At 36.3% G+C, this 57,671-nt stretch carries 61 protein-coding genes, 2 pseudogenes, 1 riboswitch and 1 other annotated feature (1 of these 65 running past the window's edge); of the genes and pseudogenes, 13 read left to right on the top strand and 50 right to left on the bottom strand.

The window, feature by feature from the left end:
* Both AB3M96_RS00320 and AB3M96_RS00315 read left to right on the top strand, forming a co-directional pair.
* Nucleotides 1-358 carry the 3' portion of a MarR family winged helix-turn-helix transcriptional regulator gene (locus AB3M96_RS00320; protein WP_412965555.1) on the top strand. It extends 59 nt beyond the left edge of the window, so only the last 358 of its 417 coding nucleotides appear in the window; its start codon lies beyond the left edge, outside the window; the stop codon is at nt 356-358.
* A gap of 9 nt (nt 359-367) precedes the next feature.
* Nucleotides 368-1,585: an MFS transporter gene (locus AB3M96_RS00315; RefSeq protein WP_412965554.1), complete on the top strand. Its 1,218-nt coding sequence runs from the start codon at nt 368-370 to the stop codon at nt 1,583-1,585.
* A gap of 23 nt (nt 1,586-1,608) precedes the next feature.
* Here AB3M96_RS00315 and AB3M96_RS00310 read toward each other — a convergent pair.
* Nucleotides 1,609-1,731 (bottom strand): annotated as a pseudogene (locus tag AB3M96_RS00310) (hypothetical protein); the annotation flags it as partial.
* Nucleotides 1,732-1,779: 48 nt separating this feature from the next.
* Entirely contained in the window at nt 1,780-2,913 is a 1,134-nt protein-coding gene (locus AB3M96_RS00305) for a M20 peptidase aminoacylase family protein (RefSeq protein WP_412965553.1), read from the bottom strand.
* Between the two features lie 294 nt (nt 2,914-3,207).
* Here AB3M96_RS00305 and AB3M96_RS00300 point away from each other — a divergent pair, with 294 nt between their 5' ends.
* Entirely contained in the window at nt 3,208-4,212 is a 1,005-nt protein-coding gene (locus AB3M96_RS00300; protein WP_412965552.1) for a helix-turn-helix domain-containing protein, read from the top strand.
* Nucleotides 4,213-4,280: 68 nt separating this feature from the next.
* On the opposite strand, the gene AB3M96_RS00295 is transcribed toward AB3M96_RS00300, so the two are convergent.
* From AB3M96_RS00295 to AB3M96_RS00275, 5 genes are all read right to left on the bottom strand, one after another.
* On the bottom strand, nt 4,281-4,802 hold the full coding sequence (locus tag AB3M96_RS00295) for a GNAT family N-acetyltransferase (RefSeq protein ID WP_412965551.1): 522 nt from the start codon (nt 4,800-4,802) through the stop codon (nt 4,281-4,283).
* A 14-nt stretch (nt 4,803-4,816) separates the two neighbouring features.
* Entirely contained in the window at nt 4,817-5,386 is a 570-nt protein-coding gene (locus AB3M96_RS00290; protein WP_412965550.1) for a dihydrofolate reductase family protein, read from the bottom strand.
* 232 nt (nt 5,387-5,618) lie between these two features.
* Nucleotides 5,619-6,881 (bottom strand): hypothetical protein, encoded by a 1,263-nt coding sequence (locus tag AB3M96_RS00285; RefSeq protein ID WP_412965549.1) that lies wholly within the window; start codon nt 6,879-6,881, stop codon nt 5,619-5,621.
* Between the two features lie 181 nt (nt 6,882-7,062).
* The gene (locus AB3M96_RS00280) at nt 7,063-8,532 is read right to left on the bottom strand and encodes a YcdB/YcdC domain-containing protein (protein ID WP_412965548.1); all 1,470 of its coding nucleotides are present in this window, start codon (nt 8,530-8,532) and stop codon (nt 7,063-7,065) included.
* 289 nt (nt 8,533-8,821) lie between these two features.
* Complete coding sequence (locus AB3M96_RS00275; RefSeq protein ID WP_412965547.1) at nt 8,822-9,166, bottom strand: hypothetical protein; 345 nt, start codon at nt 9,164-9,166, stop codon at nt 8,822-8,824.
* Between the two features lie 423 nt (nt 9,167-9,589).
* Between AB3M96_RS00275 and AB3M96_RS00270 the strand changes: the two genes are divergently transcribed.
* On the top strand, nt 9,590-10,084 hold the full coding sequence (locus AB3M96_RS00270) for an RNA polymerase sigma factor (protein WP_412965546.1): 495 nt from the start codon (nt 9,590-9,592) through the stop codon (nt 10,082-10,084).
* 124 nt (nt 10,085-10,208) lie between these two features.
* Entirely contained in the window at nt 10,209-10,811 is a 603-nt protein-coding gene (locus AB3M96_RS00260) for a hypothetical protein (protein ID WP_412965892.1), read from the top strand.
* Nucleotides 10,812-10,866: 55 nt separating this feature from the next.
* Here the strand turns inward: AB3M96_RS00260 and AB3M96_RS00255 are convergent, their stop codons facing one another.
* The 8 genes from AB3M96_RS00255 to AB3M96_RS00220 all read right to left on the bottom strand — a co-directional run bounded on the left by AB3M96_RS00255 (nt 10,867) and on the right by AB3M96_RS00220 (nt 21,665).
* The gene (locus AB3M96_RS00255) at nt 10,867-12,675 is read right to left on the bottom strand and encodes an ABC transporter ATP-binding protein (RefSeq protein ID WP_412965879.1); all 1,809 of its coding nucleotides are present in this window, start codon (nt 12,673-12,675) and stop codon (nt 10,867-10,869) included.
* Nucleotides 12,668-14,425 (bottom strand): ABC transporter ATP-binding protein, encoded by a 1,758-nt coding sequence (locus AB3M96_RS00250; RefSeq protein WP_412965545.1) that lies wholly within the window; start codon nt 14,423-14,425, stop codon nt 12,668-12,670. Before AB3M96_RS00250 ends, AB3M96_RS00255 begins: the two co-directional genes overlap by 8 nt.
* A gap of 58 nt (nt 14,426-14,483) precedes the next feature.
* On the bottom strand, nt 14,484-14,990 hold the full coding sequence (locus AB3M96_RS00245) for a MarR family winged helix-turn-helix transcriptional regulator (protein ID WP_412965544.1): 507 nt from the start codon (nt 14,988-14,990) through the stop codon (nt 14,484-14,486).
* A 430-nt stretch (nt 14,991-15,420) separates the two neighbouring features.
* Nucleotides 15,421-16,980 carry a glycine betaine uptake BCCT transporter gene (locus tag AB3M96_RS00240; protein WP_412965543.1) on the bottom strand — a complete coding sequence of 520 codons (1,560 nt, stop codon included), beginning with the start codon at nt 16,978-16,980 and terminating at the stop codon, nt 15,421-15,423.
* A gap of 560 nt (nt 16,981-17,540) precedes the next feature.
* Nucleotides 17,541-19,676: a heavy metal translocating P-type ATPase gene (locus AB3M96_RS00235; RefSeq protein WP_412965542.1), complete on the bottom strand. Its 2,136-nt coding sequence runs from the start codon at nt 19,674-19,676 to the stop codon at nt 17,541-17,543.
* Nucleotides 19,673-20,035 carry an ArsR/SmtB family transcription factor gene (locus tag AB3M96_RS00230; protein ID WP_412965541.1) on the bottom strand — a complete coding sequence of 121 codons (363 nt, stop codon included), beginning with the start codon at nt 20,033-20,035 and terminating at the stop codon, nt 19,673-19,675. Before AB3M96_RS00230 ends, AB3M96_RS00235 begins: the two co-directional genes overlap by 4 nt.
* Nucleotides 20,036-20,252: 217 nt before the next feature.
* Entirely contained in the window at nt 20,253-20,681 is a 429-nt protein-coding gene (locus AB3M96_RS00225) for a DoxX family protein (RefSeq protein WP_412965540.1), read from the bottom strand.
* Nucleotides 20,682-20,816: 135 nt separating this feature from the next.
* Nucleotides 20,817-21,665: a VOC family protein gene (locus tag AB3M96_RS00220; protein ID WP_412965539.1), complete on the bottom strand. Its 849-nt coding sequence runs from the start codon at nt 21,663-21,665 to the stop codon at nt 20,817-20,819.
* Nucleotides 21,666-21,833: 168 nt separating this feature from the next.
* Here AB3M96_RS00220 and AB3M96_RS00215 point away from each other — a divergent pair, with 168 nt between their 5' ends.
* Complete coding sequence (locus AB3M96_RS00215) at nt 21,834-22,142, top strand: winged helix-turn-helix transcriptional regulator (RefSeq protein WP_412965538.1); 309 nt, start codon at nt 21,834-21,836, stop codon at nt 22,140-22,142.
* 208 nt (nt 22,143-22,350) lie between these two features.
* On the opposite strand, the gene AB3M96_RS00210 is transcribed toward AB3M96_RS00215, so the two are convergent.
* The 8 genes from AB3M96_RS00210 to AB3M96_RS00175 all read right to left on the bottom strand — a co-directional run bounded on the left by AB3M96_RS00210 (nt 22,351) and on the right by AB3M96_RS00175 (nt 31,783).
* Complete coding sequence (locus AB3M96_RS00210) at nt 22,351-23,442, bottom strand: GerAB/ArcD/ProY family transporter (RefSeq protein ID WP_412965537.1); 1,092 nt, start codon at nt 23,440-23,442, stop codon at nt 22,351-22,353.
* Between the two features lie 18 nt (nt 23,443-23,460).
* Entirely contained in the window at nt 23,461-24,546 is a 1,086-nt protein-coding gene (locus tag AB3M96_RS00205) for a Ger(x)C family spore germination protein (RefSeq protein ID WP_412965536.1), read from the bottom strand.
* A 25-nt stretch (nt 24,547-24,571) separates the two neighbouring features.
* Nucleotides 24,572-26,095, bottom strand: a complete 1,524-nt coding sequence (locus AB3M96_RS00200) for a spore germination protein (protein WP_412965535.1) — start codon at nt 26,093-26,095, stop codon at nt 24,572-24,574.
* Nucleotides 26,096-26,339: 244 nt separating this feature from the next.
* Complete coding sequence (gene proS / locus AB3M96_RS00195; RefSeq protein WP_412965534.1) at nt 26,340-27,776, bottom strand: proline--tRNA ligase; 1,437 nt, start codon at nt 27,774-27,776, stop codon at nt 26,340-26,342.
* A gap of 51 nt (nt 27,777-27,827) precedes the next feature.
* Nucleotides 27,828-28,045 (bottom strand) — a binding site (T-box leader).
* Between the two features lie 156 nt (nt 28,046-28,201).
* The gene (locus AB3M96_RS00190; RefSeq protein WP_412965533.1) at nt 28,202-29,194 is read right to left on the bottom strand and encodes a phosphotransferase; all 993 of its coding nucleotides are present in this window, start codon (nt 29,192-29,194) and stop codon (nt 28,202-28,204) included.
* Nucleotides 29,195-29,310: 116 nt separating this feature from the next.
* On the bottom strand, nt 29,311-30,018 hold the full coding sequence (locus tag AB3M96_RS00185; RefSeq protein ID WP_412965878.1) for a DNA alkylation repair protein: 708 nt from the start codon (nt 30,016-30,018) through the stop codon (nt 29,311-29,313).
* 218 nt (nt 30,019-30,236) lie between these two features.
* Nucleotides 30,237-30,734: a DinB family protein gene (locus AB3M96_RS00180; RefSeq protein ID WP_412965532.1), complete on the bottom strand. Its 498-nt coding sequence runs from the start codon at nt 30,732-30,734 to the stop codon at nt 30,237-30,239.
* 203 nt (nt 30,735-30,937) lie between these two features.
* Nucleotides 30,938-31,783 carry a VOC family protein gene (locus AB3M96_RS00175; protein WP_412965531.1) on the bottom strand — a complete coding sequence of 282 codons (846 nt, stop codon included), beginning with the start codon at nt 31,781-31,783 and terminating at the stop codon, nt 30,938-30,940.
* Between the two features lie 288 nt (nt 31,784-32,071).
* On the opposite strand from AB3M96_RS00175, the gene AB3M96_RS00170 reads away from it, so the two are divergent.
* The 3 genes from AB3M96_RS00170 to AB3M96_RS00160 all read left to right on the top strand — a co-directional run bounded on the left by AB3M96_RS00170 (nt 32,072) and on the right by AB3M96_RS00160 (nt 33,416).
* Nucleotides 32,072-32,275, top strand: coding sequence for a hypothetical protein (locus tag AB3M96_RS00170; RefSeq protein ID WP_412965530.1), 204 nt, complete (start codon nt 32,072-32,074; stop codon nt 32,273-32,275).
* Between the two features lie 174 nt (nt 32,276-32,449).
* Nucleotides 32,450-32,719, top strand: coding sequence for a hypothetical protein (locus tag AB3M96_RS00165; RefSeq protein ID WP_412965529.1), 270 nt, complete (start codon nt 32,450-32,452; stop codon nt 32,717-32,719).
* Nucleotides 32,720-32,846: 127 nt separating this feature from the next.
* The gene (locus tag AB3M96_RS00160) at nt 32,847-33,416 is read left to right on the top strand and encodes a hypothetical protein (RefSeq protein ID WP_412965528.1); all 570 of its coding nucleotides are present in this window, start codon (nt 32,847-32,849) and stop codon (nt 33,414-33,416) included.
* 86 nt (nt 33,417-33,502) lie between these two features.
* On the opposite strand, the gene AB3M96_RS00155 is transcribed toward AB3M96_RS00160, so the two are convergent.
* The 17 genes from AB3M96_RS00155 to AB3M96_RS00075 all read right to left on the bottom strand — a co-directional run bounded on the left by AB3M96_RS00155 (nt 33,503) and on the right by AB3M96_RS00075 (nt 46,467).
* Nucleotides 33,503-33,859, bottom strand: a complete 357-nt coding sequence (locus AB3M96_RS00155) for a hypothetical protein (RefSeq protein WP_412965527.1) — start codon at nt 33,857-33,859, stop codon at nt 33,503-33,505.
* Nucleotides 33,860-34,024: 165 nt separating this feature from the next.
* A complete protein-coding gene (locus AB3M96_RS00150) occupies nt 34,025-34,165 on the bottom strand; it encodes a hypothetical protein (protein WP_412965526.1) in 141 nt (46 codons plus the stop codon).
* Nucleotides 34,166-34,190: 25 nt separating this feature from the next.
* Entirely contained in the window at nt 34,191-34,619 is a 429-nt protein-coding gene (locus AB3M96_RS00145; protein WP_412965525.1) for a hypothetical protein, read from the bottom strand.
* 430 nt (nt 34,620-35,049) lie between these two features.
* Entirely contained in the window at nt 35,050-35,511 is a 462-nt protein-coding gene (locus AB3M96_RS00140; protein WP_412965524.1) for a hypothetical protein, read from the bottom strand.
* A 136-nt stretch (nt 35,512-35,647) separates the two neighbouring features.
* Complete coding sequence (locus tag AB3M96_RS00135; protein ID WP_412965523.1) at nt 35,648-36,055, bottom strand: YhfM domain-containing protein; 408 nt, start codon at nt 36,053-36,055, stop codon at nt 35,648-35,650.
* Between the two features lie 202 nt (nt 36,056-36,257).
* On the bottom strand, nt 36,258-36,749 hold the full coding sequence (locus AB3M96_RS00130) for a hypothetical protein (protein WP_412965522.1): 492 nt from the start codon (nt 36,747-36,749) through the stop codon (nt 36,258-36,260).
* Between the two features lie 61 nt (nt 36,750-36,810).
* Nucleotides 36,811-37,572, bottom strand: a complete 762-nt coding sequence (locus AB3M96_RS00125) for a VCBS repeat-containing protein (protein ID WP_412965521.1) — start codon at nt 37,570-37,572, stop codon at nt 36,811-36,813.
* Nucleotides 37,573-37,790: 218 nt separating this feature from the next.
* Nucleotides 37,791-38,477: an OmpA family protein gene (locus AB3M96_RS00120; protein ID WP_412965520.1), complete on the bottom strand. Its 687-nt coding sequence runs from the start codon at nt 38,475-38,477 to the stop codon at nt 37,791-37,793.
* Nucleotides 38,470-40,296 (bottom strand): MotA/TolQ/ExbB proton channel family protein, encoded by a 1,827-nt coding sequence (locus AB3M96_RS00115; protein WP_412965519.1) that lies wholly within the window; start codon nt 40,294-40,296, stop codon nt 38,470-38,472. Before AB3M96_RS00115 ends, AB3M96_RS00120 begins: the two co-directional genes overlap by 8 nt.
* 528 nt (nt 40,297-40,824) lie before the next feature.
* Nucleotides 40,825-42,342 carry a glycine betaine uptake BCCT transporter gene (locus AB3M96_RS00110; protein WP_412965518.1) on the bottom strand — a complete coding sequence of 506 codons (1,518 nt, stop codon included), beginning with the start codon at nt 42,340-42,342 and terminating at the stop codon, nt 40,825-40,827.
* A gap of 477 nt (nt 42,343-42,819) precedes the next feature.
* Nucleotides 42,820-43,089, bottom strand: coding sequence for a hypothetical protein (locus tag AB3M96_RS00105; protein ID WP_412965517.1), 270 nt, complete (start codon nt 43,087-43,089; stop codon nt 42,820-42,822).
* A gap of 4 nt (nt 43,090-43,093) precedes the next feature.
* The gene (locus AB3M96_RS00100; protein ID WP_412965516.1) at nt 43,094-43,480 is read right to left on the bottom strand and encodes an SHOCT-like domain-containing protein; all 387 of its coding nucleotides are present in this window, start codon (nt 43,478-43,480) and stop codon (nt 43,094-43,096) included.
* Nucleotides 43,477-43,854, bottom strand: a complete 378-nt coding sequence (locus AB3M96_RS00095; RefSeq protein WP_412965515.1) for a DUF2089 domain-containing protein — start codon at nt 43,852-43,854, stop codon at nt 43,477-43,479. Before AB3M96_RS00095 ends, AB3M96_RS00100 begins: the two co-directional genes overlap by 4 nt.
* Before the next feature lie 271 nt (nt 43,855-44,125).
* Nucleotides 44,126-44,884, bottom strand: coding sequence for an undecaprenyl pyrophosphate synthase (gene uppS, locus AB3M96_RS00090; RefSeq protein WP_412965514.1), 759 nt, complete (start codon nt 44,882-44,884; stop codon nt 44,126-44,128).
* 67 nt (nt 44,885-44,951) lie between these two features.
* Nucleotides 44,952-45,182 carry a helix-turn-helix domain-containing protein gene (locus tag AB3M96_RS00085; protein ID WP_412965513.1) on the bottom strand — a complete coding sequence of 77 codons (231 nt, stop codon included), beginning with the start codon at nt 45,180-45,182 and terminating at the stop codon, nt 44,952-44,954.
* Nucleotides 45,183-45,192: 10 nt separating this feature from the next.
* Nucleotides 45,193-45,675, bottom strand: a complete 483-nt coding sequence (locus AB3M96_RS00080) for a DUF2975 domain-containing protein (RefSeq protein ID WP_412965512.1) — start codon at nt 45,673-45,675, stop codon at nt 45,193-45,195.
* 159 nt (nt 45,676-45,834) lie between these two features.
* Entirely contained in the window at nt 45,835-46,467 is a 633-nt protein-coding gene (locus AB3M96_RS00075) for a class I SAM-dependent methyltransferase (protein WP_412965511.1), read from the bottom strand.
* A gap of 251 nt (nt 46,468-46,718) precedes the next feature.
* Here AB3M96_RS00075 and AB3M96_RS00070 point away from each other — a divergent pair, with 251 nt between their 5' ends.
* The gene (locus tag AB3M96_RS00070; RefSeq protein WP_412965510.1) at nt 46,719-46,964 is read left to right on the top strand and encodes a hypothetical protein; all 246 of its coding nucleotides are present in this window, start codon (nt 46,719-46,721) and stop codon (nt 46,962-46,964) included.
* Between the two features lie 219 nt (nt 46,965-47,183).
* A riboswitch (cyclic di-GMP riboswitch) is annotated at nt 47,184-47,269 on the top strand.
* 71 nt (nt 47,270-47,340) lie between these two features.
* On the top strand, nt 47,341-47,694 hold the full coding sequence (locus AB3M96_RS00065; protein WP_412965509.1) for a response regulator: 354 nt from the start codon (nt 47,341-47,343) through the stop codon (nt 47,692-47,694).
* A 123-nt stretch (nt 47,695-47,817) separates the two neighbouring features.
* Here the strand turns inward: AB3M96_RS00065 and AB3M96_RS00060 are convergent, their stop codons facing one another.
* From AB3M96_RS00060 to AB3M96_RS00025, 8 genes and pseudogenes are all read right to left on the bottom strand, one after another.
* Nucleotides 47,818-48,681 (bottom strand): alpha/beta fold hydrolase, encoded by an 864-nt coding sequence (locus AB3M96_RS00060; protein WP_412965508.1) that lies wholly within the window; start codon nt 48,679-48,681, stop codon nt 47,818-47,820.
* A 378-nt stretch (nt 48,682-49,059) separates the two neighbouring features.
* Nucleotides 49,060-49,524: pseudogene (locus AB3M96_RS00055) on the bottom strand (SMI1/KNR4 family protein); the annotation flags it as partial.
* A 93-nt stretch (nt 49,525-49,617) separates the two neighbouring features.
* Nucleotides 49,618-50,796 (bottom strand): MFS transporter, encoded by a 1,179-nt coding sequence (locus AB3M96_RS00050; RefSeq protein ID WP_412965507.1) that lies wholly within the window; start codon nt 50,794-50,796, stop codon nt 49,618-49,620.
* A gap of 192 nt (nt 50,797-50,988) precedes the next feature.
* Nucleotides 50,989-51,405 (bottom strand): DUF4304 domain-containing protein, encoded by a 417-nt coding sequence (locus AB3M96_RS00045; protein ID WP_412965506.1) that lies wholly within the window; start codon nt 51,403-51,405, stop codon nt 50,989-50,991.
* A gap of 127 nt (nt 51,406-51,532) precedes the next feature.
* Nucleotides 51,533-51,991: a YhfM domain-containing protein gene (locus AB3M96_RS00040; RefSeq protein ID WP_412965505.1), complete on the bottom strand. Its 459-nt coding sequence runs from the start codon at nt 51,989-51,991 to the stop codon at nt 51,533-51,535.
* Between the two features lie 16 nt (nt 51,992-52,007).
* Nucleotides 52,008-52,574: an MOSC domain-containing protein gene (locus AB3M96_RS00035; RefSeq protein WP_412965504.1), complete on the bottom strand. Its 567-nt coding sequence runs from the start codon at nt 52,572-52,574 to the stop codon at nt 52,008-52,010.
* A 92-nt stretch (nt 52,575-52,666) separates the two neighbouring features.
* Complete coding sequence (locus AB3M96_RS00030; protein WP_412965503.1) at nt 52,667-52,978, bottom strand: hypothetical protein; 312 nt, start codon at nt 52,976-52,978, stop codon at nt 52,667-52,669.
* 380 nt (nt 52,979-53,358) lie between these two features.
* Nucleotides 53,359-53,787, bottom strand: coding sequence for a hypothetical protein (locus tag AB3M96_RS00025; protein WP_412965502.1), 429 nt, complete (start codon nt 53,785-53,787; stop codon nt 53,359-53,361).
* Between the two features lie 189 nt (nt 53,788-53,976).
* Here AB3M96_RS00025 and AB3M96_RS00020 point away from each other — a divergent pair, with 189 nt between their 5' ends.
* A complete protein-coding gene (locus AB3M96_RS00020; RefSeq protein WP_412965501.1) occupies nt 53,977-54,552 on the top strand; it encodes a TetR/AcrR family transcriptional regulator in 576 nt (191 codons plus the stop codon).
* Between the two features lie 27 nt (nt 54,553-54,579).
* Nucleotides 54,580-55,671, top strand: coding sequence for a serine hydrolase domain-containing protein (locus AB3M96_RS00015; protein WP_412965500.1), 1,092 nt, complete (start codon nt 54,580-54,582; stop codon nt 55,669-55,671).
* A gap of 45 nt (nt 55,672-55,716) precedes the next feature.
* On the opposite strand, the gene AB3M96_RS00010 is transcribed toward AB3M96_RS00015, so the two are convergent.
* Both AB3M96_RS00010 and AB3M96_RS00005 read right to left on the bottom strand, forming a co-directional pair.
* The gene (locus AB3M96_RS00010) at nt 55,717-56,112 is read right to left on the bottom strand and encodes a hypothetical protein (RefSeq protein ID WP_412965499.1); all 396 of its coding nucleotides are present in this window, start codon (nt 56,110-56,112) and stop codon (nt 55,717-55,719) included.
* 169 nt (nt 56,113-56,281) lie between these two features.
* Nucleotides 56,282-57,235, bottom strand: coding sequence for an NAD(P)-dependent alcohol dehydrogenase (locus AB3M96_RS00005; protein ID WP_412965498.1), 954 nt, complete (start codon nt 57,233-57,235; stop codon nt 56,282-56,284).
* Nucleotides 57,236-57,671 lie beyond the last annotated feature (436 nt).

Genomic DNA, 57,671 nt, shown 5'->3' with positions numbered 1-57,671 from the left:
ACTAAATGTACATCTGGCTCCTCATAACTTATCTAACTCCCATTGGAACGTTATGCGTACACTAAAAAATGAAGAATCGCTTACGTTTCAAGACATTGCAAAAGCAAACCACATTGAAAAGCCCAGTGCTTCCAGTCTGATTCATAAGTTGATTGCAAGTGGCTATGTTGAAACCGTCGAGGGAACTGATAAACGTTCCAAACTTGTCCGATTAACACCTTTGGGAGAGCAAGTGTATGATGAAATTCTTCACATCATTGATAAATGGTTAGAAACGCTTGTCGAAGGTATACCCGAAGAAAATAAACTCATTGTGGAAAACGCACTTGAAGTTATGATAAAAAACCTAAAGAAATAAGGGGATTATATGAAAAACTCACAACAAGAACCACTCTGGACAAAAAACTTTATAATTGTTTCTTCTATTAACTTTTTGATAATTTTGATGTTCTACCTGTTAATTGTAACGATAGCAGAGTACGCTGTTACTCAATTTGGAGCATCAACAAGTACGGCAGGTTTAGTTGCTAGTATCTTTATTATTGGTATCCTTGTAGGTCGTTTAATGTCAGGAAGGATTATGCTTTCAATTGGAAACAAGAAAACTCTTTTTATGGGTCTCTCTTTCTTGGCAGTCATGACTCTTTGTTATTTTATAGCAGGAACCTTACCATTGCTGATGGTAATCAGGTTACTTCATGGTGTTGCGGTCGGGATAGTAAGTACAGCAACAGGTACAGTAATTGCACAAACAATCCCTTCATCAAGAAGAGGTGAAGGAATCGGATACTTTAGTATGAGTATCGTACTCGCGTCAGCGATCGGGCCGTTTATCGGAATGTTATTAACCCAATCCTTCGCAAGCTACAATGTCATTTTCATATTTAATACTGTACTTGTCGCTATTTGTATTGCGACAGCTTTTTTAGTAAAAATAGATAATAGTACGCAGAAGACCCCTAGTAATCCAGAGACAAAACCGGGCTTTTCTATTAAAAATTATCTTGAACCCAAATCACTCCCCATTTCATTTATTGCGTTATTAATTGGTTTTTCATATTCAGGAGTAATGTCGTTTTTATCATTTTACAGTAAAGAAATTAATTTAGTTGAAGCTGGTAGTCTATTTTTCTTAGTATATGCAATTGCTATTTTACTTTCCCGTCCGTTTACCGGTCCTCTTATGGATCGACGCGGGGCAAATATCGTGATTTATCCAGCTCTCACTCTGTTTGCTTTAGGAATGCTTTTATTTAGCCAAGCATCAACTAGTTTTATTTTCTTATTTGCTGCTTGTATAATTGGTTTGGGTTACGGTAACTTTACGTCGATTGCCCAAACACTTGCTATTAAAGGGATTGAAACCCAACGACTGGGTCTAGCAACAACAACCTATTTTGTACTCTATGACCTCGGGTTGGGTGTAGGGCCATTTTTACTTGGATTCTTTGTACCTACTTTCGGATATCGTAATGTTTTCTTGGGTATGATTCCAATTATAATAATATCAATCGTTCTATATACCCTACTGGTTGGTCGAAATGAGAAAGTAAATACAACTAAACGTAAAGACAAGGCGCTGTAACATTGGCCTTGTCTTTTCTCTTTTTATATTTTAAACTTTCTAATCAAGCTTTGTAATTCTTCTGCCATATTCGCTAGTGAACGGGATGATGAGGATATCTCTTCCATTGAAGCTAATTGTTCCTCAGTTGATGCTGATACCTCTTGGGTGCCAGAAGCAGCCTTTTAAATTCACACTCTCAATTCATCTATTAATTATCCTTTTTCACTTCTCTCCATTGCCCCCAACACTGCCTGCACCAAAATCTCTGTCCCATCAAACAATGCCTCATGGTCAAACTTCATTTTGGGATGATGTAAGCCTGGTGCCAAATTACAGCCAAGCCCCAGCATCGTAGCTTTTAAATGTGGTCTTTTAATAGTATAAAAATGAAAATCGTCTCCACCTGTTGTGACCAGTGGTCTCTCTGTGTTCTCCATTCCTAACACATCAACAATTGCGTTTCGCATAATTTCCGTAGCTTCTTCATTAACTACTGCAGCCGCGATATAAGCTGTCTCTTCAAGTTCAATTTTCACCTGGTACATTTCCTGTAGAGTTTGAACTTGTTTTTGGATTTTGCTGACAAGTTGATCCATGATTTCATTTGATTGCGCACGTAGATCAAGGCTAAACGATGCATTGCCAGGGATAATGTTTTGGCTACTTCCTCCAGCATGAAATGACGTCATTTTAACTGTATATGGTGTCATGGAATCAAGATGAATTCCATTCAGCATGTTTACTAGCATTGCTCCCACTTCAATGGCGTTTGCCCCGAGGTGTGGGCGTGCACCATGCAGGTCATCTCCACTAATTTTTCCGCCTAGCAATCTTGCAGAGCCATGTACAATGACAGGTGTTGCCTTACCAAGTGCCATTTCTTGCATCGGACGCAAATGAACACCAAATAAGTAGTCGACATCATCAACTACACCATCTTCAACAAAACGAAGTGCCCCATTCCCTTTTTCCTCAGCCGGCTGAAAAATAAACCGAATCGTTCCTTTTGGTCTCTCAGCAAGTGAACTCAATACATACATTGTCCCCAACACCATTGCCATATGGGCATCATGTCCGCATGAATGGTTGGCGCGAAACTCTCCGTCTACTTCCTGCCATAATGCATCAATATCAGCCCGAATCGCAATAACAGGCTTTCCTTCTCCTATTTCACCAACTACTCCAGTTGTATCGGGAAATGTTCGAACACGGCAACCCTGTTTCTCTAATACATCTGCTATGTAAGCTGTGGTATTTATCTCTTCCCAACTAATCTCCGGATTCTCGTGGAGATGGTAAAAAGCATCTAAAACGGCTTGCTTATAGTCTGAAACTAGCTGTAACATATCAGAACTCCTAACTATTTTATTATTCTGAATCTATGAAACTATTGTACATTACTGAAATCATATTTCAACTACTGGATAACGATGTTCTCTGTCAACAATATGCGGCTACCTTTTTATGTATTCATATTGGAGCTCCTCTTGGATCTATCTATTCAACAAACGATTATGTATGAACTCAATTCACACTTGAGATGCAATTGTCTTAAACTCAAGTATACCTTGATAGGAAACTATACCACTAGAAGTTACACTTGTCTTATACTAATAGAAGAGGTGAATGTTTTGTTTGACATGAAAAAAGTTGGAAAGAAAATTGGACAGTTGCGAAAGGAAAATAAAATTACACAGATGGTGCTTGCAGATCAGTTAGGGGTTAGCTTTCAAGCAATAAGTAACTGGGAACGTGGCGAAACGATGCCAGACATTTCTAAGCTCCCGGAGCTTGCAAGGATCTTTAATATCTCGATTGATGACATTTTAGGTAATAGTAAAGGCACACAATTAGTCAAGAATATAGTAAATGATGATAATCTTACTGATCCAGTAACAATTGACAAAGAGGAATTCATATCTGTTGCTCCAATTCTTACTATAGACCTGGCAGACAGAATTTATCAAAATATAGAAGATGATCTCTCTTCAAGAGATTTAACACTGGTAGCTCCTTACCTAAGTCAGGACATCCTTAACGAGTTAGCTATAAAAGAATACAAGTTAACCGGATTAAAAGGATTAGTACCTCTAGCACCATATATAAGCCAAGAAATACTTGATGAATGTGCAGAAAATGAATGTAAGCTAAATGGAATTAACACTTTAGCATCAGTAGCTCCTTTTATAAGTGAAGAATTGATTGATAAGAGTGCCAAGAATGAATATGAAACCAACGGGTTTAGAGGGTTGACATCAATGGCACCTTTTATAAGTCAAGAGGTCATCGACGAGTGCGCAATGAAAGAGCTTGAGTTAAATGGGTTAAAAGGGTTATCATCGATAGCACCTTTTATTAGTCAAGTGATTATTGATGAAGGTGCTAGAAAGGAATCCGAGGTAAATGGCCTTGCCGCTCTTTCAGCTATCGCCTATACTCTAAGTGATGATGTGTTAAGTGAATGTGTCCAAAAAAGTTATCTACTACATGGGATTCAATCACTTGTTTCTGTTGCACCTTATATTAAAAAAGAACTTTTGAATGAATTGGCCAAAGATGCAATTTCTAAAAATGGAATGAGCGAAGTTATTACGATTTTACCTTTTATTGATGAAAACTTAATTCAAGGAATGTTTTCCAAGTAAACAGTGACCAAAGTATAGTAGGTGATACCACGGAGTATCACCTTATTCTTTTTATTGGACTATATAAACTACACATACTTCTCCATACGAATATCTGTCCACATCTTATCTTGCCAGTATGTAAAATTCTCAATTCTGCCGATTTCCTTATAGCCCAGCTTTTGATAGAGTTTCTGTGCATGTGTATTAAATTCAAATACACCTAATTCTACACGGGTAAGTCCCTCACTTTTAAGTTCACGCTCTAAATATTGAATGGCTTCATATCCTATACCCTTACCTCTTCCAGCCGCTTCACCTATTGTAATTCCTAGCCAAGCTGTTCCAGGTTCTTTTTTTAAAAGATGACCCGGATCAACAATATAGTTCATTTCACCAATTAACTGGTCATCCAGATAAATCAAATAGATGTGAAAGTCTTCTAAGCGTTCGGTTAAAGTCTCTACAGTTACCGTAGTATAACGATTCAAATCTGAACTATTTTGATTTGGTCGAATCAAATGAACTATAGCCGGATCGTTTTCCCATTTCGTAAACACTTTAGCAATTTCTGCCGTAGGCTCAGTTAGTTTTGTAAAATGATATGTCATTGTGTATCCTTTCTTTATGTCTCAATTAAATGATAAATAAGCTGTACAACACCAGAAGAAAATCGTCTTGAATCAACCAATTTCAAATTTACCCTCTGCTTTATATCGATAAATAAAGGTTTACCTTCTCCCAATACAACGGGGTGAACAGATAATCTAAATTCATCTACCAGACCTAGATTTATAAAAGTTGTAATTAGACTAGCCCCACCATATAACCAGATATCCTTACCAGGTTTGTTCTTTAGTTTCGTTACTTCTTCAAGAATATGGTCGGTTATGTAAGTTATTTTAGTATCGGTAAGATTTTGGTTTCGTGTAAACACAATCTTTTCCTTACTATGGATGACATCCCACATTTCTTTATCGTCGTCAGATTCAACGGCTTGAGAAGCATATTCCCCCCATAGATCAAAGCTTTTTCTACCATATAAAATGGTATCAATAGAATGTAAGAAATCAATAAATTTCATTTCGGGGTCCATTATGCACCAATCAATCTCACCTTTTGGCCCTTCGATAAGTCCATCCAAGGTAACTGCCAGGTCTAACACGACTCTTCTTGTTTTGTTGTTAGTGGCCATCTCTCTACCTCCCTTACTATGTTTTCATAAATTAATTCTTTAACACTGAGAGATTACATTTGTGATAATACGAAGACCTCTCTATCACTATTACTTCTAATAACCAATTCTCCATATGCTCTTCATCAAGAAACTTTTTATTATAAATCTTCCACAAAAATAGCCTTAATCCTTCTAGGATCAACGCTACTCTTAAAAAGATTTTACATTTTACATTACGCTCAACAACTAGTTATGTACCGGATATCGATCGTTGTGGCATAATTACATAACCTTTTGCTCGCCTTGATTTAAGTACTTTTATCAAGTGGTCCTCAAGAGAGGCTTTGCATGTTACCTCAATAATAACCTCACTTTTAGTACTTGCTTGACTTTTCATTTTCTTTTTATTAACTAGTAATTCAATAAGTAATCCCAAAAGGAAGCCACCTACAAGTCCAAGCAGTCCCCAAATGATTGGTCCCCACTCCCACACGAAGCCGTAGATAGCACCAAGAACAGCAAAGATTGTTGCGCCCATCATAGCTCCATCCAAAATGCTTCTTCCATCAACTCGGTGAATAGTGTCAAGGATATGTATTTGTGAGTCAAGGTTTTCTAACGGTAATGCCACGATGTTTTGTGAAGGGACTCCCATCTTTTCAATTTCATGAATAGCCATTTCGACAAAGGGCGAATGATCGAATGTAGCAATTATCTTTGTTGAGTTTTCTTCTATTTTGATTGGCTGTGTCAAGTTTGCATCCCTCACTCGCAGAAACCGGATTTGCTCGATATCGAATAGTGTATTATTTTCAGTTACTGATACGTAAGCCTGATAAATGGCAAAAGCGTACATAGAAGGCAAGAATAAAAACCATTGCCAATCAACGGATGCCGTTACTTTATCAAATTCCCCCAGAAAGGAATGAAGAAAGATACGAACAGCTGTAGCTTTATAACAAACAAAGACCCACCAAGCCAAAATAAATGTGCCTACAACCGTACTGCCACCATATAATTGCCCCAATCCAGGTGTAAACACCGACCAAAGCAAGCCAGTTGAGGGGCTTTTTTTGTCAAGAATGACAACATCAAAAAAGCTAACATCAGACGGTGTGATAGGTGCATCTTCAATTTCGGCCAACACATGACTTTTTTTGATTTCTACCGCACAACGGTAACTGTCCCAGATACAATATATAAATACTGCCACATAAAGCAAAGCCCAGTCCTTATTTAAGATCTCCCTAGCCTCATCAAATCTGCCAAGAAAAGAAAACGCAATTGCTATATTTAAATGGGACAAATTATTAACCACAAGCTCCCAAATAATAAGAATCAAACCATGTAAATATTTACCTACAAACATGTGACCAAAGCCTGGAAAAGCTGCCGACCACCAAGCTGCAATCCAAGGAGTACGGGGATATACCGAATTGGTCCCAAATACAGATATTATACCTTTGGAATAGCGTGGCTTTATAACAGCTGACTGAAACTTCTGATGTGGCATAATATTACTCCCCTTTGGACTTGTCTCTTATAATCTTACCAACAATTACCTATACTATTCTGCAGGCAGGACAGGTCTTTAGTCACTTTTTTTAAAATACATATGTTAAAATAAAGGTCCTTGGCAGGGGCAAAAAAAGGGAGACGGTGTACATAACACCATCTCCCTTTCTCATATTCCATTACTGTAAAAATGTCGCATCTCCCACATCAACATACATTGCTTTCCCACTGATAGCATCAATCGCCCTCACAGACCCAACCGTTTCTGGAAAATCAGGCACATAAGCTAAAGAGTATATGGACTTTCCGTCTTCATCATATTCACGGATAAACATAAGTTCCATTTTTAAATGCTTCTTATAAATTTCCTTTGCTTCTTTCTTTGTAATAGCAGGAATCGTTGGAAGCTTATTATATAGATGCTCTGAAGGGATATCCATGTTCATGTTTGTTACTTTCCCCGTATACTTCCCTATTGTAACTAGTGATACATGTTGGTCGACGCGAATCCCCTCGAGGTGCAAATGGAAATAAAACGTGTAACCATCTTCTTGTTCTACATATTCATCCCATACCTCTTCTTCATAGTCATCTTCCTCGAAGTCCTCGTCAGCGAAATCTTCGTCCTCATACTCCTCAACATCATCTTCCGCATCTTCAAGAAACTCTAATTTGAATCTTTCATGGGTGTCCGGAAACACCTTAAACATGAGATTTAAGGCACGTTCCTTCGCACGGTCGATCGCAATGTCCTCACCCTCATTTTCATGCTCCTCACCACTTACAACGTGAAGAAGTACATTCGTCTTTTCATCAAAACAAAGCTTTATCACAAGGTTATCTGTTTCATCCATGTCAACCGAAAATCCATCAACAGAATCATGTCTAGACCAGAATTCAATTCGCTTACCTGCTTCCACTTGTTTGTCCAATAGCTTATAGTCAGATGTCAAACCGATAAGTTCATAGAAATCCTGTGTAGGCATCTCCCGCTTTTCGATTGCCGTTTCAAAAGAGAATCCTTCATGAATACTTGGCGTATCAGAACCATCCACGGGAATATCCATAATTTGCTCAATTACGCTGTATGCCAAATGGTATTGATTATTACCATTTTTATAGACGTCTTGGTCAAACTTTTGGATATTCATCTCAAAATCTAATCCTTCGAGATACTTCTCTATAGCTTCTGCTTCGGAGACAACAATATCGGAATAACGAACTTCATATTCTTCGTCATATGAACAATAAAACCTTGTAACTTGTCCAGAAGTAGAAATAGAAACGGTAAATCCCGTACTATGTAAAAAGATCCCGTACTTCTCGTCCCTTTTTTCATACGTAACCATGTACGGATTGTCTAAGTCAAGAATACCAGAAAGCTCAAATTCCTTTTGCCCAGGATAAAAGGTATCAACGAAACACTGTGCAATTTCAGAGATTTGTTCTTTACGGAGTTCACCCTCAGGTTGTTCATCACACATTAACGAAAACCCAATAAGCTCCCCTTTTTCATTCAAGGAATAGCTACCGATTTCCTCATCAGTATCCGCATCAACTATGTCAAAACTCCCCTCATCATACTCAGAAACTTTGTCATATGCCTTTACTGGTAAAAAAGGCTGGAGCTTCACTATAATATTTCTCATCTGTGTCCTCCCGATAAAATATATATTTATAGTATTCTACCATAAATCTTTCCAACTATTACTAAGGTATCATTTTCGGGCAATACACTTTAAATTCTTTAGATAATACATATTGAAACATATAAGTGAGCAAAGGGAGATAACTTGAAAAACAGCAATATTACTGGTCTTCATCACGTTATCTGCTTGCAGACCATATGTAGACGCAGCTATTAATTAAAATAGAACAGAAAAACACCTATCCTTACATATTTTAGGATAGGTGTGTTATTTTTACCCTCAACTTATCTCATTTTACCTCGACTTTCAAAAAGTGGGTAACAACTCCATTCGAATAATCACAAGTTATAAGAAAATTATAGAACCCACGCTCTTTTGGTAGGACAAATTCATTATTTGATAGAGGCAGTTCTTCCCTTACTTTTAATCCGTCCATCTGATTCAACTTTATTCGTAATGGGGTTTTATTAACGAATTCCAACGTGACCTTATTATTTTTCTTTCCTTTTAAAATAGCAGCATTTTCTTCTAGAAGTTCAAGATCAGAGTCAATTTCATTATGAACACCAGCAATTTTTATCGAACTCGTTCCATTTGAAACCTTTACTGCATGTTTTCCTGTACTTGCATTCACACAGGGAATAAATACATCCGTACAATTTTCCTCAGTATAGATATCAACTTTAGTTGTACAGCCAGCTAAACTAACTACAGTAATAATGATTGCTAAAATAGATAAATGTACTAAATTACTTTTTATAGAAACCCCTCCTTAATAAAGTAAAAAAATACCAGTTACTATTATTTCGCTTCCAATGAGTTTATTTCCTCTTTTGAGTTTACATAGCATTTACGCCAAATGACCAGACTTTTCCTAAATAATCTATTAATTAACTTTTCCCCTTGGAATTTATTGTATAATTCAGTGTATATTTGTAGATTCTACTAGTTTTATTATTCTATTAAATACATTGAAAGACTTTATTGAAAAAATATTTTTTATTCTTGTAACGAAATAGGTTTTTTTCGGATATATAGGGTGAAAGGAGGCTGGGCTTTGGCAAATCTGGACAGTATTTATCGGCAATATGCAGATGATGTATTTAGATATCTGATGTGTCTTTGTCATGATCCGATTCTTTCGGAGGAGTTAACTCAGGAAACGTTTTATCAGGCTGTGAAATCCATAGACCGTTACAATGGTCAATGCAAAATGTCTGTTTGGTTATGTCAGATTGCAAAACATTCCTATTACAAATATGTTGATAAGAAACGAAAAACAAAGTCTCAAAGTCTTGAAGATTACCAATCGTTTGCGTCACCACTAACTAATCCAGAATCAGAATTGATTGAAAAAGAAGATAAGATCTCATTTTACCGAAAAATTTATGTACTAGAAAATCCCTATAGGGAGGTCGTACTATTAAGGATTCTTGGTGACCTCTCTTTTAAAGAAATAGGTGAAATCCATATGAAAACTGAAAATTGGGCAAGAGTTACATATTATCGGGCCAAAGAAAAGTTAGGAAAGGAAGTGGATACTGATGAATGAAAAATGTGCCATTGTTCGGGACCTATTACCCTCTTATATAGACGACCTTTGCAGGGTAGAAAGCAAGGACTACATTGAAAATCATGTCAAAACCTGTTCAAAGTGCAAGAAAGTTTTAGCGACCATGAAAAATGAATTCACTCTGCCTGATAAGACAGAAATGTCGGAAGTGAAAGAAGTTAAAAAACCTTTTAAAAAAATAAGAAACCGAATGATTGTTATCATTTCTGTACTGACTATCGTTTTTGCATCCATGTTTGTTTTCATGATTCAAAAAGGGGAATTTACTAAGTGGAACCACTCCACTTATGACATCAACTTAATGAAGGATAAAGAGGTCATCTATCTAGGAAACTATATATTATCCTGGAATGGCTATGGAAACCCTAAAATTCTAGATATATATTTTATTCAAATGGATGGGACCATCGTCCGGGAAGAACAGGGACAACTTACTGTTACGCCATATATTGACCATAGTCAGACAATTGGGGTTGTAGATGAAACTCATGTGAGAGAAGAAGGACTTGAGGATGAGCTAGTTCCAATACAAGGCTATCAATCCGTGAATAAGGAATACCATCTTGCTTTTAGAGTCGAGTTGAAGGATAAAGCGGACATTCAAGATGTTCACACAATGGTTGTAGAGTTTCGTCACTTTGGACTAAAGAAAACGCAAGAAATTGAATTTGAGGGATTTTTTCATGAAAGTGATGAGAATGAATAAGGTAGATTAAAGTATAGTAAGAGGGGACACCACCTGGCATCCCCTTCTTTTTCCTCTATGAAACGTCCTCAAACTGACTATTATATAATTCAGCATAGAAACCATCTTTCAACAACAGTTCCTCATGATTACCCGTTTCAATGATATCTCCATCCTTCATCACAAGAATAACGTCAGCATTTTTAATCGTTGATAATCGGTGAGCGATTACAAACGATGTTTTTCCTACGGTTAGTTTATCCATTGCTTGTTGAATCAGCATCTCAGTCCGGGTATCGACTGAACTTGTCGCCTCATCCAATATTAGTAATGGAGCCGTTTTTACCATTGCACGAGCGATCGTAATTAACTGTTTTTGCCCTGCAGACAGACTTGACTTGTCATCTAGAATGGTATCAAAACCCTTTGGCAACGTTTTGATAAAGTGATAAAGTCCTACGGCTTTACAAGCTTCATCTAACTGTTCATCTGTAACTCCCTCACTAGAATAAACGATGTTATCCCGAATCGTCCCTTCAAAGAGCCACGTATCCTGAAGAACCATACAAAACATATCATGAAGGTTTTCCCGAGTAAGCTGACTAATTGGAACTCCATCAATTAATATTTCCCCATCATTAACTTCGTAAAAACGCATCAGCAGGTTGACCAAAGTCGTCTTCCCGGCACCAGTTGGACCAACAATCGCAACCTTTTGACCAGCTTTCACGCTTACTGAAAAGTTTTTAATAACCGGCTTATTTTCATTGTAACCAAATCGAACATTCCGGAACTCCACATCCCCGTTGACCGTTTGAAGACTTTTTGTTTTCTCACTTTCATCTGCAAGTTCGTTTTCCTCTAAAAACTCAAAAACACGTGCACTCGCCGCTGCTGTAGACTGCAACTGTGTAGCACCTTGGGCAATTTGAGAAAGTGGCTGTGTGAACAAACGAATATACAACATAAAAGCAACGATCACACCAAATGAGATGTACCCATTGACCGCAAGTGCCGCACCGACGATACAGACAACAACATAACCAAGATTCCCAACAAACATCATAAAAGGCATCATTAAACCTGAAAGAAATTGGGACTTCCAAGCACTTTCATATAATCCCGTGTTGATTTCATGGAAAGTGTCCTTTGCCATTTTTTCGCCATTATAAGCTTTTACGACACTTTGTCCTGAATAGATTTCTTCAATATAACCGTTCAGCTTACCAAGCTGTTGCTGTTGTCGTCCAAAATAAACTTGTGACTTTGAGATAATAAAGGACATCAACCCGAATCCGATAAAGGTCGATAGTACAGCAGAAATAGCCATAATCCAGTTCGTATAGAACATCATGACCAATGAACCTAGAAATAAAGTAACTGCCGAAGTTAATCCACTCAGACTTTGGTTCAGTGTCTGACCAACTAAATCAACATCGTTAGTTACACGACTTAACACATCACCTGTACTATTTGAGTCAAAGTATTTTAACGGTAAACGGTTCATCTTTTTAGAGATGTCTTTCCGTAAGCTTTTTGAAATTCTCTGTGTTACCGTAGCCATCATGAAGCCTTGGACATATTGAAAAATAAACATTAATCCATAAAGAATCAAAAGAATGAGTGCCACATCAAATATCGCATCCATATCAACGGTACTCATCATTCCTTCTACTATGATATCGGTCATTTCTCCCAGCAAATCAGGTCCAATGATATTAAAAATAGCCCCTGCCATCGACAGCACCATTGCGACGATAATTGCCGGTACAAAGCTTCGAGAATAGGCAAATAATTGTGAGAAACTCTTCAAACCCTGTCCCTTTTCAGAGCCTTCAGGCTGTTTACGGGAACGCTTGGCTTTTTTCGACTTTTGTTTATCCACCAATTTCAAGCTCCTCCTTTGACAATTGTGAGTAGGCAATTTCCTGATAAACCCCACATGTTCTCATTAACTCTTGATGTGTACCGATCCCTACGACTTCGCCTTCATCGATGACAATAATGCGGTCTGCATCAATAATCGTTCCAATGCGCTGCGCAACTATTATTGAGGTGGCATTTTCTATCTCTTTTTTAAGTCGTGACCGCAGAACTCGATCTGTTTTATAATCAAGCGCTGAAAAAGAATCATCGAACAGATAGATTTCAGGATTTTTATAGATTGCACGAGCTATCGACAGCCTTTGCTTCTGTCCTCCTGAAATATTTGTACCACTCTGCGCAATATCTGCTTCATATTGACCTTCCATCTTTTCCACAAAGTCTTTACCCTGCGCAATCTCAACAGCTCGCTCAATTTGAGTGCCTGTGTTCTTTTTAGCTTCTCCAAGGGCTACATTTGAGGCAACACTGCCACTGAACATAACTGCCTTTTGAGATACATAACCAATTTTATCCCTTAAGGTATCAAGGGAATACTCCTTCACATTGGTTCCATCTACAAGTACTTCCCCATCAGTTACATCCATAAATCTAGGAATCAAATTCAGTAGCGTACTTTTTCCACTTCCTGTCGACCCAATAATTGCGACTGTTTCGCCTTGGTGTGCAGTAAAACTCACATTTTTCAACACATAATCCTCTGCTTCAGGATACTTAAAACTCACATTACGGAATTCGATTTCACCTGATACCGTTGGTGTTTTTTTAACAGCGCCATCTTGAATTTTAATCTTGGTTTGTAATACCTCATTAATACGCTTTGCAGAAACTGCCGCACGCGGCATCATAATAAATACCATCGATAGCATCATAAATGACATAATGATTTGCATGGCATAAGAGGAGAAAACAACCATATCAGAAAACAATGGCAGACGATTTGTTACCGAAGCATTAGTAATTAATATAGCACCAATCCAATAAATAGCGAGATTCATTCCTGACATCATCAAGCCGATTGACGGGAACAGAATTGCCATCGTTCTACCTGTAAATAGATTCGTTTTTGTCAGCTCATGATTCGCCTTTTCAAATTTACCCTCTTGAAATTCTTCCGCATTATACGCACGTACAACTCGGATGCCTGATAAATTCTCTCTTGTCACACGGTTTAATTGGTCAGTCAGTGTTTGAATTACCCTGAATTTCGGCAATGCAACAAAGACCACGATGGCGATTAACACACATAGAAAAGCAACCGCTATTCCTGTTGCAGCCGTCCACTCCCAGGACTTACCCATAATTTTAAAAATCGCCCACACCGCCATGATTGGAGCACGGATGACAATTTGCAGTCCCATTATGATTAACATCTGAACCTGCATAATGTCATTGGTAGATCGTGTAATTAGACTTGCTGTAGAAAAACGGCTGATTTCCTCCATTGAAAAAGACAGATTCTTTTCAAAAACCATGCCTCTCAAACGAACCGAAAATCCTGCCGCCACTCTTGCTGCCAGAAACACAGTAACCATCGAAGCTAGCATACTTCCAACTGCGCATAAGAGCATGAATCCACCTTGTCCAAGAACATCACTAATTTTGCTACCTTCAGTCTGTACAAGTCTTGTAATTTCCGCCATATAATCAGGTATTTTCAAGTCAAGCCATACTTGAGTAACGATGAAAACCAAGCTGCACAAAATTAACAGCCAATCTTTCTTCTGAAAATATGTAAAAATTTTCAGCATGCATAAATTCCTCCTAAAGGATATTGGTACTAAAAATTGAAAGTATTTTCTCGTTTCTTTATCCGTCTGTAACTTTATCCTCCTGGAAGAATAAGAAATTGAACGATTCTAACTGCTCCATTCCATCTCTATCCATCTTTTCTCTAACGGCAGAAAGTAATAATCTCATCCCCTGTTCCACAGTCTCCTGTTCAGCCTCCGATAATACACTTAAAGCACCTTTTATTGCTCGATTCAATGGCTTTGGGGCGGCTTCTTTTATTACTTTTAACTTTTCTTCACTTATCGTAATAACGACAGACCGTTTATCTCTTGGATTAGGAGTTTTGATTAAGATCCCTCTCGCAGACAGTCGTTCAACGATATCGGAAACAGTACTTTGTGTCATCCTTAAGTTTTGTGTAAGCTGTTTGATACTAATTGATTCATGTATTAAAACTTGTTCTATAACCTTTAATTGTGGAGCAGTCAAACCATGTTCCTCAGCATATCTCTGAATACTTTTCACCATAAAACAGTGTAAAAAGTCGATTGATTCACGTATAAACTCGATTCGTTCACTCAAAAGTAGTCTCCTTTCAAACGCATTTCACAAAATAAATCGGATACGATATATCCTATGCGATATATCATAGCGCCATACATTGGTGTGTGTCAATTTTTTAGAGGGTCTGAATAGGTTATAGCTAGGAAATTTATGTGACTGGGAGTGTGTGATTGGTGAAATAGGGGATTACTTCGCTAATGATCTAGTGAGTCTTTAATTTCGTTTCTGGAGGAGATAGATTTACTATAATTGACCGGGCAGATAGACGCACTCTATCTGAACGAGCGTGGCACCAAACTCAATTCTCGGGCAGTTAGAACTCAACTACCGTCAGCCGCCGCATAATTTCAATCCAAGCAGAACCTTTTACAATATTAATCTTTTAGCAAAGTACTTAACTAAAAACGCCCCAACCGCAGTTGAGACGTTTCCAATACTTTTTATCCTTTTATCCAGCTTTAACATCCTTTTTGCTTTGTGTGTCAGCTGTATTCTTTCGTTCAATTTTTATTTGACCAATTCCCAGTGCTTTTGCTTCTAAATTTAATGATTTTAGCAAGCTGACTACCATTAACACCATAATGACTGAGAAAGGAAGAGCTGCGAGGATCATCGTATTTTGAAGAGCTTGCAGGCCTCCGGAGTAAAGAAGGACTATTGCTGTTACTGAGAGTATCACTCCCCAAGTTGCCTTTATCGCTGAACTCGGATTTAGAGATCCATTTGTTGTCATCATACCTAAAACAAACGTACCAGAATCGGCCGAAGTAACAAAGAACGTGACTATAAGCAAAATAGCTAACAGAGATAATACCATACTAAGCGGAAACCCGTCTAATAAACCGAATAGTGATTCCTCAGGGGTCAATGCAGAAATGGAAAGAATGCCAGAAGCCTCTGTGAAGATAGCCGCACTTCCAAAGGTTGAAAACCAGATGAAACCAAGAAGGGATGGAACAAGTATGACACCTACGATAAACTCACGAATCGTTCTCCCTTTTGAAACTCTGGCAATAAACACACCAACAAATGGGGCCCATGCAATCCACCATGCCCAATAAAAAATCGTCCAAGCATTAATCCAGTTACGTCCCTCTTCATTCAGGGGTGCAATACGAAAACTCATGTTAACGAAGTTTTGCATGTAGGCCCCTATCGTATCTGTAAATAAGTTAAGTGTAAAGAGCGTTGGACCTAAGATAAAGACCACTGAGAAGAGAACCGCGGTTAACCCCATATTCACATTACTTAGGATCTTAATGCCTTTACTTAGACCGGTTAGGGCCGAAATCATAAAAAAGATTGTCACGACTAATATAATAATAGATTGACTTGTAATCGTGCTTGGAACATCAAATAAGTAGGAAAGCCCACCATTAATTTGCATGGCACCGAATCCTAGAGAGGTAGCGACACCCATAACTGTAGAGATAACAGCAATGATATCAATTGCTTTTCCGACAGGTCCATCCGCATGCTTCCCAATTAACGGGCGTAATGTTCGGCTTATTAAACTTAATTCCCCTTTACGAAAAGTAAAGTAAGCCAATGCCATTGCAATCAAACCATAAATAGCCCATGCATGGATGCCATAATGAAAGAACGTAAACCTCATTGCGTCTTTTATCCCCTGATCCGTGCCTTCTTGGCCTGTTGGTGAACTAATCATATAGTGGCTGATAGGTTCATAGGTTCCATAAAACACCAACCCAATTCCCAAACCAGCACTAAAAAGCATCGCTAGCCAAGTTGGACGTGAAAACTCAGGCTTATCGTCCTGTTTCCCAAGCTTTATCCGGCCAATTGGACTTACTAATAAATAAAAACACACAAAAACAAATAATGAAACAAGGATAAGGTAATACCAGCCAAAGGAATCTGTAATTACTCCCTGTGCATTACTTGTGACCTTTTCTAACGTCGAGGGCATTGTTACCCCAATAAGAACAAGACCAATCAATATTGCTAAAGATACATAAAAAACAGTTGTAGTTTTTTTAAATTTCATATTAAATTTTAACTCCCATCTTTGATAATTTCGCAGAGGGTCTACTTCGGTTGGTGAGATAGTGATTTATATATTGAGAAGTAAATATAGACGTAACCCTATTTAATTGCGTAATACATGTTGTTTAATTTCGTACTATACCATTGAGCATCTGTTTGTTATTGGAATTGGTAACAGAGGTATTTAGTAGACAGATAACAGGTTTTTTGGGGAATATTAATACTATAACAAATATCGTTATACGAATCACTTTCGATATAGTGGCTTATTCAAGGATATATCTATTCAAACTTCACTTAGAGTGATTACACACTATATATTCTTAGAATAACTCTCAAATCCTCTATATATAGTCGGAATTCAAAGGAATTGCTATTCATCTCGTAGAATTTTTCAACAAAAAGAGAGCTGCCACCCACAACAGCTCTCTAAAGCAATACTCGTACAAACCAAAACCCTCTCACTAAATGAGCTAACAAAATTAAAAGTAGATTAGCTTTCGGTTCACCCTTTGACATTTTATTGCTCCTCATCAAATGAGAAGCACCAAACTTTTCATTCTATTTATCCTTCACTCGTAAGAGCCTTAAACTATTTAACGTTACAAGTAAAGTAGCACCCATGTCAGCAAAAATGGCAATCCATAATGTTAGCCATCCTGGAACAACAAGTAATAATGCAACTAGCTTTATCCCTAAAGAAAATGTAATATTTTGTTTGATAATCTTTAACGCACTTCGACTCAATTTTACCGAAAATGGTAATTTACCAAGATCATCAGCCATTAGCGCAATATCCGCCGTTTCAAGTGCAGTGTCTGTGCCTGCCCCACCCATGGCAATTCCTACTGTGGAAGCAGCCAATGCCGGTGCGTCATTTACGCCGTCCCCTACCATCGCAACTCGATTATACTTGTTTCTTAATTCCTTAATAAGCGCTAGTTTATCTTGTGGAAGTAAATCAGCTTTTACATCAGAGACTCCAACTTGAGTACCGATTGCTTTTGCTGTTCCTTGGTTGTCTCCCGTTAACATAATTGTTTTCTCGATACCTAAGGCGTGCAACTTCCTGATCACATCGTTACTGTTTTCTCTTACAACATCTGCTACAGCAATAAGTGCCATGATTGAAGTTTCTGTTCCTGATACCATAACCGTTTTACCCTGCTTTTGCAGATTAGAAATCAACTCCTTCAGATCTCTAGGAATACCTTCCGTAAATATGTCTTCAAACAAACTCGGACTACCAACATAATAACTCTTACCATCTACACTCCCTTTAATCCCTTTACCCGTTATGGAAGTGAAGTTTTTAACCTCCCTATTTTGGTAAGGCAGATTCAGTTGCTCAGCTTTTTTCATGATTGCAGAAGCTAATGGATGCTGAGATCCATTTTCTAACGCAGCAACAACGGCAAAGTGCTCCCGTTCATTTACACTTCCTTGAGTGAGATAATCAGTTACTACCGGTACTCCCTTAGTTAATGTGCCTGTTTTATCAAAAGCAATTGCTTTAATTGCTCCTAGCTCTTCCAGATGAATTCCACCTTTAATGAGGACCCCGTTTCGGGCAGCATTTCCAATAGCGGTTACGATAGATACAGGTGTAGAAATAACTAAAGCACATGGGCAACCTACTACCAGCACAGCTAATCCTTGATAAATCCAAGTACTCCACTCTGCTTCAAACAATAACGGTGGTACAACTGCTACTCCTAAAGCAATTAACATAATGGCTGGTGTATAGTACTTTGCGAATCGGTCGACAAAAGCCTGTGAAGGGGCACGCTCTGCTTGCGCTTCTTCAACTAAGTGAATGATTTTTGCAATCGTTGTATCATCGACATGCTTTGTTACTCGAACTTCAAGCAAGCCTTCCTCGTTTATCGTCCCGGCAAAAACTTCATCCTTCTCAGCTTTTGAAACGGAAACAGATTCACCTGTAATCGCTGCCTGGTTAACAGAGGAATAACCTTTTTCAACCACACCATCCATAGCGATTTTTTGCCCAGGTTTTACGATCATCACGTCACCAATTTGAATATCCTCTACTGCTACCATAAATTCCTTTGAACCTCTTCTAATAAGAGCTTCCCTTGGAGCAATATCCATTAAAGACCGTATTGACTGACGTGCTTTATCCATCGAGTACGTTTCTAAAGCTTCACTAATGGCAAATAAGATTACCACCGTTGCACCTTCGCCCCATTCACCAATGAAGGCCGCACCGATTACAGCTATGGTCATAAGAGTTCTCATATCAAATTGAAGACGTAACAGATTTTGTAACCCTGTTGTAAATAATCGAAAACCACCAATAACGATGGAAGCAGCGTAGGCTAAAATAGATACTAAGCTACCTTCACCAGCAAACTGACCAGAAAACCAACCAATGAGTAAAAAAACGAACGAAGCAATGACAGTTGAATGCTTTTTGTAAAATGGCTCCTTCTTCTCTTCGAATCGTTCTTTCTCGGGCACAATTTTCAAGTTTTCAAATGCTCCAGCTTTCTCTAATTCTTCAATTGAGGTTTCACCGTAAACCGTTAACTTAGAAGCTCCAAAATTTACACTTGCATCTGAAACACCATCCAGGTGTTTTACGTTCTTTTCGAACTTAGTGGCACAGCCTGCTCAGGAAAAACCTTGGACACGATAAACTGCCTTTTTATTTACCTGTTCCATTGTCTCACTCATTTCGCCACCTCCTTCTGGTGGGTAAATGCAATTTGAATCAATTGTTTTACATGTTCATCATCAATAGAGTAATACACTAATTTACCCTCTTTTCGATATTTTGCTAAACCTAAATTACGTAGAAGTCGTAAATGATGAGAAGCAGTTGCAGTCGTACATCCCACTATATTTGCAACATCACAAACACAAAGCTCATCTTCTTCAGCTAAGGAGTACGCGATTTTCACTCTCGTGTCGTCCGCTAGCGCCTTAAATATTTGTGCGACAGCCAACGTATTTTGTGAAGCCAGTGATCTTTGTACTTTTTCCACCTTTTCTCCATCTATACAAGTTACTTCACAAATATCCTTTTGTTTCATTTACCCACCTCTTATTCAAACAATCATTTGATTATTAGTATATGTAAATTTTTTAAAACGGTCAAATAATTGTTTGAATGTTCGCTTATTTAAAAAACTTATTTTATATGTCTTCTGATTAACTTATGTCAAATTGAGTTACCAAGCCATTAAATATATAAAAACAATCAAAAAAAGCTTAGAGCAAAATATACTCTAAGCTTTTCTTGATGAGAAGTTATGCACTTATTTTCGTACTAGTATTTTCGTCTTTATTTCCAAATAATTTTCCATCCAATGAAAGTAGTGCGCTCCCACTAATAACAAGTACAGAAGCCATTGCTAAGAAAGCAACATCTAGTTCATATCCCGCTGCTTCAGCACCTATGAATCCAATTGATAACTTTGAAGTAAAGATAGCTCCTATCATTGTGAAACCTATTAATGCTGAGAAAATTCTAGTTCCAATTCCCACAATCAATGCAATCCCACCAAGTAGCTCGATAAATGCCACTATATAACCTAAGAAGCCCATTATACCAATACTCTCAAACCATCCTGCTACATTACCAAGTCCCATTTGAAACTTAGCTATACCATGGAGTAAAAATGTAACTCCTAATACCACACGAATAATTAATAAACTCACTTCATATTTTTGTCCCATCATTCATTCTCCTTCTATTTTTAATTTGGTTTAATCTTATGCTCTACATATTTAGTTTAAATCAGTATTTGGGTCTGTTCATATATCCCAAATAACAATCTATCTTTCTTACTTATAATCAAAGATGGCCACTCTTTAAGCTATTAATCGAATGCGATTCCCTGAAGGATCTGTTACTACAAAATAGCCATTCTCTTCACTTACATTTGCACCAATTTCTTTTAATTGGGTAATAATTTTGTTTCTCTTTTCCTCACTTGTAAGCGTAAGGTTAAACGATTCAAGTCCAGCACTTGTAGGTGATGGTGTCGGTGCACCTACGCCATTCCAGGTATTTAAGCCAATATGATGATGGTATTTGCCATCAGAAATAAATAATGCTTGAGTACCGAATCGATTTACGACTTCAAATCCAAGTCCCCTGCTATAAAATTCCTCTGAACTTTTCAAGTCTGATACATGGAGATGGATATGTCCCATGACCGTTTTAGCCGGTAGACCTTTCCATGATTGCTGTCTCCCAACAGAAAGGAGATTTGGAAAATTCAATGGGTCAACTGTCATTTCTACTTCACCATTACTCCAATTCCATTCCGACGGGTCTCGGTCTACATAAATTTCAATACCATTTCCATCCGGGTCAGATAAATAAAGAGCTTCACTTACTAGATGGTCTGAGGAACCGAACTGAATTCCTCCCTCCACAAAATGTTGAACAATTTTAGCTAAATCTGTTCGCTTAGGCAAAAGTAAAGCGAAATGATATAACCCGGTTGTTCTACCTTGTTTTGGAGCTACCTGTTCCGGTTGTTCTACTGTTAATAATGCTGTTTTTCCATCTGCACTAAATACAGCAGATTTTGATGTTTGTTCCAGCACCTTAAAACCAATTACTTCTTTATAATAAGCAATCGAACGCTCTACATTTTGAACTTTTAAGTTTACTTGACTTACAAAAGTAATAGGTTCACGATGGAATTCCATTTGGGTTACCTCCTGATGATATATTTTTTAACAAATCAATTTGATTAGTTACTTACTTTATGTAAGTTAGTATATTATTATAAATTACATAAGTCAAGTAACTATTTTACAAAAAGTAATTTATTTACTTATTGAAGAATTATATAATAATAGTAAGGAGTTGATAAAGTGAATACGCAAATTTGTCCAAGATTTGAAAAAGCAATGGGGTTTTTGAGCCAAAGATGGACTGGTTTAATTATTTACCAGCTCATTTCTGGTCCGCAGCGGTTTTGCAGTATTGAATCATCCATCGGTGTAAGTGGAAAAGTCCTATCAGATAGGTTAAAGGATCTTGAAAACGAAGGTATTGTAAAACGAGAAGTTTATCCGGAAACTCCAGTTCGAATTGAGTATTCATTGACCGATAAGGGAATTGCCCTTGAACCTCTTATGCGTGAGATAGAAGGATGGTCACAAAACTGGTTAAAAGCATAATTTTTCTGTACAGTTGGATTCATGCCACAACAAATAGCCGCCTATAAAGGCGGCATTTTTATTTTTTCTACTTAATCTATAGCAAAAAATCGAGACTTTGCCGTCCCGAGTATAGATTAATCACTTTGGATCTCTTTCGTTGCAATTGCCTTCAAAAAAGGGAACAACTCCTCAAGAGATTAAACCCACCAAACAACACATTTTTTCGTTATTTCTTTAGCTTTTTCCTAACAACAGCAATCATAAAGAGTAACGGAATATAGCCAAATAGAAAGACCAGTCCACTATAACTGGTGACTCCGGCCAAAAGATACGAAAACTCTATATCAACCAACTCGCTATTAATAAAATGAAAAATGGCGAGTACACCTAGTAACACATAAGTTGGTTTTGTCTTTGGGATCGTCAATTTAATCGACCGAATTGCCGACCACAGGTAGAGACATATCACAGGCATAATAACCAATAACCATGTAAAAATAAAAATAAACTCAAAACGTTCTAAAAATGGAAACTGAATAATTTTAATCATGGTTAAAGTTGGCCAGTTTAGAAGTTCGAGCTTTCTTTGTGTAAAATACATAAAGGTAATGATTGCAATAACTGTATATAGAATAGTTGTATAAAATAATGCTATATGGCCCCATTTGGTTGACCTTTCTCTATTTTTTATAAATGGAAGAAAAACGAGTACAGTCTCAAATCCCAGAAAGATAGGTGCTGCTTCTTTCATGGATATGAAATGGTCCTTAACTCCCGCTGCAAAGACAGGTTGAAGATATGATATTTCAGCATAACTTAGTAAATAGATGAGTGACAAAAGAAGGAAACTAGGGATAATGACACCCCAGTAAGCGACTCCCGTTACAATTCTAAATCCACCAGCAACAATGTAAAAAATAGGAACAGACATCAGTAATGACAACTCCCAAGCAGCAATACCATCAAACACCCAAATATGCAGAATATCAATATAGGTATGTAAAGTAAACAACCCAACTATTGAAAAATAGCATGCCATAATAATATTCAAAGTACTTCCAATTATTTTCCCAAAAGCTTCCCTATGAAAGGAGATAATATCTCCAGAATCTGAACACTTCAATATATATAGCATCATAAAGAAAACTACGTGTAAGAGTAACCCAAAAACTAAGACTGAAATCCATGCATCATATGAAGCTCCCTTTATAATATGGGATTGATATTTTAATAAACCAACCCCGGTTTGTGAGGAATGCATGAGAAAAAACAAAAAATAGGGTGATACCATTTTATTTTCTGTCACTTTTGTAGTCATTTTGATCATCCTAATAAGCTAGCTTCCAAGGCCAGAATGTATGATTTTTACGTTTACATCAAGATTAATTGGTATTGAGGGATATTTCTTATAAAAGGACTCAACTTTCCAGGTTTTATCCTTTGAACGGACTATATTTCCAATCCCAAGTGGATCTACTTCATTTTCTTGAAAGGTAGTGAGTAAATCCTCCATCTCTCTTTTTAGATTTTCCACTATTAATTTCTTTATCTCCATTACATCTCCTGCTTTTTCAGCATTAAATCTATCCGGAAACTGAGTTAGTGTCATTTGTAGTTGCAAACGAAGACTTAATTGCTCCTTATTATGATTCCAATCCCAGTTACTCTTACTTCTGAAATTTCGAACAGTAATAATTTCTGCTCGATCATTATCTTTTAGTGATATTTTATAGGTTGCTTGTGAACGCCGATCTTTAATATATGAAAATAAAGCGGTTTGCTTCTCATTCAAATGAAGCTTTAATTTATCATCCTTGAAAACCCCGATCCCATCTACTTTCACCTTATTGTTTTCGTCTATCGTTAACATAGGAACATAAGCATCCCCACCTTCTCCGTAAAAGTTATTTAAAAATATATGAAGATTCAAACGTGGCAGAGTTTGTCCCTGGATATTTTGTTGTATTCTATCTGCTAATGTAAGTGATTTCTCGTTCTTAAATGTGCTCAATGTTTCCCTGGCAGAATGTGTAGAAGCTGCAATTTGAATATTTGTTCCTAGTTGAGGGTTTAAAATAAATCGGTTAACCATATCTTTAATGCCTGCTTCCGCATAATCTTTTCCGAATAACAACACCCTTATCTTGGCTATTTCAACCGGAGTACTCGTTTGTTCCGACATTCTAGGTACAAATAGAACACCCGTTGGTGCTTGTTCTGCTATATATTGTATTTGATCATCGCTTTTGCTTTTTGTGTATTCTGGAAATAACGCTGTTCCTACTAAATCACCATTGTCTGCAAGATCAAAACCAAAAACATGAATAATACTTAATTTGTCGATTATTCTTGTTCTAGCGCAGCCAAAAAGACATAGGATACACACCAAGAATATAAAAAAAACATGCCGCCATCTTTTCATTTTTCATCCAGCCTTTTCCAAAAAATTATTCACTATCAAGACCTTCTTCTGGATCTCTATTTGAAACCGCTGAATATCTCTTTATACTTAACGGTCTTATATACCAAGGACGTTTATCAGACTTCACATAGTTTTTCCTTATAAAGGAACTAGTAATTCCACCTTTTCGATAAGGAAAAATTGGGAGTAGATATGGAACCCCTAAAGATTTAAGTCGAGATAAGTGGGCAATTAATATAAGTAATCCTACATAAATCCCTAATCCACCCCATACCGCTGCAAGTAAAATAAATGGATATCGCAATAATCGTACCGCATTAGACATCTTATAAATCGGTGTCGTAAAAGAGGACAAAGCAGCAAGTGCTACAAAGATTAATAAAATATTACTTGTGAGAGCAGCATCTACTGTCGCCTGTCCAATTACGATTCCTCCAACAATCCCAAGAGTTTGTCCAATTTTTGTAGGTAACCTGGCTCCCGCCTCTCTCAATAGATCAATGGTAATTTCTAAAAATAGTACCTCAACAACTGGCGGAAAAGGTACATTTGCTCGTGAATAAATAATAGGACCTAATAAATCTTTGGGTACGACTTCAAAATGAAAAGTAAGTATAGCAACATAAAAGGAAGTAACAAATATGGAAAACAACATACCAAATACCCGTATTAACTTAAAAAATGAAGCAATTATTGAAGGCAAGTAATAATCTTCAGGAGTTGCGAAAAACTCCATTAATGAAACTGGGCCTATAACAGCATAGGAGGACTTATTACTGAAAAGAACCACCTGCCCTTGGACTAATGACCATACTGTCCGGTCAACTCTTTCAGTTGTTATATATAGAGGGAATGGTGTTCTAGTATTTTCCGAAATCAATTGTTCAAGTAGAGAGTTATCAATAATAACATCAATATCAAGTTGGTTTAAGCGCTGTTTTAATGTGTTTACGTACTCCGGATTTGTAACTCCATCCAAATAGGCGACAACTACATTTGTCTTTGTCCTTGAACCAATTATCATCTCTTCAACAATAAGATCAGACGTGTTCAAATGATCTCTTAGTAAATGTAGATTCGTTGATAAATCCTCAATAAAACCCACTTTAGGACCAATCACACTAAATTCATCTTGCGTTTCATTTGTTTCCCGTTGACCAAGTCTAGAAAAACTAATATCCAATTGTGCGAATTCGTTCATTTGGTCTTTAAAATAAAGAATAATAGATCCGTCGTGAAGTACTTTTTCAACCTCATACGGGTTTTTTATAAGTTTAATACCCTCTATTGGAACAATATTTTTTAAATCAGATAGTTCTTTCACTTCCATTGCATGTTCCTTTAAAGGTTGTAAAACCGATTTTTGAAGGATATCTGGATTAATCAATGTTTTAAAATAGCTTATCGTTAATGAATCATTCTTTTCAGACGGTGTGAATGTTGAAAAATCACTAGATTTATTAGCCTTTTCAAATACTTCCTGTATCGTTTTTTCGACAGTTTCGTAATTTTTTTCGGGTTGCTGTTCTACTTTTTTCTTTCTAAACATAACTCCACCTAACCCAGTACAGACATTCATTTAATACACGTAGTATTTATCAACAGAATTGGAATTATGTTCTAAAGTAGTAAGGAATGAAATTTATTGTTCTAAATTTTAACCGTAGGTGTAGAAAAATTTCAGGAGGAAAGCTTTGAAGTATATACACTTTGTTATTCTTCTCTCGTATCATTTCTAAGTATATAAATAAAGAAGCGTTAACTCTTAGATTAACGCTTCTTAAGGATATTAATTAATATGCACGAGCAAACCAAACAGTATGTTTTGCTTCTTTCCCACAATTTAAGCATGTGTGCTTTGTTGTTGGTGGGTTAAATGGGATATTACGTGTTGTAAATTTTGTTTTGTCTTTTACTTCTTCTTCACAGGCATTTTCTCCGCACCATCCAGCTAATATCCAACCAGGAATTGCATCATTTTGGTCAGATTCTGCTAAATGTTGTTCCAATTGTTCGATTGTATCGATATGTGTATGTGAATGCTCTTCACGGAATGCTTTTGCTTTTTCATATAGACGTGTTTGCATGGTTTCTAGTTCTTTCACTACACTTTCAACAACTGAGTCTAATGTGACTGAAACCTTATCCTTTTCATCTCGTGCTTTCATTAATACTTGATTGTTTTCTAAGTCACGTGGCCCTAGTTCAATTCTGACAGGTACACCTTTTAACTCCCACTCATTGAACTTAAATCCAGGTGATTGATCAGAGTCATCAAGACGAACGCGAATTCCTTTTGCTTTTAAAGCAGCAAAGATTTCATCTAATTTCTCGATAATTGCAGGATTCTTTTTCCATGGACCAACTGGAATCAAAATTACTTGAGTCGGTGCTATTTTTGGTGGTAAAACAAGACCTTGTTCATCACCATGAACCATGATTACCGATCCAATTAAACGTGTCGACGTACCCCAAGAGGTTGTATGCACAAATTCGTGCTTATTTTCTTTCGTTAAATATTTAATATCAAATGCTTCTGCAAATTTTGTACCTAAGTAGTGAGAAGTACCAGCTTGAACAGCTTTTCCATCCTTCATCATTGCTTCAATGGAGTATGTATCAACCGCACCTGCAAAGCGTTCTAATGGTGTCTTCTGTCCATCATAAACTGGAATCGCAAGCAATCCCTCGACTACTTCTTTATAAATGTTTAACATTTGCATGGTTTCATTACGTGCATCTTCTTCATCCACATGGGCAGTATGACCTTCTTGCCATAAAAATTCAGAAGTACGGATGAAAGGAAGAGTCTTCTTTTCCCAACGGAACACATTTGCCCATTGATTAATTAAAACTGGAAGATCTCGATAACTTTTAATCCAATCTGAATACAAATGGCCAATCATTGTTTCGGAAGTTGGACGTAGTGCTAAACGCTCGTCTAATTTCTCTCCTGCCGCTTCTGTTACCCATGGAAGCTCTGGTGAGAATCCTTCAATATGATCCTTTTCCTTTTGGAAAAAGGATTCTGGAATTAACATTGGGAAGTACGCATTGCGGTGACCCGTTTCTTTAAAACGTCTGTCCATCTCTGACTGGATATGCTCCCATAATTCATAACCATCTGGTTTAAATGCAATACAACCGCGAACTGGGGTGTAATCCATTAAATCGGCTTTTTGAATGGTCTCGATATACCATTTTGAAAAATCATTTGTGTTTTGTGACATCGTCTTTTCCTCCTGAGAAAATAAAATAAAAAAAAGCATAAAGAGTCCTCAAATAAGGACGTCTTTACGCTAGTAGACGTGGTACCACCTTAGTTCAACTTACTAAAAAGAAAGTAAGTCCTCTAACGTTTGTAACGAAACGACTCGGTTAGTTTATTAGCTAACATCTCCGTGGTAGGTTTCAATAAGAAGAGGTGATATAGCTTCCAGCCAAGGCTATATTTTCTGATTCACAATTCTTATTTACTTGATCACATCATAGATTACATATTAATAAAGATACTATATCAATTTACTTGAAGTATTTCAAATTTTACTGTAACAAAATTGCATCCCTTAGCATGATAAGCGAAAATCAGGTTTAAAGCAACGACATTTTTTCGAGAATCTATATGGAATTCAGTGTCTTTTTTTCATAATATAAATTAAACGTTCCTTATCAGTCCCCGATATTCCAACAATACCTGCAGCCACTGTGCAGGTCTATTCTTAAACTCTTCTCGATTTTGAAAAGGTAGAGTATAAAGGTGCCAGCCGATTCCCCTATGCAGACACCCCAGCTGATCGGATACCTTCAACATCTCTTCTAACTGCTTCATCGTACCAAAGGTAGTCCAAGGCTCTAAATAATAAGGGCGAAACTCATTGGTCATGTCTAACCACTCAGACTCATTATCTATCAACTCATCGAGAGAATTCCAGAAAATACGGGTGCTAAAGAATGGATGAGTGACAGATGCATCTCCCCAATCAATAAATACAGATCTCCCATCTTGCTCATAGATATTCGCTGAATGTAAATCCCCATGATCTAGCGATGGCGGAATAAGACTATCCATTATCTCACACATTTCCAGCAATTCAGGCTTTATTTCCATTATTGTTTTCGTTTCTTCTTCATTAAGACCTGTCTGAAACATATCTTCAAGGTGATGATCAATTTGTTCCTTTAGGATATGTATCCTCCTATCCGGTATACCAAGTTCTATTAATTTTTGGGCATGCTTGACTTCCTGTACCTGTAGTTCAGCATATTCCTGAAGAGCCCGCTGCCAAACTTTCTTGTCTTTCGTTTTTCTTAATAGATTACCTTTTACCTCTTTCATTAACATCCACGGTTCAGTTGGATGAACGGCTACAATAGTTGTGGTCTTTCCCGGATGACGTACCGATAAATAATTGCTAAGAGGACATTCAAAAGCCCAAGCTATTCCAACAGACTTAAAATAATAAACTTCATTTTCTGCTGAAATTCGAAGAACGATTTCATTTCCAGATGACTTGATAGTTTCATATATACTAGAAACTGGCTTATTTAACTTAGCAAATTCACTAGTAACCCAGTGTTCAATTTTTCTAATGTATTCTTGGATATTAGTCAAAAGTCTTCCACTCCGTTCAATAACATCTTTAATCAAACAGATATCCCTACTACTCCCTACTCATTTTAACATTAATTTCCACTTAATCATCATACGTTTAAAGAAAAAAGTGTCATTCCTTGTGGAACAACACTCACTATAAAAAAGCTATTTTAACATCTAACATATTTGCGTTTAAAACCGATTCTTCCTTTATCGATTTCTTTTTGTATCGTTTCGAATGAATTAAGGAAACTGCTTTTTTTGTTTTCCCGTTTTAGTTCTACAATTCCTATTTCCTTTGCTGTCTCAACTGCTTTTTCATGTAGTGGCATATATGATATACCTACTGTGTATACAAAATTATTCATAGCGGATTTTGTTCGTTCTGGAGCATCGTGAATCGTTTTTTTCACAAGATCAAGCATATCTGAAATCTTACTTTCGCTAAATTCGTGGTCTTTACGATTCCCCAAGAGCCAGCAGTAGCAGCTCCATCCCGCAGACATTCTCAACTCTTCACCACTTGCAATCCATTTATCAGCAACCTCTTGTGCAATATCTGACTCTGATAAAGTAACTGCCACCACATAGTCTGACAACATATAAAAATACGCTCCATCTATCCAACGATCATAATCTGACTCTGTCATAGCTTTTGGGTCCGCTATAATACCTGCAAAATACATGGCGTCGTAGTTACCAGTAGCATAAAGCTCTTCAGCCAATGGTTGATTTTTTTTTATTTTCTTGGCAATTGGTTTCATAGCCCCTGTAGCCACGCCAAAAAGGGGTTCGTGCGCACCATTCGATATGTATATTTTTTTAGTACGTTCCTTACCAAGAGATTCAAGCTCTTGCATAACTGTTTCAAAATTCATAATCCATATTCCCTTCTTCACGTAATTTCCTCTTATCTAACAAGTCTATACCCCTTGTCACTACTCCATACTTCTCCATTTTATCATGTAATTAATCATGTTCCCCCAGAAAAAACTCCAGTTTATCTGGTAGTTTCAAATTAGTATATTGGCTTCTTAAATTGAACGCATCCGTTTCTTCGTTACTTTAAGGACAATCCTGTTATTTGTAAACAAAATTACAGCATCCTCTTTTCCAACTCAACTTTCTGACGCAAGTGATGACAAAAATGCATTCCTACCAAATCATACCACTCCTTTGCATTCAGCCACCCGAACCCTCCATGCTCTACTTTATTACTTGGGTTCGTATTATCTACTTTCGATTCCCATTGGCTCATTCTTTGAATTAATTGATTCATCCTGTTAATTAGCTCTTCCTTGCTGTCCGAATTATTAGGTGCGGTATTTAGTTCATCTGGTAATTTTATTTTAATAGGTGGAAACCCTCCGTTCCTAAATAATTCCTCACCGAACTGGGTTTTCCCAAGGGGTTGTTCTTCACTTGATGTTGCACATATTTCCAAATTATCAAGATACTCATGAGCAACAAGAATTAAATGGTCATACATCTGCCCAATAGACCAAACCCCTTCTTCCGAAATATATCGTAGTTGTCCCAATGAATAATCTTGAAGTTCACTTTTAAAATGATAAACTATGTTACTATCACTCATTTAAGTCCTCCTTTGTAATAGTTAGATAAAATCTGAAAGATTTCCCTTATTGCATTAAAATATAATTATTCGATTAATGATTACTAATATACCTCCACTAATTTTTATATCGTGTAATAATACTAATGCCCATCATCTCAATTTTTGCATTACTTTATTATTAGACATGCCCCGCCAGCTTAATACACTACCCTTAGATATATTTAAACAAAACAACTCACATTAAAACGATTACCGTCTATATCATAAAAGTGGAACATTGACATTCCTCCACCTGTATATCCCCCAATTTCACCGACTTCTACTCCACTATCCCTAAGAAAACGATGATATTCAAAAAATTCATCTCTGTTATGTATAAAACACATAGGTCGTATAGTACCATCAACTTTACCTATATAAATATTTTCAGGTAACTTTTCGAGAATCCATTTTGACTTTCCTTCTGGATGATGATTTACACCTAATGACATTATGACATAACCATCATTAATATGTTCAGATTCAACTTCCATTCCAACATAATCCCTATACCACTCAACAGATTTTTCTAAGTCTTCTACCCCAATACGGACACAAGTATCTCTATAATTATCGCAATCTGGAAAAGCAACAGTAGAATTCTCTATTTCATTTTGAAATGTAAATCTAGTTCCTTCTGAAGTGACCCAAACATCAAAATACTTATGACCACCAGGACCGTCATATATGTCTGAAACTCGAACTCCTTTTTCAAAAAACATAGAATATGTGCTATTTAATTCTTTTGCCTTAAAACAAACCCGAATATTAGGGTCAACTGTACCACGGTCTGCATAGTGAAAAGGTAATCTTTGATTTGTAATAGAGGATACTAACCAAGTTCCCCATCCCATATGAGTCATCTTACCTTTAGAAGCCCTCGGGTCAGCGATCCAATCTTCTTTCTGTTCAACCTTCCATCCTAAATGTTTTTCGTACCATTTGATTGCATCTTCATGATAATCATAGAGAACATCGATACTACACCCATCGTAATACAATTTAGGTAGTACTCTTTTTTCACTCATATCAAAATCCACTCCTTGGAAAAAATTAGGCTCCAAGTATACTTCAATATTAATCAGAGATTATCATCTTTTCCTAAGGAAAAATCGTTCGACAAATTTTTATCCTTATTTGAGCTATTCTGCACCTTATTTTAAGGTAATGGTCACACTGGTATTTAGGTTGAAAATTGGTAGTTAATTACCTTTCAACTTGAAGCAGAATTCTAATAATATATAGAATAGGTATATAGTTTGTGAAGCTTTAAAAAAGTAGTTTATCTTAGATTTTATTTAAAAGGGGATTTATTGATGAAGAGGATATGTAATCAATGCCAAACAGAAATGATAACAGATTGTAAAGTAACTGTTGAAGCTGATTTATCTGGAATTAAGATTAGTCAAAAGCGTAAAGGACTTTTCAAGAATGTTTCTGCAAAGACTAAGGCAGCTGTCTGTCCAAATTGTGGTAATGTAGCTTTCTATATTGATGATTACCAATTATTTAATAAATAATTATTTATTCATCGTAATTGAGCTTTAACAGAACAGGAAGGTTCAAGATAATATGGTCTCTCAAATAACCTTTATTCCTTTTATTTAACAGCCCTCCCTCTTTTCTTCAATAAATAATAAGCCTATACACATTTCACCCTCCTTGCATAGGCTAGTATTGTATAGCAAAGGAGGTTGATACCCATTCCTAAGTATAGAAAAAAGCCTGTAGTTGTTGAAGCGGTGAAGCTGACAAGACCTATTACGATTGAAACATCTAATGGTACGATGAAGGGGCTCCCGGGAGATTATCTAGTTACAGATACAAACGGGGAACAGTACCCTTGTGATAGAGATCAATTTGAATCCGAATATGAACTCATACAAGGAAAAATCCAGCTAAAAGAATTTTTCCGAAAATCGTTTAGGTTTCTGAAAACAAAAATGGATAAAGCACCTAACTAATTTATATATGGGATTACTGAGCAATATGGTCTTTTCCACCATATTGCTTTATTTTTTACACTTATTTGAAACCTTTCCATTTACTTACTCGTATTATTAAATTGATTAATAGATTAGGAGGGATAAAATGGAGGTAACAAGATTTTCCGAAAAGAGACATATTTTTATTTCATTAGCAGTTGTTATAGCTGTTTCAATTCCTTTTGCAGTACCGCTCTTTCCTTTTATTATCTCTGACGTTATGTACGCATCTAAAGAAACTTGGTTTATTCAAACACCTAAAGCTTCCTACTTTCTGTATGGTGGAGGATTTCTACTATGGTTACTAGCAGCAATTAATATATATTATTTCAATGTCAGTAAAACTTCAGTTATCGCAGGTTTACTTATATTTATTTTAAGTGTAATACCAATTACATTAGGGATATACCACTACAAAGAATTAAGTGATGATGGAGTTTCTTACAGTGAAATAGGAGCATTTGAACAAAAACATTATCCGTGGGAACAGGTAACTAAGATTGTTTATCACCTTGAAAAAGAACGAGGTAAAAGATCTTTAATAGAGTTTCGATTTTCTGATGGAAACATGGTAGGTTTTTTAAGAGACAGTGAATTTTCAAACGATTATTACAAGCTGCAGGAAAAGATTTCAGATCATCAAATTGAATATGTTAGTAGTAAGAATAGCAATTAAAAGTGTACAACTCTGGGCAGTGTGATTCGAATATAGAATCCACTGCTTTTTCCCGGTGATTGATCCTGGAGAACAAAGCCTGTTGGTTACACAAATTCAACTAAATCAGACTGTAAAGCAATATAATGCGGCATCCAACAATCTGATTTTTCTGTTCCTATTTCGTGGTTGTTTATACAAACCCTATTTACGCCATCTACCCCATCATAACCGCAACAACCATTTAATCTTCTTCTATTATGATGGTATTTAGAATTAAGTAAGTCTTTAAGATTAATAATTATGGTTCCCTTTTCATCTAATACTTCTTCACCAGTATCAACTATATAAAAGCCTTCAGGAATGTAGTCTTCACCATCTTTTTTAGTAAGTAAAGTTAGGTCATGTAACTCCACTACCTGTTTTGATATTTCTACGTTACACTGCCGGCAAATTACTTTCATAGTAGACCACTCCTCCTTTACTCAATCTTATTTAAACTGACAAGAACCATTCTTCATCGCTTCTATCTTCCTACTAGTCTAAGTGATGAACGTCCCTCAAAAGAAATGGTTTTCACGCTTTTTAATAAGTCTTTTTCCATCTGAAATACAAACGTACCCCACAAACTACCTTTTACTATTTTTTAAATCCTCACGTAATTTTTTGATCTCTTCCGTCTGGTCAAGTATGTTATTATTCATTCTCCTTAACGCATCGAAAACTGCAAAAACCCCGGCAAATAGTAAACTTCCAAATAATATATCCATATCTACACTCTCCTCAAAAAATTTTTTACTTCTTAAACACTGATTCATACTGTTTTCGATCAAACACAAACGGTCCAAGAGAAGAATATTGCCAATGGCCCCCTGCTGATTTTGGGCCTCTGTGAGGTTGTTCAAAATCACTCCACGTAACAGTGTTATCAGGAAAAACTATTTTTACATTAAAGTCCCAACATCCTGCAATTCCGCACTCACATAGTAAAATCACTGTTTTATCCTCAAGATAATCAAGCTCTTCCTGAGCCTTTCCAAAAAAGTGGTTGGAAGGGGAGAATACAAATGCAGGGGGAAGTCCTTGATAATCTCCCGCAATACTTGCGTCATATTCCAGTTCAATCCGTTTAATAAGTTCAATTAAATTCTCACCGTTTATGTAAAGGTGTACATTTTCAAACCCTTCGCTGTTTTTCTCAATTTTTAAAGACAATCGATCCATGTTAACACTTCCTATTTATTAATTGTCCGGTGATCTACTTCTTCGTTTTACCGTTCTTTTTCTTTCCCATCATAGCTGTAGCAATTGCACCAAATATATCACCAAGAACTGAAAATATAGCGCTCACACGTATCCCTCCTGTCATGACAATTATGTTTACTCTGTTATACGAATCAGCAGAATAAAAGTTACGTAGTTATAGAAAATCAACCTAGTAATCAATGACTTTCAGATTGTTTAACTCTTTTGGGTTTGTAAAAAAGCTAACCCCAAACCAAGCAGAAAACAAAACAGTCCACCAATACCAGTTGTAATGACCGATAATTCTTCTTTAAAAAAGAACTCACAAACTCCTAAAATACGATTATCACCATCCTAGAATTTTTATTTTATTAAGTTTCACGTTTTTCACCTCACAAATCAGCATTTCTCACCTAATACAGACCTCCACTTTTCCAAGTAACTCTTTGGAATTCAAGATACAATCTCTTATCGATAGACTGACAAAATAAGCTGAAGGCTTCAGATCAATAACTACACAATCATCGTAAAGGATGCTAATATCTACACTTTTTTTAGGCTTTATTCCTTTTTCTAAAAGTGACTGTGCTAATTCCGCATACACTTTTTCTATATACACGCCAACTGACCTCTCAATTGCAAATTGACCAGCTAAGCTACCCCACCATACCTTGAATGACTGATAAATATTATTATATTGTTGTAATGATTCATCGCTAGAAACAAATAATCTCTGATAGAAAAGGTCTTTCTCTTCAATGAAGATTTTCTGATCATGAATAGCTCCCTCTGATAAACGCTTTGATACCTCATTCCATAACTCTCTGAAACATGTTTCAAAATCCGATCTAAACTCACAATTTGTTGGCAAGCAAGGGAATTTAAATTCCCCACCTTGTTCTCGATTTAGAAATATATTTTGGATATAAACTAAAAAATTTAAAGAATAGGATGCTTCCGTTCTGATTAGTAATGTATTTTTCAATTTGTTTATTCCAACTCTCTATCTATTTGTTAGTTAAAATTTTACGCAGCGTTTCTCTTGATTCGCTGTCTTTCAATATATATGCCCCACTTCTTCTATCACTCTCTAGCAGATCAAAGTCTCTGCCAAAATCAATCCATATTCTAATAACCTCTGTTGACCTATCTTCATAAAATATGGTCACTTGATAATCTTGTTGGGATACTTTTTCATATTTCGTATTTTCATGATTTGTTTTTAGTAAAATCTCAGCAACTTTTTCAACGGTATGTTTGTCATTAATAATTCTAGTCTCGCCAAATGTATCCTCAGAGTGATTAAATTGTTGATATTCAATTTCCGTCATGCTTACTGAATCACTTGCAAACATATAGTCTTTTATGAGAAAAATTAGAATTACAAACAGGATAACTCCAATAAGTTTTTTCAATACATACTCCCCCTGAACAACCGATATCCCTTTTAACTAAATTTTACCATATATTCAAAAAAGAAAAAGCAGTGCATTATACGATATACACTGCAACGCTATTTATTAGCTCTACCGATTCTTGTTAGGCATATCTTTGTGAAGGCTAACCTCTGAAATATCTACCATTTTGTTAACAATCGAGGTCCTACAATAGTAAACCCTAACAAATAACAATTATTCGATAAGGAGTGGTTTGTGCGGGGATACTTTTTGTGGTGGGTCCATAGATTACAATTAAATCACGGTTCGTTGGATTTCCAGAAAAAAATTGACCATTTGTTAATACGATTCTAGTATAAGGAGAAATAGTTAAACGTAATTGTCCATCACTACTCACCAGCTGACTATTAAAATAATCTACTTTTACATTCTGATTTGGGTTTTCTTTCACCATAACGAGTGCTTGATATTGTGGAGGGTAAATAAAAATGGCAGGTGCATTTCCGTCATAATATCCAGTCACTCGATCTCCTACTGTCACCATTACATGATCGACAAAGTAAGTGGCGGGTGAAACCACGAAATTTACTATTTCTCCCCGATCGTTCTCTAAAGTAAATAATTTATTACAGCCTTGTCCTTCACCATTTTGACCTGTAAAAAAGTCACTGATCATCGTGACTGTCCCGTTAAAATAATAAAAATTCGTCATACACTGCCTCCATTTTTTTAAAGGATTTTTTATTTAAAGTAATACAATCTATTAATTAACATTAGTTGAGGCTAATTAACTTGGTTCCAAGTATCGCCGTAACCAATCTCGTGGAACTAAATTGAGTGCCATTCCAAGTTAAGAAGTTTTCGAGATATCCTAGAGTATCTGAATTAGAAATACCAATAATTCGTTTAAAAACAAGTAAATCATAACTCATACTCTTTAAATTCATAACAATTGGATATAAAGCACCAGCGGCAAGAACCTCGCCTTTAACTGGTTGTTTTAAGTTGCCATTTTCATCGTAAAGTTGTGATAGATAATCGTAGCCTTTGCTGCTAATGTCCAGGGTGAAAAGCAGGTCTAGTGATGGACTTGCAACACTAACTTTATAATTGTCTTCAAAATTGACATTGAAAGAGTAGCTATTATTATATTGTTCTATATCAAACAATAAGCGTGGAATATTACTTTTAAAGGAGTAAATATAGAAAATACCGTACCCCCCACTTCCTCCTGACTCAATACTTACATAAATATCAAGTATGTTATCTTTAGAAAAATCCCCAAGGAAGAGCGTAGCATTATATCCTGCATTGTATGGAAGAGGAATGGTTATGGTCTGGTTAGTACGCCCATCTTGAATGACGAGTGTAATTTGATCTGCAAAGATGTCGGATTCTACGTTTTTTTTACCATATAAATATACATAATCAAAAATACCGTCGCCTGTAACGTCACCTTGCTTCATATCAAGCAACGCTATGACTCCAGAGTTAATATAGTTACCATCTGCTAGTTCCCGAAATTGCCTGTACAAATAACTACCTCCTATGAGCATTTAGCATTTCTTGGTGTACCATATGCGGGTCAGTACCTAGATGACACCATTAGACTATGAAATTGTTCAATATTAAACTACAATGAAAAAACCTTGTGGGTTTTATTTCCACAAGGTGCTTTAGCATTTAGTACAAAGTAGGGATTGGACAAGTAAACGCAGAGTCTAATAATAAGTTGACTCTCCATTAGATTTTATTAATTCCCCAATAACTCCCGCGTCTTCTCCAAAATCTCCTGGTCCTTCAAGCGAAACTTAAACTCTACCCGGCGGGAAGCTTGATTGCTATAGTTCCCATTCTCATCGTTACGCCCATCTGTATATGACCTACCGTTTACTGTTAACTTCGCCTGAAGATGTTCCTGGATATTTTTATAAGGAAAATCATCGCTTAAAATATATTCAGCCACACGGTATGCCCGTTGCTGCGAGAGTTCCAGATTGTACAAATATGTACCATCCTGGTCCGCGTGCCCTTCAATGATAATTTCAGAGATATACTCCTCGTACCCATTTTCCAGGAGCACATCCAAATACGCTGGGACAAATTCATTTAGAAACTGAAATGCTTCCGGCTTCAACGTCGCCGAGTCATACTCAAATAAGATATCTGTATTAAATAGGAGGGCACCCGTTTTTTCATCAATCTCAATTCCCGAATCACTGAACTCCTCATTTAGATCCTGAATTAAATCCACTCGTACACCCATGATTTGATCAATCGTCTCTTTCATTTCTTTAATTTGAAACGATTTGATCACCATCATGATAATAAAAATAAGGATAAAACAGAGTAACACTGAAGTTAGTAAGTCTGTAAAAGAAGGCCAGAAGTGACTTTCCTCTTGTTCTCGGTGAAAAAGCTTTTGATATTTATTAATCATTGGTTCCAACCCTTACCCTGTTGCTTTGTTCAACCGCAGTTTGCGAGATGGTATGAAGCTGTCGGTTCAGCTGTTGAAACTCCTGACTTAACTCAGAAAGTGCCTGTTGCAAATGACGAGAGCTTCTCTGCTGGTTATCGTCTGTAATATCGCCAATTTGTTTAAACTCCTTCTTCACTGCCTCATTCATATCAGAAATATAATCTCCAATATTTCGACTCACCTTCTCCAACCGATCACCAATGCTGCCCTCTAACGTTGTTACATATTTAGAAAGTGTATCCCGTAATGCATTTACACTCGCTTCAATTTGATTTTCTTTATAGTTGAATCCCTCCGACATTTGCGAAACAGTCCGCTGAATGTCATTTAGTAATTTTGTATGTTTCATAGAGATTTGCTCACTCGAGCGGTTTGCTTCATTCAAATAACTCTCAATAGCCTGCGAGTTTGTAAGATGAACTTGAAGATGAGAGTTAAATTCATGAGTAAAGTTCGTCAGTTCATCAAAACGATAGGTTAAGAGATTTTTATATTCACTTTGTGCCTTGTTAATTGTATCTAATGCCTGTGGCAATCGATTGATAGAATGCCCAAGTGTTTTAAAATCATTTCTTACTTCACGTAGAGAAGTAATCATGTCAGTGAGCTTTGAAGAAACATCCTCTCCAAAAATACGTTCAAACTTCTGATTGTTTTCCTTCATAATCTTCGTGAACTGTTCACTTTGAACATTCATTTTATCAAAAGCACCATAGATTGATTCTTGTCTATCTGCGATATTTGAAAAATATTCTTGAAGATTTGAAACCGATTGTTGAAAGTGATTCATCGTTTCCTGCTGGGAAGTTGTTAACTCCGCTACCTTTTTATGCGTTTCAACAAATGCACTTGTCATTTTTTGATTTCGATCATCCATCTTCTCAAAATACGTAAACAGCTGATCAAAATTCTTATTCAGATTCTTAACACCTTTATCAAAGCCATCCGTAAGTTCCTTGACACCATGAAAAATCACGGCGAATTCCTTTAGGTTCTGTGATAGTCCCTCATTAAACTTCGCCAAATCCTTTGCTGATTGTTGCAAACCAACCGTATATTCCTGGAAACCCTTAAACGAATTAACTATGCTTTGTAGGGATTCCTGATTGGTCTCCCGGAGCTGATGAATCGATGTATTAATACTTTCAGAAACAGTGATTAGACGGGACATCCCATCCTGTTCATTGCCCTCTAAAAAGGACTCTGTCTTCAACATAATATCCGTTAACATATACTCTGTATTTGCTACTTTCGTGACGATTGTCATAATCAAAGACAATCCCATACCAGCAATACTCGTATAAAACGCTACATCAATCCCCGCCAGCACCAACGCCACATTCTCTACAAGCTGGTCACCTGTAGCATCAATACTACCAAGTGACATCGCTAGACCAATAAACGTCCCTAAGACACCTATTAAAATAAAAATTGAAACCGTCATCTGTATCATCTTAATCAAACTTACAACTGGAACATTAAACATCCGCCAGCCTGAGAACTTATGCTGAACAAAGGTTTCAACCTTCACTACTTCCTGCTGACTCTTCTGTTCAAATTCTGTTTTAAACGTGCTCAACGGAGCAATATCTAACGTTTTCGTATTACTAATAAAGTTTCGTATTTGTCGCAATCGGTTAAATAACATAAAATGAACAACCAACGCTACTGCAAATCCTACAAACAAAATCATAAACATCAATTCAATTAACGGACTCGATAAAACTGCTTCTGCCTGCTGTTCACTCACAAACAACTCCAAAATCGCTTCGACCATTATTCTCCCCCATTTCATAGCTTGTCACGAAGCAAACATGTACAACTTCCTTTGATAAAAACTATTCGGGAAATGGACAAATCATGCATGGAAAGTGGACAGAGATTGGGTGATTTTGGGCATATGTGCCCTTTTGGTTTACTGGGTTAGAGGACATACATCTTACAAAGTCTGGAACAGGGAACCTGTCCCTGTTTTATTACATTGGAGAGCTGAACCGCTTGAAATTTCTCTAAAATGCACAAATTCAATTTAACGTGCATAAATCCCAAATAACGTGCACAAATCTTAATTAACGTGCATAAATCCAAATTAACGCGCACAAACGGGTATAGTGGGTTATATCCGACTATACTTCTACCTCGAAAACAAAGTTAAGCATGCCTTTTCTTGTTATAAGTGCCTATTGGAGACACTGTTTGGAACCTTTTCCCGTCGTATCTTCTATATTTGGTATAGTGGATTTACGATTTACACTTTGTTTACTCATTTTGGGACACGGACCTGTACCCCTTACCCATCTCTGACCTACTTATGGGTTTCTCTTTTTTTTATGCGGCCTATTCCAAGTTGTTTTGCTTCTTCCTGCAGGGCCTTTAGTAGGCTGATGGCCATTAAGGCAATAATGAGTGAAAAAGGTAGTGCTGCTATAATCATCATGTTTTGTAATGCTTGGAGTCCGCCTGTGTAAAGAAGTACTACTGCGATTGTAGAGAGTAAGACTCCCCATGTGAATTTAATTTTATTTCCTGGCGTTTGTGATCCATTGGTTGTCATCATTCCCAATACATATGTTCCAGAATCGGCAGATGTGATGAAGAACGAAGCTATAAGCACTATTGCAGTAATAGAAGTTAGTAAAGGCATTGGATATTGTGCAAAGACGCCAAATAATGATGTTTCTGTAGATAGGCTTGATATCTCAGCAATCCCATTATGTTCAAGTGCAATAGCTGAACCTCCGAAAGCCGAGAACCATAAAAATACAACGATTGATGGGATTAGTAGTACAAAAAAAACAAACTCTCTAATACTTCTTCCTTTAGAAACTCGGGCAATAAAGATCCCAACGAATGGTGACCAAGCAATCCACCAAGCCCAATAAAAAATTGTCCACCCAGTAATCCAGCCACGGATATCTTCGTTTAAAGGCGCAATTCTAAAACTCATCTGGGGTAGAGTTTGAATATATGACCCGATTGTATCGGTAAATAACTGGAGAATAAATAACGTTGGACCGAATATAAACATGAGTAAAAATAAAGCACCAGCTAAGATCATATTAGCGTTGCTTAATATTTTTATCCCCTTACCCAATCCGGACATAGCCGATAGTAAAAATAGAACGGTAACAATGGCAATAATAATAAATTGCATCCAAACAGAAATGGATAGGTCAAATAGGTAGGCCAATCCACCATTGATTTGTACGGCTCCAAATCCAAGTGATGTTGCAACACCGAGAACAGTTGCCAGTACAGCAAAGGTGTCAATACTTTTGCCGGTAATGCCATTCACCTTATCACCGAAAATCGGTTGTAAAGTAGCACTTATCAAACTCAATTTGTTATGTCTGAAGTGGAAATAGGCAATTGAAAGTGCGACTATGGCATAGATTCCCCAAGCATGAACTCCCCAGTGAAAAAAGGTAAATCTAAGTGCATCCTTTATCGCTTGGTCGGTACCAATTTCACCAGTAGGAGAACTAATTGCATAATGCCCAATTGGTTCTGATGTTCCATAAAATACGAGTCCTATCCCCATTCCAGCACTAAATAACATGGCAATCCAAGTGGGTCTAGAAAATTCAGGTTTTTCATCTTGGTTTCCGAGCTTAATTCTCCCAACAGGAGAAATTAGTAAAAATAAACAGATCACAAGAATAATACTGACTACGATAAGATAATACCAGCCCAATGCAGTAGAAATGAAATTCTGTATATTAAAAGTTACGTTTTCTAATGCATTAGGAATAATTACTCCCGCAATAACAAGTATAGACAGTATAAATATTGAAACATAAAACACTACATAACGTTGCTTCACCAAATTACCCCCTACGATGTTTACGATATATTGTAGTGTTTTCCTTTTTGCTTATATAAATGTAAATAGTGGCTAAAATTAAGTCTAATTTTTGTAAGAGATATAGCACAAATGAGGAAATAGATGTGAAAGTATCGGAATAGTAAAATAAACACCATTTGGATGGCACAGTTGATCGATAACAATAAATCGAAAACTCATAGGTGTATTTACATACACTGCAATAAGGGGGTGTAAAACTGGTGAGCAATTTGTTAGATTGGCTTCTTAACAGTTGGGTCGGAATACTTCTTATTGTTGCAATACCGATAATCCTCTTCAATCTTTCTTCCTCGACCTCCAAAAAAATACGGAAGGATATGAAAGAAAATCCGTATGACCAAAGGAATAAGCCGCCTCCCCCACCTGATGGAGGAATGTTTTAGGCAGGGTACAATAGCAAAGAAAAAAGCACATTTCCAGTACAGGAATTGTGCTTTATAACCGAATAGTAACTTCTGTTCCATCTTTTGCAATTGTTTCAACTAACGTAAGACCTCTTTGCTCTGAAAGTTCTCTTACTAAAGGCTTCAAATCATCCTTACTAATATACGGTATTTGAAAACTTTTCTGTGCTTTATTTTTAATTGCATGGTTTACCATATCCAAGACTCTCTTGGAGGTAAGAATTCTAATACTTAGATGTAAGAAAGCATATGGGACTGGAATAACAAATCGTCTGGCATTTACTTTAATTTTTATCTTCATCATATTACTCAATTACAATTAATACTTTGTCACCATTTGAAGAGGTAACATCTACAATTTGTCCGTCCATTTCATTTTCAATAGCCTCAATTAGAAGTTCAACATCGATATCTTTTACATATTTTTCAGATTCAGGAATCATTTTTGCAACATTTGTTCCAACCTTTAAAACAGCTTTAAGTAGTTTTATTGGCAAATTAATATTTACATTGTCTCCATCCTCAGAAGCCACACGAATTTTTAGCATCTTGTTTAAGTAAGTAGTTGATGTCTGTTTATTTAGATCTTGGTTACCTTTTCCTTGTAGAACATCAATTAATTCCGCAGCCTTCTCTTTATTCAACTTCCCTTCTTCAAGCATTGTTAATACTCTTGAAATTTCGTCACTCATTTAAATTCCTCCCCATTTAATATTTCTATAGCTTCTTCAGCTGTTATTTCGCCCTTTTCCAGCATTAAAATTACCTTTTTTTGATCAACTTTTTCAACCTTCTTAGAGGTGGAATATCCAAGAGAAGAAATAATGTCATCTAATTTCCCACGTACGGTTGGATAGGATACTCCAAGTTCTTTTTCAACTTCTTTAATATTTCCTCGGCATTTCAAAAAAGTTTCAATAAAACTAAGTTGTTCCTTACTAAGAGTTGCAAAATTAGAGAGTTCAAATTCATTTTCAATTGTAGTATGACAATGTGTACACTGTAGCTTTGTTATCTTTAACTGTTTCGCACAAACAGGACAAACCGATATAAGAGGATAAGCCATAATTCTCTCCTTTTGTTATTTATAATTAGATTATAAATCAATTAATTTAAAAACTAAATACTAAAATTAAAAAAATAAATATATTTCATTAAAAAAATAAATATATTTAACTTATATATTAAAAACATGATTTTAATTTTAGTAATTCAGGCCAAATTATTTTTTAATAGTGCGTTTTATGCTTCAACTAAAATAGGCGATAGCCCTTTATATGGACTATCGCTTCCTTATAGGTGTTAGACAAATGTAGCTTTCGTTTCCTTACAACGTCTTAGATTCCGCCAAATCGTCTCTTTCGATTTCTGAATTCCCCAACTGCCTGCAGAAATTCCTTTTCTGAGAAATCAGGCCATAACACATCAGTAAACCAGAACTCAGTATAAGCGAGCTGCCAAAGCAAGAAATTACTTAGGCGTTTTTCACCACCGGTACGAATAAGCAGATCCGGGTCTGGTAGAGCTGATGTATCTAGATATCCTGAAAACTTCTGTTCGTCCAATTCATCCAGTGACAATTTTTCATCGCTAATATCCATGAGCATTTCCTTCATAGCTCTGAGAATTTCGTGTCTGCTTCCATAATTTAGCGCAAAATTCAGCAGAAGACCATCATTCTCACGTGTCCTTTCAATTGCATACTCAATCGCTTCACGTGTATGGGTCGGGAGAATGTCCATATCACCGATTGCCCCAATGCGTACATTATTGGCCATAAGTTCTGGTAAATAGATATGTAAAAACTCCTTAGGAAGTCTCAAAATCGTTTCTACCTCTGACTTGGGACGTTTCCAGTTTTCCGTTGAAAACGTATAGAGTGTCAACACCTTTACCTTGCATTTGACTGCAGCCTTGACTATTTTTACAACGGTAGAAATCCCTTCTTTATGTCCAGCAACCCTGGGCATACCCCGCTTCTTTGCCCAGCGTCCATTCCCATCCATAATGATGGCTATATGATCCGGTGTATGATCTTCAGGGTAGTCATATTCTTCTGATTGTTTGGTAATGAAAAAAGGTAATTTGATTGACATGTTCTGCCTCCCCAAATATTGTTACTATACTTCTTGTTCAAATCTGCTGACCTGTAAAGTCTCAGTCTCATTGGCCCCTCTTAATTGGCTCTTCATCACTTCTGTATTCTAAGATATCTCCAGGTTGACATTCTAAAGCCTTACAAATGGAATCTAAAGTTGTTAAACGGATTGCCCTTGCCTTACCATTTTTTAATATAGAAAGATTTGCCATCGTTATGCCAACTCTTTCTGAAAGCTCTGTTACACTCATTTTCCTTTTCGCCAACATTACATCAACATTTATTATAATCGCCATTATGTTCACCTCAGACCGTTAAATCATTTTCTGATTTTATTCTAATAGCTTCTTGTAAAAGTCTTTGGAGAACCGCAGCAAAGACAGCTATAACCATTGGAGCAAAAGTAAAGACCATTCCGATTAAAATTACACCTGGGGCATCATCCACCTCACCCACGATATAAAAAAGCGGCAAACCAATCACATACAGAATACTGATTGTTGTAGCACAATTTCTTATTTTCTTTAGAGCTGTAACAGATAGATCTGAAAAAGCTTTGTTTTGGTCAATATATCCTAAAAGTTTAAAAGCTTGGAATAGAGCAAGATAGAAAGGGATTGCCGATACATACATAATGCCTAATATCCCATATAGCACATAAGCCATCCTTAAACTACTTTCAGCTGCATCCTTAGCTATTAGGGGTAAACCAAATATACATAGAGCAAGAATTGGAATTCCTATAAGAATAACAGCTATCTTTAAAAAGGTTGTTGTTCCTCGTTTCATTAAAAGCACCTCGCTTAACTATTTTCGGTTTGATTTTAACATAATATTTATCGTTTTACAATAAAGTTTTATTATTTATTATAATTAACTTGTTGAAAAACAGATCCAAAAAAGCCTAATCCTCAGCAACTTCAGCGAGGATTAAGGCTTTTTGTTTGATTATGTATGCAATTCTTTCTTACATTTTACCATTAAGAAATTTATAGGAAGTTTGTTCTTATTGTCCTTACTCGGTTCATCAATCTCCGAGAACTCAACCAGCCCATAATTACCGAAATCTTGTTTGATGGAGTCTGAATCATAAAAATACATTTTGACGCCATCCATAATTTCAAAATAGTCCTTATCCAATTGTTTGCCCTTACCGAACATTGGCGCTTTTTTAGAAACCGTTGTAAAAACCATATATCCATTAGGCTTTAATTGATCATAACAATCTTTAATAAACTTATCTCTAGAGTCTCTATCCAATAAGTGAAGTAGTGCATGGCTATATATGCCGTCATAAAGCTGGTCATCGAAAGGCATATTAGTTACCGAGCCATGGAAAATGGGAATATCAAGCCCATTATCTCTCGCCAACTCAATCGCTGTCTTAGAAATCTCAATACCAGTCACATGTATCCCATTATCAATAAAAACCTTAGCATTTCTACCATATCCAATACCCGGTATCAAAATATCCTTCACACTCTTCTTAAGAAAAAAGTCCTTAGTCAATATGGCAGAATCCGTAGGCTCAAACCCCCACATCGTCTGCTTATCAATAAAACTAGCTTCCCAAAACTCCATTCATCATCAACTCCTTTTGGGACATAGGCACATGTTTCTTAACCCAAATTTTTAAAGTAAACAGCTTTTCAATCCTTAATTGTTATTTTACTATTTATAAATTTTTAAACCTACTTCTGATACGGAACCGCACCGTAAGTGAGAAACAAATCGTTACATTTTGCAATCACTATATTTGAAAGAAGGTTTTTCAGTAGATATTCTAGAAGTATGTAATAGTATCATGCGCATAATGATAGGAGATGAAAACTATGAAACAATTTAAAGAAATAAAAGTAACAAAAAAAATCCCTACCTCGATAACATGCAATAAATGTGGCCGTACGGATGAATTAACTGAATATGGTCTCGAAGAGGAACTCTACCATGCATTCAACATAACTTTTGCATACGGGTCAATGTATGATGAAGAAAGATGGAAATTCGACTTATGTGAAGCCTGCCTCGTAGATTTTGTTAAATCGTTTAAACATTCCCCAGGTATCTCTGGAAACTGATCAAAATTGGGTCAGAGGGACAGGTCCCTCGCCCCACTATATATATTAATAGAAAGATACTTTCTTCCCCATAGAATGTTGTTCCAAACTATTAACTTAGCTGCACTTACTGTTTGGAACTCTACTATTATTTTTTTAACACTCTAACTGCAAAAGTTTACTAAACCGACAACTTTTGACATATTTTTCACATTTATCGACAAATTTAAGTATGGTAAAATAATTTATAGGCAAATTTTACGAAAGTAAAGGACGCAAAGCCACGGGCCTAAAACATTTTTAGTCATGGTAGCCGGGTTGCCGGGGACATCCCCGAAAAACTACATAAACATCACCTTTCCTATTTGCCTAAAATTTAGAGTAAAGGTGTTTTAACATGAAGAAAATTTTAGTTGTTGATGACTCTCGTTTTATGCGTTCATGGTTGAAGAGGCTTTTAAGTGATTCAGGATATTCCAATATTATTGAAGCTGAAAATGGTGTAAATGCAATTAGAAAATATAAAAGTAATTCACCAGATTTAGTGATTATGGATATTACAATGCCAGTACTTGATGGTGTACATGCCCTTCGGGAAATAATGCTAATTGATGGGAATGCTAAAGTAATCATGTGTTCTTCTTTGGGTCAACAATCCTTAATTGTTGAGACAATAAAAATTGGTGCCAAAGATTTTGTTGTAAAGCCTTATTTTAAGAATTTGGTTCCAACAATAAATAACCATCTTTAATGGTCCCCCTCTTATAAAGATTATTGGGGGTAAGCTAGCTTTTGCTGACGAAAACGATTTGTTATATGACGGGACAGATTCCTTGCACGAACACACGGGACCTGTACCCATTTCACATTCTGACTAAGAAAGAAGTTCAACTTTCTCTAAAAACTGATTTATTTGAACAGCTAATTCTTTGGAATGACTACATAATGGAATATGTGACGTATTTTCAATCAGAACTACTTCAACCGAAGGTAGATATTCCTTGTATATTTCAATCATTGCTAACTTTTCAGAGAGTTTATTCTCAGCTGTTGCTGGTATAAATAAGACTGGGCATGTAATTTTTGGATAGCAATCCTCAAAATTCATATCACACCACGCCTCCATTAATAAGGCATTTATTTCAACTGGTAACATATGCGTAACTTTCCCGTTTGGCAAAGTACGAAGAGGTATATTTCTGGATGTTAGTTCAACATATTCCTCTCCCCACTCACTATAATTATCCTTAATAAACATTGAAAATTCTTCTCTAGAATTAAAATCTAGTAGTTTACGATTTAGGCTCCTGTTGACCCATTCTTCTTTTGTACCTTCCATTTCTCCATTGGGCCCAATGAAATTCAGCATTCCAGCATCAATATTAACTAGTGATTTTATACGTTCCGGAAAATTAGCTGCAGTATGTACAGCAACATCAGTTCCAAGTGAGTTACCTATTAAATGTGCTTGTTTAATATTTAAATAGTCCATAACCCCAATAATATCTTTTGCTTGATTCTCCATAGCGTAACCTGATTTTGCAACCATAGATTGACCATGACCACGCATATCCATCACAATCACTCTATATTTTAGCTCAAAAAAAGGAATTAGCTTTAACCATACATACCCATTTGTTCCTCCAGGATGTAAGAGAAATAATGGTTCTCCATCTTGTCGGCCATATTCATTGATAAATATTTCTGTATTATTTGACTTAACAACTTTACTCCTCAATTTATCCACCTCTTATATATATTTGTTCAGCCTGCCTTGTAATTGCTCTAAGGAAAAAACAGCAAACTCTTTAACATCTTTATTCATACTTTTAGTAAAATCGGTCAAAACATCAAACAGATAGTCATCTTCCAAGATTCCCTGATTGTCACCTTCCGCACAACATGATAGGAAAAGAAGTAGATTAAAATGGACTTTTGGCTTTTCATGTTGCCTCATTTTTTCAACCATATAACGGATCAATTCGTTGGTTGTTGAGAGAACTTTTGTAAATAGACGGTCAATTTCTTTTGGTGTTCCCTTTTTTATCACATCATCAATTTCTGCGAAGTACTCATATAATGCCTGTTCTGATGGGACTGATTCTAGTAAATTGTTTTCTTCATTTTCACCGTAAACAACAAGCCCATTCAAAAACTCCTCGAAATGGTTTGCTAATCTTACTTCTTGATTTTGTTCAGCATCTATAAAAACAACAGGTGGATTGACCTTACAATTCCTATAATCAAGCGCTATCCAGGAATGTCCCTCTCCAGAGATGAGCACAATATTCTCCGGTAGACCCCATTCATTTATTAAATATTTACTTTCTAAGATTCCTTTTTCCTCACCTAAGCCAATTCCAAATAAGTGGTCAACATTTACATGGTCATCTGCCCACGATGTGGGTACATCGGTCGGATAAGCATTGGACGTAAGTCCCCCGCCATTTTGTTGTTTCAAAATACTTATGTAAGAACTTGGTAAGATAACGTTCAGTCGCTCTTCTGCCTTTTGTATAACCTCATCTGATAACGGTTCCAATTTCCCATATTCGTTTTCCTCTAGCCAAATGCGTTTCATAGTTCCCCCCCATAAACTCTATTAAATTTATTCTATCATTTTACCTATTTAAAATTACCATGCTGAGAAAAAAAGAAGATAGATAAACTATCTTCAGTACTTAGAGGCTTTAAGAGTACTACCCTTCTCAATTACAATGGTAGCTCCAAGTAAAAGAAGGGTGAAAATAACTAAAAATAACGGAAATAGATTCATACTCAAATTCTGAAACACTACTCCTACTAGAGGAGGTAATACGGTTATTCCTACATAACCGGAAGCTACTTGAAATCCAATAATTGCACTCGAATCTCTTTCTCCAAACCTTCTTGGAGTTTCATGCATCATGGTTGGAAAAATGGCAGCACATCCAAGTCCAATCAGCAAAAATCCGACGTACAACACACTGCTTGTTCCGAAAGCAGCTGTAAATATTCCGATCATAAGCAATAGTTGACTCAATAGTAGTAGCTTTTGATTTGATACCCAAAATGTAATAAATCCACTAATAATCCTTCCCACCGTTACACTAGCAAAAAACACAGATATGATGAAACTAGCGGATACTGCTGATAACGATTTTACCTCTATTAAATAACTACTTCCCCATAAAAAAATTGTACCTTCTAGACCAACATAAACCAAGAAGGATAATAGAGAAAAAATAACACCTTTTCGTTTCAGTATTTCACGAGTAGAACTTGTCTTTTCATCTAATTCATTGGCTAGTTTTTTCTTACCCTCGTTTTGCTTCCAGAGGGGAAGAGTAAGGAAAAGGATGATAACAAGCAGCAGCTGTATTCCGCCAATGATCAAGTATCCGTGTCTCCAAGAAAAATGGTTACTTAATGTGACCCCCATAATAATCGGCCCTAACGTTGCTCCTCCCCCCCAAAACGCATGCAACCAATTCATATGATGCGCCTTGAAATTGGCAGCAACATAGTCATTTACAGATGTGTCAATTGCACCGGCACCAAAACCTAAAGGTAATGCTAAAACTAGTAACAAAAAGTAGTTTTGTGTTAATGCAAACCCTATTAACCCTATTACAGTAAAAGCCACACTTCCTAAAACTAACTTACCTGTTCCCACTTTATTTGTAATTTTTATCGTCTGCAAACTAGAAATAACAGTACAAATGGCAATTGTCATTGAAATGATTCCAGCTGCACTATATGGAACATGAAATTCTCCCACCATCTCTGGCCAAGCTACACCTAGTAACGAATCAGGTAAGCCCAAGGCTATGTATGTGGCATAGATAATTAATATAAAAGTAAAATTACGCACGGAAATTGCCTCCATCATTTGCTTATGTATATTCATGCTTTACGAAAAGCTTTTATCTAACAGTATAACAAACTCTTGAGGCTAGAACACTTTTACTATATTTGTAGGGTTCTTTCCGGGAAAAGGGATTACAGGAAAAACTACATCTGGGAGAACATTTAAAAATTACACTGTAAATCATGCCCCTAACATTTAGTTTAATAAACTAGAAATCCATGAAGTGTCTGAAATATGTAATAAATCTACGACACTAGTAGCAATTTTTTCATACTCTTTATCTGAATTTGCATTTTCAAAAGTAAACCATTTACCTTCTGCACCTTTTGATCTTGCTCCTAACCTAAAACGCTGATTAACATCATGTGCAGTAACTTTGTTTGGTGGAATTAACTCTCCCCAACTAGTAGTTACACCTTCTAACGGACAAGTTGCTAGTTCAACGACAAACGAACCTCCCCATCTGTTGAATTGAAAAGTTACTAACTCTATGTTAGTCTCTGTCTTTCTTCTAAAATGAGGAAATGAACCTTTAAAACCATTTTCTCTTAAAAATGGTACAACACCTATTTTAAGAGCGTTATCTATCATTTTTCTTTCATTTGAAGACATTTCCCTTCACCTTTTTTCTTTTTATTAATAACCAATTGTAGATGAACAACCGGTTAACACTTTAAAACCATAAACAAATGCGTCTCCACTTTTTGCGGAAACGCATGTAATAACAATTTCTGTTAAATCAATTCCTACTACTCAGTAAGGGCTCTCCAACTAACGAAATAAGTTTATCCGTCATTTCATCTGACAACGTATAAATGGTATGCGTTTCATCTGATTTCATCAAGGTAGACTTTTCTCCAATATGACCTATCCATAAATTATACCTCTGCTTACTTTCATTTTTGTAAACTACTTCTATGAAATACTCTGGGTCAGCCATATTGGCGATCCCTGGCATTTTTACTGCACTTGATAAAATCGTTTTAAATGACTCTATGAAATCTTCATTTTCAGATGCTGTCAGGCTACTTCTATTAGATTCAGATACAATGACTTCTATAATCTTACGATCTACAAATAGTGCGCCATTGTCTTTTGGTAATTCTGAATCAGGTTTTGGAGTCTCATTGGCTGATTGGCACCCAAAAAGAATAGCACCAAGTAAAGTAAAAGATAGTAGTAAAATAATTTTTTTCATCTATTATAGCCTCCCATCATACACGTTCAAGCTTTTTAAATGGTCTAGGAGGGTATTCAACCCGAATGGTATCACCAGGCCTCACTTCTCCACTCTGTAAAACAACTCCCATTATTCCTGCTTTTCTAACTAGATTTCCTTCTGAATCCTTATCTACAACAGTCTTTAATAGACCCTGTTTAAATTGATCAATTTGAGCACAAGGATTGCGTAAGCCTGTTACTTTAATAATTGCCTCCTCACCTAAAAATAATATTGAGGCTGCAGGTAATGCAAGGAGATTGATCCCGTAAGTTGTTATATTTTCACCCAATTGTCCAGGATTAATAGTAAATCGGTCTGCTAACTCTTCGAATAATTCACTTTGAATTAAATGCACTTGTCTTAGGTTCGGTTGGTTTGGGTTTTGCGCCACTCTCGACCGGTGTTTAACTGTTGAACCAAAGTGTACATCGTCTTCTACGCCAAAGCCCTTTACTAGTCTTATAACTCCTTGATTATTCTTGCTAAACGTATGCTCCTTACTCCGACTAACCGCTATGACTTCACCTACTAATAAACTTTCATCTGTTTCGTCAAACAATGAACCTCACAACCTTTCTTCGTGTAAACAGTCTATACCTAGGTATATTCAAGTCAGAGAAGCGCTTATAACTGGTAAAGAAAACTTCTCATTTAGGAACTCACTAATTCTTCCTTCGAAACAGTACGCCAACCATTTTCTACAAGTTTGTTGATGTAATCTTTGACACTAATTTCTTCTAATTCCAATACAAGCGGCCTCAGAGAAACTAAGAATTCATTTTTCTCATAATTAAGGGTAACTTTTACAACTTCGTATCCATTATGAAATCTCGGGTCAAACCCGGGATCATCGATAATATCTCCTTTGACTGGACGAATTGCTGATTCAAATGTTTTCATAACCATTTCACTTCTATTATTTTCTTTTGTAGATGTTACAAAGATAATCATTTTGATTTTCATTGCGTTTTCCTCTTCCATGGAATCGTTGGTAATGTTCTATTTCATCTCTCATAAAAAACGTTCCTGCATCGTACAGAAACGCATAAAACGTAAGATATATGATCGTAAAAGAATTGTTGAGAAATAAAGAAAACTCATACTAAAAAATACAATTGCAAAGGTTGCTATCGCTTTAGGCAACTTACCGTAAAAATATAGCAAACCTAATCCTATCAAAATATGAACAATAACAAAAAGTAAGATATTGATTGTTCTTCACCTCTTCTTCTAATTATACCAAATTAATCCAGTTGAAATACAGGTATTTTAAAACGGTAGTACCTCATCTCTGTGTGCAATGAAGCTTACAGTCTTCACTCAAGACAATCTAAAAAAAGACCTCAATTTGAGAGGTCTATAGGGCTGATTATTAGTTTTGCCATGAACATATTAGTGTCGCCGGTAAATGTAAAAATCCGTGGATTATTTTCATCATCGAAAACCAATAAATACGGATTTTCATAATCAGGAAAAATAAGAATCACTTCATCAACAACATCATTAAACCATTTATTCTGGACCATAGTAGGATCTATCGGTATTTTCACCATAAATCCTTTCTCTGGAATTGGCTTTAATTGAGTAAAAACACCTGTTATCCCGTTTAAAAATTCCTGTACATCTTGTTGTAACTCATTAGTCACTTGATCATCCATAACAACTTTACCCTTACTAATATCGAAAATTTCAATATGAACAGTCGTTTGAGCAACAACATTACTTGACAACAACTGAAATAAAACCATGAACAACACCAAAGGTTTACTCATACCAAACACCTCATGAACAGTATCCCCTAATTATTCATACATATTTCTGGCCCCTCATCCAATTTGTGGGCGCAACCTTCAAACCATTATTTTACTTTTAAGGAAAAAAACCATTTACAAAATGGGATTTATTATATAACATATGATACATAACAAGTGTTATTTAATAATTTTATAGGAGTAGTTTTTATGCCACCAAGAACTAAGTTTACAAAAGAAACCATTATAGATGCGGCCTTTGATATAGCAAGCGCAGAAGGTATTGACAGTATTACCGTTAGAAAAGTAGCGGATAAATTAGGAAGCTCCATTGCCCCTATTTATGTGAATTTTACTGAGGTAGAAGAGTTAAAACAAGCGGTTTTAGTCAAGGTCCATGATATTGCACAGCAAATGTTAGCAACAAAATACAGTTCAGATCCCTTTCTAAATATAGGAATCGCGAGTATAAAGTTTGCAAGACAGTACAGTGTTCTGTTTAAAGACCTTATCATGAACAGTAATCGCTACTTAAATAATGTTCAGCCTTCCAGAACGAATATACTTGAGCAGATGCAAGAATCTACCTCACTAAGTGGATATTCAGATGAAGAGCTGGCAGGTATCTTATTTAAAATGCAAGTGTTTCAATTAGGGCTTTCCGTCATGGATGTTAATGGCATGCTTCCTGAGCATTTTGATGAAGAGACAATCATTAAAATGCTCGAGAGTGCCGGAAAAGATATCATAATGGCTGCTAATTTTCGTAAAAACGAAAAGGAATAGCGGTTAGACATTAAGGGAGATGGGGATATGGAGAAAACAAAAGTGCATATGGAAGTCGAACAACTCTTCAAGAAAAAGGTAGAAAAAGACTCAAAAAATGCTTATTTACGTGTTCACTCAGAAAAGCATGGGATAGACATAAACCTAGCTGCAGGAGAAGAAGCGATCCACCCAGACCAACCATTTTATATCGCCAGCATTAGTAAGCTTTTCACATCAGTTTTATTTGGAAAGTTAGTTGAACAAGGGCTATGTATGTATGAAGACAAAATTTCAAAGTACCTTGAAGAAGATGTACTTCATAAGTTACATGTTTACAAAGAAAAAGATTATACAAACGAGATAAAAATCAAACATTTATTAAATAACACCTCAGGCTTACACGATTTCTTTGAAGAAAAGCCCGTAAAGGGAAGGTCAATTGTTGATATTATCCTGGATGAGCCAAATCGCACGTTTACACCTACAGAAATCATCACGTGGGCTAAGGAAAATATGAAAACACATTTTCCTCCAGGAGAAGGATTCCATTATTCCGATACTGGATATCATCTTTTAGGCTTAATAATCGAACGAATTACAGGATTAGCTTTCCACGAAGTGCTAAATGAAAATATTTTTGAACCACTTGGTATGAAGAACTCACATTTCTCTCGTATGAAACCAGCAGAAGAAAGTCCATACGAACTAGCAAAAATGTATATGCGGAATACGGAGATTTCAAATTACGAGAGTATGAGAAGCATGGTATTTGCTGGAGGTGGTGTTGTATCTACGACGGGCGACTTGTTAAAGTTTATGAAGGCACTCGTTTCTAATCAACTACTAGCGAAAGAAACCATTGATCAGATGAAAAGCGACTGTGGGAAGTTCTTTTTAGGAATTGATTATGGATATGGTGTCATGAACATTAAAACGGTTCCTGTGTTAATGCCAGCAAAATATAACTCTTGGGGGAATGCTGGTTCTACCGGATCATTTATGTTTTACCACCCAGCAACAGATGCTTATATCATCGGAACCTTAAATAAATCTGGATATGGTCAAAAAGGAATTCGATTAATGCTCCAAATTGCAGATAAACTTCTAAAAGCTACAAAAAAAGCTGAGGTTGTATGATAAAGAGAGATGAATGGGTCAGAGGGACAGGTCCCTCTGTCCCATTTAATCTAGTTGCTGTAATTCCTCTCTTGTTAAACCCGTTATTTTCATAACTAATTCAATGCTGATGCCTTCTTTAAACATCTTACGTGCGTTTTCTAGATTTTGCTCTTCTCTTCCTTTCTCCCTTCCTACTTTTATCCCTTCTTCTCGACCTAATCTCCGCTCCCCATCAAGATTACTTAACAAATCTCGTAACTCTTTTGCTCTGGCTTCATAGATTACTCGGTTTTCTTTGTTTGCACTTAATGATTCCCACTCAATAAGCGCCTCCCTTACCTGTTCAATGTCCATCGCATATTCCTCCAGACCGTTCATTAATTCATAATCCAATTTCTTTCTTCGATAGTCAGCTGCAGAAAGCATTAAAAGCCAGGGTAATTCTTTTTTCTTTTTCATTTCCCGACGGTATTTTCTCCATTGTACCACGAAAGCGCTCAAATCAAACTTTATAGACAAATGGATTTTCGTTATGTCCCAAATGAAAAAGCTGGCATTTAGCCAGCCTTTTTCCTAATAGAAACTTTATGGGAACTGAACCTGTCCCCTCATCCAAATAACATACCCTCTATTTAATCTTAAGAACTATCTTCCCCTTCGTGCGCCCGCTTTCAATGTGCCTGTGTGCTTCTACAATCTGCTCCAAAGAAAAACATTTCTCAATGACAGGTCTTAATTTCCCTTCCTCTACTAGACCACGTAGGAAATCCAGATCTTTATCGTTTGGGTTAGTAAAATGAGTCTTTGCTTTTTTGCGACCTATTACTGAACCTATCATTATTTGAAAAGGATGGTATTTAGGGTAAAATAGGTGTTCCGTAATATAAACACCTCGCTCGGTTAAAGAGTTTTTACAACTAAAAAAGGTTCGCTTACCAACTGCATCCAGAATAATGTCATACTTATTTCTATTATCCTTAAAATCTTCCTTGGTATAATCAATAACATAATGTGCCCCAAGTTTCTTAACCCACTCAAGATTTGATGTACTACAAACAGCGGTTACCTCAGCCCCAAAGTAATTAGCAAGTTGAACAGCAAAATGCCCTACTCCGCCTGATGCTCCATATATTAAAACTTTTTGCCCTTGCTTTATCTTTGCTACATCTCGCAAGGCTTGCAAGGCTGTTTGAGCAGCACACGGTATTGCAGCTGCTTCCTCAAACGTTAGGTTTTTCGGCATATGACTTAGGAATTTTTCACGAGGGGATACATAATCAGAATGAGAGCCGAAGCAACTCCCAAAAACTTGATCTCCCACCTTAAACTTTTTTACCTTATTTCCAACTTCCTCAATAGTACCAGCAACATCAATGCCCAGTACCGAATTTTTGGGTTTTTTTAGTCCATTGTCCATCCTTGTAGGCAAATAGCCCTTTCGGTATAAATAGTCTAACGTATTTACGGATGCACTATGTACACGTATCAATACTCTATCATGATCCACAATCGATGGCTGTTCGACATCTTTTATCTCCATTACTTCAGGGGGACCAAAGGTATTGTAAATAGCTGCTCTCACCTGCATTACCTCCAATATTTTGGGCAGAACTTGTCATATTAGGTTATCTATTTTCTTTCTCAGGTTGAGTGCATCTAAACGGCAGCTAAGATATAAGTTACTTAATCACTAATACTAAAGACCCGCTATGTATGTTTTATTTATATATTCTAGTAAAAGGCTTTTATAACCTTCTGAAAAATTAAATTCCCCTACAATATAAATGAGAATTAGATTTTTCCACACTTACCTATTTTGGGGACACGGAACCTGTCCCATTGTCACAAAAGGAAAGACTGGCATTTAGCCAGCCTTTTCCAGTAAGTGTACACTATTCAATAGCAACTAAGATTTATGGAATAAAAGAAGCTCACCGCATCTAAAGTGTACCCTCTGTAAAGGACATTTTAAAAAAAGGCCTAGGCTACCTGTAAAAGATGATTCCTGTACTGCACGG

Source organism: Ferdinandcohnia jepli, assembly GCF_047246645.1.
Classification (GTDB): Bacteria; Bacillota; Bacilli; order Bacillales; family Bacillaceae_L; genus Ferdinandcohnia.
This window is presented reverse-complemented; position numbering and strand designations above follow the sequence as displayed.

Excerpts from the sequence above, each read along its gene's own strand:
- AB3M96_RS00315 (WP_412965554.1), top strand. The coding sequence starts at position 368 with ATGAAAAACTCACAACAAGAACCACTCTGGACAAAAAACTTTATAATT.
- AB3M96_RS00305 (WP_412965553.1), bottom strand. The coding sequence starts at position 2,913 with ATGTTACAGCTAGTTTCAGACTATAAGCAAGCCGTTTTAGATGCTTTT.
- AB3M96_RS00300 (WP_412965552.1), top strand. The coding sequence starts at position 3,208 with ATGAAAAAAGTTGGAAAGAAAATTGGACAGTTGCGAAAGGAAAATAAA.
- AB3M96_RS00295 (WP_412965551.1), bottom strand. The coding sequence starts at position 4,802 with ATGACATATCATTTTACAAAACTAACTGAGCCTACGGCAGAAATTGCT.
- AB3M96_RS00290 (WP_412965550.1), bottom strand. The coding sequence starts at position 5,386 with ATGGCCACTAACAACAAAACAAGAAGAGTCGTGTTAGACCTGGCAGTT.
- AB3M96_RS00285 (WP_412965549.1), bottom strand. The coding sequence starts at position 6,881 with ATGCCACATCAGAAGTTTCAGTCAGCTGTTATAAAGCCACGCTATTCC.
- AB3M96_RS00280 (WP_412965548.1), bottom strand. The coding sequence starts at position 8,532 with ATGAGAAATATTATAGTGAAGCTCCAGCCTTTTTTACCAGTAAAGGCA.
- AB3M96_RS00260 (WP_412965892.1), top strand. The coding sequence starts at position 10,209 with ATGAAAAATGAATTCACTCTGCCTGATAAGACAGAAATGTCGGAAGTG.
- AB3M96_RS00250 (WP_412965545.1), bottom strand. The coding sequence starts at position 14,425 with ATGCTGAAAATTTTTACATATTTTCAGAAGAAAGATTGGCTGTTAATT.
- AB3M96_RS00240 (WP_412965543.1), bottom strand. The coding sequence starts at position 16,980 with ATGAAATTTAAAAAAACTACAACTGTTTTTTATGTATCTTTAGCAATA.
- AB3M96_RS00230 (WP_412965541.1), bottom strand. The coding sequence starts at position 20,035 with ATGAAACAAAAGGATATTTGTGAAGTAACTTGTATAGATGGAGAAAAG.
- AB3M96_RS00225 (WP_412965540.1), bottom strand. The coding sequence starts at position 20,681 with ATGGGACAAAAATATGAAGTGAGTTTATTAATTATTCGTGTGGTATTA.
- AB3M96_RS00220 (WP_412965539.1), bottom strand. The coding sequence starts at position 21,665 with ATGGAATTCCATCGTGAACCTATTACTTTTGTAAGTCAAGTAAACTTA.
- AB3M96_RS00210 (WP_412965537.1), bottom strand. The coding sequence starts at position 23,442 with ATGACTACAAAAGTGACAGAAAATAAAATGGTATCACCCTATTTTTTG.
- AB3M96_RS00205 (WP_412965536.1), bottom strand. The coding sequence starts at position 24,546 with ATGAAAAGATGGCGGCATGTTTTTTTTATATTCTTGGTGTGTATCCTA.
- AB3M96_RS00200 (WP_412965535.1), bottom strand. The coding sequence starts at position 26,095 with ATGTTTAGAAAGAAAAAAGTAGAACAGCAACCCGAAAAAAATTACGAA.
- proS (WP_412965534.1), bottom strand. The coding sequence starts at position 27,776 with ATGTCACAAAACACAAATGATTTTTCAAAATGGTATATCGAGACCATT.
- AB3M96_RS00185 (WP_412965878.1), bottom strand. The coding sequence starts at position 30,018 with ATGAATTTTGAAACAGTTATGCAAGAGCTTGAATCTCTTGGTAAGGAA.
- AB3M96_RS00180 (WP_412965532.1), bottom strand. The coding sequence starts at position 30,734 with ATGAGTGATAGTAACATAGTTTATCATTTTAAAAGTGAACTTCAAGAT.
- AB3M96_RS00175 (WP_412965531.1), bottom strand. The coding sequence starts at position 31,783 with ATGAGTGAAAAAAGAGTACTACCTAAATTGTATTACGATGGGTGTAGT.
- AB3M96_RS00170 (WP_412965530.1), top strand. The coding sequence starts at position 32,072 with ATGAAGAGGATATGTAATCAATGCCAAACAGAAATGATAACAGATTGT.
- AB3M96_RS00160 (WP_412965528.1), top strand. The coding sequence starts at position 32,847 with ATGGAGGTAACAAGATTTTCCGAAAAGAGACATATTTTTATTTCATTA.
- AB3M96_RS00155 (WP_412965527.1), bottom strand. The coding sequence starts at position 33,859 with ATGAAAGTAATTTGCCGGCAGTGTAACGTAGAAATATCAAAACAGGTA.
- AB3M96_RS00150 (WP_412965526.1), bottom strand. The coding sequence starts at position 34,165 with ATGGATATATTATTTGGAAGTTTACTATTTGCCGGGGTTTTTGCAGTT.
- AB3M96_RS00145 (WP_412965525.1), bottom strand. The coding sequence starts at position 34,619 with ATGGATCGATTGTCTTTAAAAATTGAGAAAAACAGCGAAGGGTTTGAA.
- AB3M96_RS00130 (WP_412965522.1), bottom strand. The coding sequence starts at position 36,749 with ATGACGAATTTTTATTATTTTAACGGGACAGTCACGATGATCAGTGAC.
- AB3M96_RS00120 (WP_412965520.1), bottom strand. The coding sequence starts at position 38,477 with ATGATTAATAAATATCAAAAGCTTTTTCACCGAGAACAAGAGGAAAGT.
- AB3M96_RS00115 (WP_412965519.1), bottom strand. The coding sequence starts at position 40,296 with ATGGTCGAAGCGATTTTGGAGTTGTTTGTGAGTGAACAGCAGGCAGAA.
- AB3M96_RS00105 (WP_412965517.1), bottom strand. The coding sequence starts at position 43,089 with ATGAAGATAAAAATTAAAGTAAATGCCAGACGATTTGTTATTCCAGTC.
- AB3M96_RS00100 (WP_412965516.1), bottom strand. The coding sequence starts at position 43,480 with ATGAGTGACGAAATTTCAAGAGTATTAACAATGCTTGAAGAAGGGAAG.
- AB3M96_RS00095 (WP_412965515.1), bottom strand. The coding sequence starts at position 43,854 with ATGGCTTATCCTCTTATATCGGTTTGTCCTGTTTGTGCGAAACAGTTA.
- uppS (WP_412965514.1), bottom strand. The coding sequence starts at position 44,884 with ATGTCAATCAAATTACCTTTTTTCATTACCAAACAATCAGAAGAATAT.
- AB3M96_RS00085 (WP_412965513.1), bottom strand. The coding sequence starts at position 45,182 with ATGGCGATTATAATAAATGTTGATGTAATGTTGGCGAAAAGGAAAATG.
- AB3M96_RS00080 (WP_412965512.1), bottom strand. The coding sequence starts at position 45,675 with ATGAAACGAGGAACAACAACCTTTTTAAAGATAGCTGTTATTCTTATA.
- AB3M96_RS00075 (WP_412965511.1), bottom strand. The coding sequence starts at position 46,467 with ATGGAGTTTTGGGAAGCTAGTTTTATTGATAAGCAGACGATGTGGGGG.
- AB3M96_RS00070 (WP_412965510.1), top strand. The coding sequence starts at position 46,719 with ATGAAACAATTTAAAGAAATAAAAGTAACAAAAAAAATCCCTACCTCG.
- AB3M96_RS00065 (WP_412965509.1), top strand. The coding sequence starts at position 47,341 with ATGAAGAAAATTTTAGTTGTTGATGACTCTCGTTTTATGCGTTCATGG.
- AB3M96_RS00045 (WP_412965506.1), bottom strand. The coding sequence starts at position 51,405 with ATGTCTTCAAATGAAAGAAAAATGATAGATAACGCTCTTAAAATAGGT.
- AB3M96_RS00040 (WP_412965505.1), bottom strand. The coding sequence starts at position 51,991 with ATGAAAAAAATTATTTTACTACTATCTTTTACTTTACTTGGTGCTATT.
- AB3M96_RS00030 (WP_412965503.1), bottom strand. The coding sequence starts at position 52,978 with ATGAAAATCAAAATGATTATCTTTGTAACATCTACAAAAGAAAATAAT.
- AB3M96_RS00025 (WP_412965502.1), bottom strand. The coding sequence starts at position 53,787 with ATGAGTAAACCTTTGGTGTTGTTCATGGTTTTATTTCAGTTGTTGTCA.
- AB3M96_RS00020 (WP_412965501.1), top strand. The coding sequence starts at position 53,977 with ATGCCACCAAGAACTAAGTTTACAAAAGAAACCATTATAGATGCGGCC.
- AB3M96_RS00015 (WP_412965500.1), top strand. The coding sequence starts at position 54,580 with ATGGAGAAAACAAAAGTGCATATGGAAGTCGAACAACTCTTCAAGAAA.
- AB3M96_RS00010 (WP_412965499.1), bottom strand. The coding sequence starts at position 56,112 with ATGAAAAAGAAAAAAGAATTACCCTGGCTTTTAATGCTTTCTGCAGCT.